Consider the following 57671-nt stretch of genomic DNA (forward strand, 5'->3'; position numbering starts at 1 on the left):
AACCGGCCTGCACGATCAACGGATGGCCTTGCGGCGGGCGCGAAACGTTCAGCGGGCCGCGAACCCTGAAGTGGGGGCCCTTGTGGTTGATGGCATGGACCTTGGCCGGGTCGGCGAAGTAGCCGCTCTCCTTGTCGATCAGCAGGGCCTCGTCTTCCCAGCTGTCCCACAGCGCCTTGACGATATCGAGATACTCGCCGGCGCGTTCATAGCGCAGCGCATGATCGATGTTGCCGTCGCGTCCGAAGTTCCTGGCTTCTTCCTCCATGGCGGAGGTCACCACATTCCAGGACGCGCGGCCCTTGCTGATGTGGTCGAGCGAGGCAAAGAAGCGCGCCACATTGTAGGGCTCGCTGTAGGAGCTCGACGCCGTGGTGATCAGGCCGATGTGCTTCGTCACCCCGGCCAGCGCCGCCAGCAGCGTCAAGGGCTCGAGGCGGGCATTGGCGTAGTGGGCGACACCGCTCTTGACCGAATCCCAGATCGACACGTGATCGGCGACAAAGATCGTGTCGATCTTGGCGCGTTCGGCCGCCTGCACGAGATCGCGATAATAATCGAAATCGAGGACTTCGCGGCCCGGAGCGCGCGGATGACGCCACGACATGCGGTGGTCGCCCTGCGGGTTGAAGAAGAACGCGCTGAGGATGATGTGACCATGCGCCATGGCTGTTGCTTCCCTTTTGCAGTCAAAACTTTCGCCGCTTCGACGGAGCAGGCGGCCGAAAATCTCCAAACTGGCAAAAGGTTAGATTGCGCGCATATTCAATACGAGTAATTTTATAGACATTATGGATCTCACATCTGGAAGCCGTTGCCCCTGACGGCAAAGCGAGAAGAATGTGGTTCCGAAAGAGACATCATCGCCGTCCGTTCTGAACATCGAACGTCTCTCGGTCAGCTACCGCGCTGCCAATGGACTGCAGCGTGCCGTCAGCAACGTCTCGCTGAGCGTGCGGCCGGGCGAAGCCCTGGGCCTTGTCGGCGAGTCCGGTTCCGGCAAGAGCTCGGTGGCGTTGGCAGCCTTGCGCTACCTGCCAAAACACACGCAGGTGGAAGCATCCGCGCTGCAATTCCTCGGACGCGATCTGCGAACGCTCTCAACCGAGGAGCTTCGTGCCTTGCGGGGTGACCGCATCGCAGCGGTCTACCAGCATCCGGGTTCTGCTCTTAACCCCAGTCTGACCATTGGCAGGCAGATCACCGAAACCATCGTGCGGCATCGCAACGCCGGCCAGCGGGATGCTGCCCTGCAGGCCGCCGACCTTTTGCGCCGTGTGCGCGTCGCCGATCCCGAGCGTGTGCTTCGGCTCTATCCGCACGAATTGTCGGGTGGCATGCAGCAGCGCGCCAACATCGCCATCGCCATTGCGCTCGATCCTGCGCTGCTTATCCTGGACGAGCCAACCACCGCGCTCGACGCCAGCGTGCAGTCCGAGATCATCGCGATCCTCGACGACCTGCGTCGGAGCCATCAAACCAGCATCCTTTTGATCAGCCATGACATCGACCTGGTCAAGCGGTGCTGCGAACGCGTCGCAGTGATGCAGTCGGGAACCGTTGTCGAAAGCGGCAGCGCCAGCGCGCTGTTCGACGAACCGCGGCATTCATATACGCAGATGCTGGTCCGCAGCATCCCCACACTGGCCTATACCAAACGCGATGGTCGCCTCGCTGAGCCTGAAGCGTCTTCCTTCGATGGTGTCAAACCTGCTGCATCGTCGCCGAGTTCGGAAGTCACGGGCAACGACCGCCCGCGTGAGGACGTCCTCGTCTGCAGGGATATCTGGCAATCGTTCGGCGAACAGATGGTTCTGCATGGGGTCGATCTGAGGATCTCCGCCGGCGAGACCTATGGTCTGATCGGCGAATCCGGTTCCGGAAAGTCGACGCTGGCAAAGATCGTCACCGGTTTGCAGGCACCTGTCGCCGGCACCGTCGAGCTCTCGGGGCAGGCTGCCGCCACACGAGTGGAACGGCGCAGGCCCGGCCAGCGCCGCGACATTCAGATGGTCTTCCAGTCGCCGGATCGCACGTTGAATCCACGGCAGCGGATCAGCACCATTCTCGGCCGCTCGTTGCGGCGGCTGGCCGACCTGCCACGATCGGCGCGCGTGCACAGGATACCCGAACTGCTTCGGTCCGTGCGGCTTTCGCCCGCTTTTGCCGGGCGTAGACCCGGCGCGCTTTCGGGCGGACAGCGTCAGCGAGCGGCAATTGCACGCGCCTTTACCGGCACGCCGAAGCTTGTCGTCCTGGACGAACCAACCTCGGCTCTCGACGTTTCGGTGCAGGCGACCGTTCTCAACCTGCTCAACGACCTGCAGCGACGCGATGAGACGGCCTATCTGTTCATAAGCCACGATCTCCGGGTCGTGCGCTACATGGCCGACAGGATCGGCGTGCTCTATCGCGGCCGCCTCGTCGAAGAAGGCTCATCCGATCAGATCTTCGCAGGCCCCAATCACCCCTATACAGAGATGCTGCTCGCGGCCTCTTCGGCCGAGGTTGAGATCAGACTAACGCAGCCCGCATCCTCAGCTTTGGAAATCGAAAGCCACCCGAGCCAGGGCTGCGCGTTCACCGGTCGCTGTCCACAGGCGCAAGCTGCCTGCAGGCAAGGCGAGCCGCCGCGCAGGACGATCGCCGAAGGTCATACCATCCGTTGCTGGCAACGGGGAAGCTGACCTTTACATGAGCAATTCCAGCAAAAGTGCGCAGCAAAGAGAGAGCATTGAAAGCGATCTTGTTTCGCCTGAAATGTTCTAGTCGATTGCCATGATCTTCTTGTGCTCGGCCACCTCGCCGAGCAGCCAGGTCTGGAACAGGGCAGCGCCGGGTTTGTTGCCCACACTGCGGCGTTGATAGAGATAGATGCCGGCGGGATAGGTATGGCGGGCTTTGAAGGGGGCGACGAGCTTGCCTTGATGCAGCAGGTCCTGGGCCATCATCGTATCTGCGAGCGCGATCCCGCCGCCATTCATCGCCTCGCGCATGATCAGCGCGCAGTCGTCCAGCACGATGCTGGACTTGGGCATCGGTTCAAACACGCCTTCCTGTTCCAGCCAGCGCTTCCACCTGTTGGTCTCGCACTCGTGGATCAGGTGATGGTTGATCAGGTCGGCCGGTGAGCGCAACGGCATGGGGCCGTCGAGCAACGCCGGCGCACAGACCGGCGTCAACAGCAGCGGGATGAGCAACGTCAACGCCGGACCGGCCTTGTAGTCGAACTCGTCGACGATGGCCAAATCGAAATCGGCGCGTTTGCCCGAGGTCAGGATCTCCAGCTCGACCGATGAATGCTGCCGTCGGAAGCCTGGCAGCCGATCCGCCAGCCAAAGGTTGAGTACAGGGGGCACGCAGAGGACCCTCAGGCGATGGACCTTGTCGCGGCGCGGGCCGTCATGAAAGCTGACATCCTCGGTGGCGCGCCATATCGCCTCGAAAGCCTCGGACAGATTGCGCGCGTAGTAGGATCCTCTTGTCGTCAGCGTGACCTGGCGAAACCCTCGTTCGAACAGCTCCTGGCCAAGGGTTCTCTCGAGCGTGCGGATATGGCGGCTGACCGCCGATGCGGTCAGATGCAGTTCTTCCGCCGCATCCTTGATGCTGCCATGCCGTGCGGCTGCCTCGAAAGCGCGCATGCCATTAAGTGAGGGTAGGGCCATTATCCGATCATGGATTCTCAGCTGAGTTTTTGTCAATCGATAAGGACGAAATTGGCGTTTGAACGCCTGCGTTGTCAGCGATACCGAAGGGGTAACAACAACTAAGTCGTCAACCGAAACGACTATTCGGGGCTCCGGAACTTCCGTCACTATCGGCGGACACGGCTGTGCGCATGAACACTTCGGACCAGCAGCAACGCTGATTCCGGAGCATGTCGCGGTGGCCGTATTTTCTCTGGGCAACGACCATTTGGAGGAGTTAGCCGCCTGATGCCGCAGTCGCCAGTGCCGGTCTTTGAAGTTACTGACAAGCTCCCAGCGGACGCATCTGTCATCGTCATTCTGCAAACGGCCGGAAACGAACTGGGGTCTGGGTCAGCCGCATTGGATGCCGAATTGGGCGGGATGATCTCCCGTGCCTGTTCTGCTGCCAACGCCCTGGCTGAAAACGGCAACTGCATTGATCTCGTCCCGCCGCAAGGCGTGAGTGCGCGGCGCGTCGTCGTGTTGGCGCTCGGCAAGGCCGATGCCGTCAGCGCCCAGTCGCTGACACGCGCCGGTGGTGCCCTGGCAGCCCACCTGGAAGGCAAGGGCGAGAATGAAGCGGCGCTGGTTTTCGATGCCGCCGCAGGGGGCCGCCTGTCCGAAGCAGAGGTAATGTCGCGTGTTTCACTCGGCATCCGTCTGCGCCGCTATCGGTTCGACATGCGCAACAAGCGACCAAAGGCCGCCGAGGATCAAGCCTGGCGCGTTTGCCTAGTCACCGCGCAGGCAGCAGAATTGCAGGCCGAACTCGGGCGCACGCTCGCCGTCGCCGATGGCGTCGATTATGCGCGCACCCTGGTCAACCTGCCGCCGAACCATCTCCATCCCGATAGTTTTGCCGATTATCTGGAGCCGCTGCGCCAGGCCGGCATCGAGGTCGAGGTTCTGGACGCGGAGCAACTCAAGAAGCTAGGCATGAACGCGCTTCTCGCTGTCGGCGCTGGTTCGGTGCGAGCACCCAAGGTGGCGGTGCTGCAGTATCGCGGCAAGGATGCCAAGACACCGCCGCTGGCCTTTGTCGGCAAGGGCGTCTGCTTCGATTCCGGCGGCCTCTGTATCAAGGGCGGCGCGCAGATGTTCGATATGAAGGCCGACATGGCAGGCGCCGCGGCGGTCTGTGGCCTGATGCTGGCGCTTGCCCGGCAGGACAGCCCGGTGCATGCGGTCGGCGTGCTGGGTATTGCGGAGAACCTGCCTTCCGGCACCGCACTCAAGCCGCGCGAGATCATCACCACGGCTTCCGGGCAGACCGTGGAAATATTCGACACCGACGCGGAAGGGCGTCTGCTCCTGGCCGACTGCCTCTATTATGCGGCGACGCGGTTCAAGCCGACCGCGATGGTCGATCTCGCGACCTTGACCTATTCTGTGATGCGGGGGCTCGGTTCCGTCTTCGCAGGCCTGTTCAGCACCGACGATGCCATTGCTATGCGCATGATTGCCGCTGGTGAGACGGTGGGAGAGCGCTTCTGGCGCCTGCCGCTCGACCGCGCCTACGACGAGGGACTGCAGTCGCCTTTCGCTGATCTCAGGCATCACGCCAAGGACATGGAGGATGGCGATGCGCCTTATGCGGCGGCATTCCTTCGCCATTTCACCGAAGACTGCGCCTGGGTTCACCTCGACATCGCCGGCAAGGAGCTGGCCGAGGTCGACGGTCCGCTCGGTCGCCAGGGCGGCACGGCATTCGGTGTCCGGATGCTGGAGGAATGGGTCCACGCCGGCAGGTCTTGACGGTCCGGCGCATCTGGCGCGCAAGTTGATGTCAACAAGGGTGGGAACGGAATGTCGGTAGAGATCGTCGGTAGAGAAGGACGTGCCGGTTTCAGGGGTTATGAGACCTGGTATCGCATCAGCGGCGAACTCGACGGCAAGAAACCTCCAGTGGTGATCCTGCATGGCGGTCCAGGCGTCGCGCACAATTATGTCGACGCCTACAAGCTTCTCGCGCGCGACGGTCGCGCTGTCATCCATTACGATCAGCTGGGTTGCGGCAACTCGACATTGCTGCCTGAAAAGGGTGCTGATTTCTGGACACCACAGCTGTTCATCGAAGAGCTCGAAAATCTCGTCGACCATCTCGGCATCCGGGCAGGCTTTCATGTGCTCGGCCAGAGCTGGGGCGGCATGTTGGGCGCCGAATATGCCGTGCTGCAGCCGAATGGTCTCAGGTCACTGACGATCGCCAATTCGCCGGCGTCGATGAAACTGTGGGTCGAGGAAGCCAACCGGCTGCGTGCCGATCTTCCGAAAGACGTGCAGGATACGCTGACCCAGCACGAAAAGGCCGGCACGACCGACGATCCGGAATACCAGCAGGCGACGATGGTCTTCTACGAGCGCCATGTCTGCCGCGTCGTCCCTTTCCCTGCGGAAGTGGCGGAGAGTTTCGCCCAGGTGGCGCGCAATCCCACGGTCTACAATGTGATGAACGGGCCCAACGAGTTCCACGTCATCGGCACGCTGAAAAGCTGGAGCGTCATCGATCGCCTGTCACAGGTCGACGTTCCGACACTGATCATCTCGGGCTGCCACGACGAGGCGACGCCGGCGACGGTGCAGCCCTACAAGGACGGCATCAGGGGATCGCAGTGGCGGATTTTCGAACATTCCAGTCACATGCCGCATGTGGAAGAACAAGAAGAATGCATGCGGGTAGTCGGCGCATTCCTGCATCAAAACGACAACTGAAAAGGGGAATAAGAATGAAGAAACTGCTCCTGGCTGCCTCCGCAGCCGCATTGCTGGCTGCCACATGGCTTGCTCCGGCTCAGGCCGAATACCTCAAGGAACATCGCGGCGGCACCATGCGCCTGCTGGCCCGCGCTGCGGCGGGCACGCTCGACCCGCACATCAACTACACCGACCAGGGCTGGCAGATGTACCAGCCGGTCTATGATGGCCTTGTCGCTTTCCGCAAAGCCGAAGGTATGGATGGCTTCACCATCGTTCCCGATCTGGCTGAGGCACTGCCGGAGGTGAGCAACGAAGGCAAGACCTTCACCTTCAAGCTGCGCAAGGGCATCAAGTTCTCGAATGGCCAGGACCTGACCCTGAAGGATGTGGTCGCTTCCTTCCAGCGCATCTTCAAGGTTTCCGGACCGACGTCTGGCACTTTTTATGCTGGCATCGTTGGAGCCGACAAATGCCTGGCCGACACCAAGGGCTGCACGCTCGAAGGGGGCGTCGTTGCCGATGAGGCCGCCGGCACGGTGACCATCAACATCGTCAAGCCCGACGCAGAGTTCCTTTACAAGCTGGCTTTGCCACATGCGGTCGCATTGCCGGCAGACACGCCTGCGGAAGACATGGGATCCAAGCCCATTCCAAGCACGGGCGCCTACATGATCTCGGCGTTCGACCCGAACAAGGGCATGACGATCTCGCGCAACCCACATTTCAAACAGTGGAGCGAAGAGGCTCAGCCGGACGGCTATCCCGATGTCGTCCAGTATGACTACGGCCTCTCCGAAGAAGCCGGTGTGACGGCGATCCAGAATGGCGAGGCCGACTGGATGTTCGATCCTCTGCCGAGCGACCGTCTTGCCGAGCTAGGCACCAAGTACAAGGAGCAGCTCCATATCTCACCGCTGTCTGCCTGGTGGTATGCGCCGCTCAACACACGCCTTGCCCCGTTCGACAACGAAAAGGCGCGGCAGGCCGTCGCCTATGCGATCGACCGCAGCACGCTGGTAAAGCTCTTCGGCGGCAAGGTGCTGGCTTCACCGGTCTGTCAGGTTCTGCCGCCGGACTTCCCCGGCCATGAGGACTATTGCCCCTTCACCAAGAACCCTGGCGCCAAGTGGTCGGCTCCGGATCTCGACAAGGCCAAGCAACTGGTCGAGGAATCCGGCACCAAGGGCCAGAAGGTCACGATCATCGTGGAGGACACCGCCGTGTCCCGCTCCATCGGCGTCTACCTGCAGAGCGTGCTGACCAGCATCGGCTATGTCGCCGACGTCAAGCCGATCTCCAGCAATATCCAGTTCACCTACATCCAGAACACCAACAACAAGGTGCAGATGTCGGTCAGCCAGTGGTACAAGGATTACCCGGCCGCGTCCGATTTCCTGCACATCCTTTTCGGCTGTGCTTCGTTCCGCGAGGGTTCCGATGCGTCGATCAACATCTCCGGTTTCTGCGACAAGGACATCGACGCCAAGATGCAGAAGGCGCTCGATCTCGGCGTGACCGACCAGGTGGCGGCCGACAAGATGTGGGCTGAAATCGACAGGGAAGTGACCGACAAGGCACCGGCTGTTGGTCTGTTTACGCCGAAGCGCCTCGATTTCGTCTCCAAGCGCGTCGGCAACTTCAAGTTCAACCGGCAGTTCAACTGGATGGTCACCCAGTCCTGGGTGCAGTGATCAACAGGGGCGCCACCGTGTCGAACGAAGCCGTTGCCACGCCGCGCAAATCGCGGGGGCCCTGGGCCCTTGCCTTTGTGAAGCTGAAACGCAATCGCGCCGCGATGGCGTCCCTGATCGTGTTCCTGCTGATCCTGATTGCCTGTCTCAGCGCGCCTCTCTACGCGCACTGGGCAGGCGTCGATCCGTTTTCTTCGACGATCGATGCCGTCATTCAGGTCGATGGCGCGGAAGTCCCCGTGATGGAGCAGTCTACCGAAGGTCTGGGGCTGGGCTACACGCCGATCGGTCCGACCTGGCAGCTCGGCAACTACTTCCTTGGTGCGGACAGCCAGGGACGCGATGTCATGGCGAGGCTTCTCTATGGCGGCCTCAGTTCGCTTCTGATCGCGGGCGCTGCCACCATCTTCACCCTGATCGTCGGCACTGCGGCGGGCTTGACCGCGGGCTATTTCGGCGGCGTTACCGACACCATCCTGTCGCGCTTCCTCGATGTGCTGTGGGCGTTCCCGATCTACCTGCTGGCAATCTCGCTTTCGATCGTGATGATCGCGCAAGGCATCTCGATCGGGCCGATCACCATCGAATCCGGCAGCCTCTGGCTGCCCATCATCATCATCGGCATTGTCTATGTGCCCTATGTGGCGCGTCCCATCCGCGGCCAGGTCCTGTCGCTGCGCAACAGCGAGTTCGTGCTGGCGGCCATCAATCTGGGCGTTCCGGGCTCGCGCATCCTGTGGCGCGACATTCTGCCGAACCTCACCACCACCTTGATCGTCTTCGTGCCGCTGATGATGGCGTTGAACATGCTGACGGAATCGGCGCTCTCTTTCCTGTCCATCGGCGTGCAGCCGCCAGCCGCCAGCTGGGGCACCATCATCCAGGACGGGCAAGCTCTGCTCTACACGCGCCCGGTCGTCGCCCTGGCCCCTGGCATCGCCATTGCCATCTCCGTCATGGCGCTCAATGTCTTCGGCGATGGTCTGCGCGACGCACTCGACCCGCGCTCCAAAGTTCAGCTGGGGCGTGACTGATGATCTACGCGATCCTGCGCCGATTCGGTCAGATGCTGTTCGTCATGTTCGGCATTTCCGTCATCGTCTTCCTGATCTTCTTCGCCACGCCGGGATCCGATCCGGCAGCCCGTATCGCCGGGCGCAATGCGTCGCCGGAAGTGCTGGAGGCCGTTCGTCACAACTTCGGCTTCGACCGTCCGCTTTATGTGCAGTACGGGCTGATGATGAAGAAGATCTTCGTCACCGGAGATCTGACCTCCTTCGTCAATCGTGGCTGGAAAGTCGTGCCGGCGGTGATGGATTCGATACCGGTGACGCTGTCGCTGGTGTTTGGCGCGGCTGTGCTGTGGGTTGCTGTCTCCATCGTCATTGGCATCGTGGCCGCCGCTACTCGTGACAGTTGGGTGGACAAGCTGCTTATGGCGCTGGGGCTGCTCGGTATTTCAATGCCTGTCTACTGGTTGGGCGAGGTCATGAACCTCATCACCCAGAGCCGCTACCACGACACCTGGCTGTTTTCCTGGGTGCCGCCGCTCGGCTACAAGAACTTCTCCGACGATCCGAAGGGCTGGTTCCTGACCCTGGTGATCCCGTGGATCACGCTCGCTACCCTTTACATCGGCATCTATGGCCGCGTGCTGCGGGCGGCGATCATCGAGTCGATGCAGGAAGACTATATCCGTACCGCTCGTGCCAAGGGGCTCTCCGAAACCCGCATCCTGCTGCGCCATGCGCTGCGCACCTCACTGATCGCCTTCGTCACCTTGTTCGGTTTGGATTTCGGCGCGCTGGTCGGAGGATCAGCCCTGTTGACGGAAGTCGTCTTCGGCCTGCACGGCATCGGCAAGCTGACCTATGACGCGTTGCAGAACCTGGACCTGCCGATGATCATGGCCACGGTCATGTACGCATCGATGTTCGTGGTCGTGGCCAACGCCGTTGTGGATTTCATCTACATCCTTCTCGATCCACGCGTGAGGGCATCATGATGCTGTCGGTGCGCGACCTCAGGGTTTCATTCCGCACGCATGAAGGCCTGGTGCGGGCGATTGACGGTGTTTCCTTTGATCTCAACGAAGGCGAGATCCTTGGCGTCGTGGGAGAATCCGGTTCCGGCAAGACCGTATCGCTGCTGGCCGTCATGGGCCTGATCACCGATCCCAATGCCATCATCGAAGGCTCCATACGCTACAGGGATCGCGAACTGGTCGGATTGCCGGCGCGGGAGCTTCGGCGCCTGCGCGGCAACGAGATCGCCATGATCTTCCAGGATCCGATGACCGCGTTGACCCCAGTCTATACGATCGGCTGGCAAATCGCCGAACAGATCCGAGCGCACAAGCGCGTCAGCAAATCCCAGGCACTGGATCGTGTCGAGGAACTGTTGGCGGAAGTGAACTTCCCCAATCCGCGCGAAGCGATGTCGCGTTATCCGCATCAGCTTTCGGGAGGCATGCGCCAGCGAGCGGTGATTGCCATGGCGCTGTCGTGCAATCCGGCGCTGCTGGTTGCCGACGAGCCGACCACCGCGCTCGACGTGACGGTGCAGGCCGGCATTCTCGATCTCGTGCGCAAGTTGCGCGCCACGCACAATTCTGCCGTCGTCTTCATCACCCATGACATGGGCGTGGTTTCCGAACTCGCCGACAGGGTGATGGTCATGTATGCCGGCCGCGTGGTCGAACGCGGCAGCCGTGCTGAACTCTTCTCGGCTCCCCAGCATCCCTATACGCGAGCGCTGCTGGGGTCGATCCCGCCACTCACGGGAGACAAGCCGCGCCGCCTGCCGGCCATTCCTGGTTCGCCGCCATCGCTGCTGCGCTTGCCCGAAGGCTGTGCCTTCGGTCCGCGCTGTCCTGTCAACTTCGAGCCTTGCAGGGCCGCCAAACCCGCTCTTGGCGATGGCGGTCATGCCGCGGCGTGTTTCCGGGTGCAGGCATGAGCGGGCAGATGATCGACAACGACCAGCCAATTCTCGAGACGCGCGAACTCAGCAAGCGGTTCTCGATCGGCACGCGCTTTTCATCGCAAGGCAAGCGGACCGTCCATGCCGTCGACAATGTTTCCCTGACGGTCCGCCGTGGTGAGACCGTTGGCCTTGTTGGCGAGTCCGGATGTGGCAAGTCCACATTGGCGCGCTGCCTGGTCAGGCTCTATGACATCACCGACGGCAAGCTGTTGTTCGAAGGGGATGACCTCACCGGCAAATCGCTGGCCGAATTGCGGCCGTTTCGCCGTCGCCTGCAGATGGTGTTCCAGGATCCTTCGGCGTCGCTCAACCCACGACGCCGGGTCGGCGATCTGGTTGCGGAACCTTTGCGCATCCATACCAAACTCTCGTCCGGCGAAATCGCCAAGCGGGTCGCTGAACTGTTCGATCTCGTCGGGCTGCTGCCCGATCATGTCATGCGCTATCCGCATGAGTTCTCCGGCGGGCAACGCCAGCGCGTCGGTATCGCGCGCGCCATCGCGCTCAATCCCGATCTCGTCGTACTGGATGAGCCGGTTTCGGCGCTCGACGTGTCAGTTCAGGCGCAGATCGTCAACCTGCTGGCCGACCTCCAGGAAAAGCTCAAGCTCACCTATATCTTCATCGCCCACGACCTGTCCGTGGTTCGGCAGGTCTCGACGCGCATCGCCGTCATGTATCTGGGCTCGATCGTGGAGGAGGGGCCGGCGGAAGAGCTGTTCGCAACGCCTGCGCATCCTTACAGCCAGGCACTGATCTCGGCCGTTCCCGTTGTCGAGACGACGCCAACCGGGACGCGCAAGCGCATCATCCTGACCGGCGACGTGCCGAGCCCGCTCAAGCCGCTCTCGGGATGCCGCTTCCATCCGAGATGCCCGATCGCGGCGGACCGTTGCCGCACGGAGCGACCGCAACTCACGGAGTATCGTTCGGGCCGAAAAGTGGCCTGTCACTTCCCGACGCTCGCTGCCGTGGCCGGATAGGATGGCTATCGCGCAGACTAGGCTCCCGCTTCGCGCACCAGCACTTTGAGGATTTGGCGCCAGGCGCGGGCCAGAAGGCTTTCCGCCTGCCCGTCGAGGACGAGGACACCGCGCCAGGTCTGGTTCGGTCCCCGCTCGAGGTCGGTCGCACGCGCTGTCACGGCATATTCTGCCGAAGTCGGTGCCAGCCGCCTGTTGTCGGTCTGATGCACCGCGATGGGCCCGCCGAACTGGGACGTGAGTTGCGGGATCTCCAATTCTCTGGCTCCCGCGACTGCCACGGAAACAAGCACGACCTTCGCCTTGGGCTGGGTAAGGTCGTCGGGGATAAACCAGCCGGTCGCGCCATTGTCGATACGGGCACGGTCGTTGCCCGATACATAGCCGCGAACGATCGCACCGCTGTCGGATGACAAGAAGGCGAGCTGTTCCTTGCGTGATACCCATTGTCCGACGGCGATTTCAGCATTCAGGTCGGCGATCCGCCCATCGAAGGGCGCCCGAACCACCAGCTTCTGCTCACGCTGCCGCAATCCGTCGCGCTTGGCGATAAGGCTGCTCAGCTGCGTCGTGATCACGCCACGTGCGGCAAGATCCTCCGCCTCCGCCCCGATACGGGCAATACGCTGTTCGGCCAGATCGATTTCCTTCTCCGCGAGCGTGCGTTCCTGCGCCAGCGCCGGCGCGGAAATCACGAACAGCACATCGCCCTTGCGCACCAGATCGCCGCGCCTGACCTTGATCGCCTGGATTTGCCCGGCTTCCTGCGGAAAAAGCCGAACGAAGGCCTCCGGCAGGATCAATGCCGGTGCGCTGATGCGGGTGGAGAGCGGCATGGCCGCAAGTGCTGTCAGCGCAGTGACAACTGCAACGGTGACATAGGTTCGACGGCTCGCCAGTATCGCTTGGCGCATGCCCCACCACTCCCTGACTTCGGTCCAGACCGGACGGATCATGAAGAACCCGATTTCGACGGCAAACAGCATCACGCCGACCAGCTTGATGGTAAAATGGTAGACGAGCAGCGCGATGCCCAGATAGAGGCTGATGCGATAGATCACCGTGCACACCGCATAGATGGTGACGATCGCATCGAGACGTGGCGGAAACGGTTCCGGCGCGGGATTTCCGAGCCTGAACAGGAATTCGCGCAAGCGCCAGCGCATGTGCCGGAACGCGCGCGGCTGCAGGTTCTCGATCCCCAGCAGGTCCGCCAGCATGTAGTAGCCGTCGAAGCGCATGAACGGGTTGGTGTTGACCAGCAGGCTCAGGATCCAGCCCGTCGCGGAAAGGACGAAGACGGCGCTGCGCAGCGGGCCGTCGGGTAGAAACACCCAGAAGAACAGCGCGATCGCCGCGACGCACAGTTCGGTGATCACGCCGGCGGAATCGATCAACATGCGCTGGCGTCGCGACCTGAGTTTCCAGGCCTCGGTCACATCCGTGTAGAGCAGGGGCATCATCACCATGAAGGCGACGCCCATCGTAGGCACCCGGCAGCCATGTCGATGCGCGACATAGGCGTGTCCAAGTTCGTGCAGCGATTTGATCAGCACGATCGAGAAAAGCGAGACCGCGGCCCCTTCGAAGGAAAAGACATAGGAGAATGTGCCGACGAATTCCTCCCATTGGCGGGAGACGAGATAGAGGCCGGCAAGGCCGATGATCGTCACGAACAGCAGGAAGCCGCGGCTGAAGAGCGGGGCGACATAGGGCCATGTCGCCCGGATGAATTTCTCGGGCCGCACCAGCGGGATCTTGAAGAACAGGTAGTTGTGGATCAGCTGCATGAACCACGAATGATGCCGACGCGAGGCTTCGTAGAGCCCGCGCCAGGAGCCCGTCATCGGTTGAGCGAGAAAGAAATTGGCCTCCAGCAGGCGCAGCACCATGCCGACCTCCTCGGCATCGGTTTGGCGACCGAAGCGGGCGTCGAGGGTCTTGTTGAGCGATCCGACCGTCGCGCTGCGGTTCCAGACCGAAAGCAGCTGGAACATTTCATAGGTAACGCGGAAGAAGCGGTTGCGCAGCGGGTCGAGCACGATCCAGACCGGTTCGCCGGAATAGCTGGTGCCGCCGCGCATGACCTGCAGGTCTTCACGCAGCCGGGGCAGGGGAATGTCGGACGGGTTCATAGTCCCAGCCGTTGCCTGATCGCGGCGATGGGACGGCGAAACAGATAATAGGCAAGCGGTACTTTATCGCCGGAAACCTGCGCTGTCCCGCGGATGCCGAGCCGGAGATTGTCGGGTTTCTCCTCGATCGTCGCATAGATCCGGTAGGCGAGCACATTGCCTTCGATCAACTGCGCTTCGTAAGACGCCGTGCGCACATGCGCCGTCAGCGGTCGTAGCGGGTCGGAATCCAGGAAAGCCCGCACTTTTGCGCCGGACGTCACGGCCACGGCATCGGCGACCGGCACATCGATACGGATCTGAACCTTGTTCGGATCGGCGATCTCCATGATGCGTTCGCCCGTCGTCACGGGGCGGCCGATCCAATCGCGTTTGTCCGTAAAAATGGCGACGCCCGAGATGGGCGCCGTCACCCGGCTGCGCTGGAGAAGATCCGACGCATAGTCCCTCTTTGCGGTGGCGAGCGACAGTTCGGTGCGCGTCACGGCAAGATCGCCGCGCGATTTGGGGTCGGCGATGGCGGCCTGTGAAACCTGCTTGAGTTTCGCTTCCGCCACCATCACATCCTGCTCGGCAACGGCAAGTTCGTTGCGCAGGGCGGTATCCGACATGCCGAAGAGAAGCTGGCCTTGGTGCACGTTGGCATTGGGGTCGACTGCTATCGTATCCACGACGCCGTCTATGGGGGCGGCCACCACCCGCGGCTCGACAGGCGCGACTTCGGCCGGAGCAAGAACCGTCAGCGGTACCGGGATGAACCCCGCCGCAACGAGCATCAGCGCAACTGCCAAAAGCCACGGCTTGATGGAGACGCGGCGGCGAAGCCGGCGTTCACCCGTCAGCGCCACCCAGGCATGGGCATAGGTATCAGCCAGACGCGCGGCCACCACGAGGTCGCCTTCATTCCAGGGCACCTCGCGCGCCAGCAGCATACCACCGAACACGCGGCCGTTCCGCAACCTGAACGGCAGCCAGAGCAGAAAGCGGTAGGGGTAGGTTTTGTGTTCTTCGTCACCGGGCGGACAATAGGCCGGCAGGACGAATTCACGTTTGCCGTCGAGACCCGCATCGGTCGCCAGAGCCTGGGTGACGGCCTCGATCCAGCGGATACGCGGCGAATCCCGCTCGACTTTTCCGATCGACGAAACGGCCTCGACACGTTGGCGGGCGCCTTTGGTGGCAAACACGAAGATCTGCCGCGCGCGTGTCAATCTGAGCGTATCGTTGGCGATCAGGAAGACCAGCTCGCCGACTGTTTCGCAGCGCCTGGCGTCGGCTTCGATTTTCAGGAGCAGGTCGAAGGCCTGCGGTGAAGGCGGCGGTTGCGCGTTTGCCGAGACCTTGGTCTGGACCAAGGTCGGCCCGGTCACGTCGTGCTGGACGTTCTTCTCAGCCATCGGGAGCCTTGAAGCTGGCCGGGCCGCTCATTCCAGGCAGCACGCCAGCCGGCTCGCCGGTAAAACGACCGATGATTTTCACCGTCTGGCTGACAGGGTCGACAACCGCGGAAATCCGCTGGATCTCCGCTGGCAGGATCTGGCCGGTCTCTTCGATCCTCAGGTCGAAACCGACGCCCGGCTTCAGCCATTTGAGCCATTGCGACGGCAACAGGATCTCGATCTCGAGCTGGGATTGACCGACGATCTGCATGATGGGTTGGGTACGATCCGGTATTTCATAGGCATGTGCCCGCATGACGGCGACGCGGCCATCGAACGGCGCCTTGATGGCACAGCGGGAGAATTTGCTCCGGTAAGCTTCCAGCGCCGCGGAGGCTTGATCCGCCTTGGCTTTTGAAAGCGCCACTTCGAATTTGCCTGCGGCGTTCAGCTTGGCCAGTCGGGCATTGTTCTCATAGGTGATCTGTTCAGCCCTGAATTGCGCTTCGGCAGACTTCATTTCGGCAGCGAGATCGCCGCAGTCGAAGGTGGCGAGAATGTCTCCGCGCTTGAAGGCCTGACCTTCGCGGAACGGCAATGTCTCGACCCGAAAGCCCAGGTCCGTAGATATCCAGGCTTCATCGATCGAGCGGATGATGCCGCGCGCCGATGTTTCTTCACTCAGCGCAAGCGTTGGCCAGGCCAACATAAATCCTGCGACCAGCGTCAAGGAACGGGCGCGATGGTATGCAAGCATACGACAAGCTCCTTCTTCGGTTCTTGCCATCCGGCGCTATTGCAGGCCGGCGACCTCCAGCCTGGCCTTCGCACCCTCCTGAGTCCACATGCCCTTTAGTTTCTCCGCGATGACGGCGACGCTCGCATTGGTGTTCAGGTCGCGTGGGAACGGATCCAGACCCAGCGAGGCGTAGACATTGGCATAGGCGTTCTGCAGATCCGCATAGGCCATATCGAGCTTGGCGTCGGCCAGCAGCGCGTTCATTTCTTCGCGGATCAGAATCTGCTGGCTTGTCTTCTGCGCCTCTGTCTCCGAGCGCACCTGCGTGAGGATGCGGTGGGATACGTTGGAAAGCGCAGCCGCCGTGCCGTAGGACTTTCGCTGGTGTGCGTACCGGACGCGGCTGATGTGAACCTGCGTCATGATCGCCATGGCCACCGAAAGCGATCGCGCATCGAGCGCGGCGCCCTGCGCTTCGACCTTTTTCATCACGACCGGCATCGTTGCCAGTTTCATAACGTTCCAGCTGACCTTCGCCCCCCACGACACCCAGTCGTTCGAAGCGATGAACTTGTTGGAGTCGTAGTTCACGCCTGCATAAAGATTGAAATTCGGCAGCAGCTCGAGCAGCGCGGCATCGACTTCCTTGTCGTTGATGCGCATGCGGTAGGCGACTTCGCGCATTTCGGGGCGGTTCGTCGCGGCGACCTGGAACAGGTCGCCGACCTTGTCGGGCAGCCCCAGCTTCGTCGGCCGGCGACTTGGGACGGCCAAGGTGTATTTCGAGCCGGGCCGGACGTTCATCAGCGCGGCCAGCTGGCTCTTGGCAACCTGCAGTTCACCTTCGAGAAGCTCGATCTCGCGCTGAATCTGGATCAGTTCGCGCTCGTAGGTCAAGGCAACGAGCGGGGAACTTTCCGCGCTGTTGGCCAATCTACGCGTATCCTTCAACGCGCCAGCGATTCGGCCCTGCAGCGCATGCATGCGGCCGACGAGACGCTCATAGCTGGCAGCGCGCCAGTAGGCGGTGCGGACGTCCTCGATCACCCGGTTGACGATCTTGCGCTTCATCTCCTCCTGGATGAGCGCTTCGTCAGCAGCCTGCTTGGCGCGCACATAGGAAAGCCCGAAATCGAGGATGTTCCATGAGAAGGTGAGGTCGTCGCTGAAGATATCCTTGTCGCGCGTCGACGGCGTGCTGGCATCCGCTTCATTGCGGCCGGCATATCCTGAACTGGCCACAAGTTTGGGCAGGGCCGAATAGTTTGCGAGATCGAGTTCACGGACCTTGAGAGCGGCCTCCATGATCTCGACTTTCGTATCCAGGTTGTATTTCAGCGCGCGCGCCATGGCCTCATAGAGGCTGATGGGACCGCTGATCGGTTCCTGGTCGGCCGTTGCCCGGACAAGACGCTCATTCGCGAAGGCCAGGGTCTGGTCCTTCGACAAAGGCTCAATCTTGATCGCACAGCCTGCCGCCAGAAACCCGGCGGATAGTGCCAGTATCCCCACCTTCAATGCGCCGGACCTCGGATCTGCCCCACCCGTCCCGAATCGCTACACGTACAGACTTAACGTGTGTTCGCGGCCGTTCGCAATCGAAAAACCGAAACAGAATGAATGCGTGAGAAGACCAATTTACTGTTCGCCATGATTTGGCTTGAGCATTTGCTGAAGCTGGTTCAAGCTAGGCTTGCTAAGCAGGTGATTTTCAATCGAATCACCGCAGTTTGTTGTCGGGTGGGCGCCCGATAACGGATGGGCGAGGGGCTTAACTTCAAGGGTCGCTAATATTGCGGCCCCGCGGGTGCGGCCATGAATGAACGTCCTCGTCATCCACGCTCCGGCAATGCCGTCGATCCGGCCAATTCCCGCAAAACCTGGAACCGCCTTTCTTCGTCCCTCATGGAGCTTGAGCAGCGCATTGCCTTTGACGCGGCGGGTGCTGCCACGGTCGAAAAGACGCAACAGGCCGATGCCGAACCGGCACCCGTCAGAGATCAGCAGGAAGGTGCCGCCGATACGGATCACGCCGCACTGGTGGAAGCGCTGAAACAACCGGTGGATGTGAGCGGCGAAACGCAGCCGCAGGACCCACCACAGGCGGATCATCCCACCCAGGTCGTCTTCATCGACAGCTCGGTCCCCGACTACGAAAAGCTTCTGAGCAAAATTGAAGGCGACTACGAGGTCGTCGTGCTTGATGCCGGTCAGGATGGTGTCGAGCAGATGGCCAATGTCCTGAAGGACATGAAGGACGTCGAGGCCATCCATATCATTTCGCATGGCAGCCAGGGCAGTCTGAGCCTCGGGTCGGCGACGGTTACGGCCAACTCCATGATGGGGGAATATGCGGACGAGTTCCGTGGCCTGCGTTCGTCGTTGAGCGCCGATGCCGATATCCTGATCTATGGCTGCGATTTCGCGGAAGGCGAAAGCGGGGCACTTGCCGCGGACATGATGGGCCGCCTCACCGGCGCCGATATCGCAGCATCCGACGATCGCACCGGCGCGGCCGCGCTTGGCGGCGACTGGGACCTGGAGTATCGCTTCGGCGATGTTACTACCGATCTGGCGGTGAACCGGGAAACGCAGGAGCACTTCGCCGACCTGCTGACGGCACCGGCGTCGAATGGCGACGGCGCCCTGCTGATCTCGGTCGGCAAGACCATCTACAGCGTCGATGTGCTGACTGGCAAAGCCACCGCACTCACCACCGTTCCGGCCACGGTCGGCGGCATAACCATCAGCGCCACCATCAATTCGCTGGCCGTCGATCAGGCCAATGGCTTGATCTACTACACCGACAGCGATGGCGTGACCGGCAATCGCGCCCTGTTTGCGTATGATTTCATCAACAACACCCACATCGTCATCGACAGCAACCTTACCGACAACGGGGCCGGCGCAAGCATCACGGTCGGTACGACGGGCGTGGGCAGCGGTGCCGCGGCATTCCACAACGGGGCCCTCTATCTCGGCATTGAGAACATCACCGGCACCAACGACCAGATTTTCAAGATCACCTTCACCAACAATGGCCGTACGGTCGGCACGGCGGCTGCTTTCGGCGCACAGATAACGGCGACGAATGACTGGGGCGATTTCGCCATCGATGCCGCCAACAACCAGCTGTTGAGCATCTCCGGGACGACGGTCACACGATACAGCCTGACCGATGGCTCGATCCCGGGGAGCTACACCATCAGTGTCAGCGGCGCCCAGGGCGGCGGCGATCTCAACGGCAATACCTACCTGGTTGGCAACGTCATCCAGCGCATCAATCCGCTGACCGGTGCATCGGTAGGCTCTGCTGTCACGGTCACCACCAACGGTACGACGGCGTTGACGGGAGCAAGCGACGCCACGACGTGGACTCCCGCGACTGGCTCCGTCGGCGACAAGATCTTCGACGACAACAACTCCAATGGTACTTTCGACGCGGGAGATGTCGGCCTCGGCAACGTGACCGTGCAGTTGATTGACGACATCGACGGCGACGGGGTGATCGATGCGGGCGAGCGGGTGCTGGCCACCGATACCACTGACGCCAACGGCAATTATCTCTTCACCAATGTCTTGCCGGGGCAATACATTGTCCGGGTCACCGACGCCAACGGCGTCATCAACTCCGCACCATCGACAACCGGCGGCCTGACCAGGACCGCCAGCCTGGCGCTTATCGGCGCCAGCTCCCTGGCCGCGGATTTCGGTTTTGCCATTGCTGCCCCGATCGTGGACCTGAATTCGGGCCTGACCACATCCGATATCATCACCAATGGCGGATTCTCCGGAACCACCGGCTGGGTGGTCGGCGGCACCGGTGGAACAACCGCCAACGGTTTCGCCTGGTCGACGGACAACAGTACAGGAACCTTGACTCAATCCGGGATCAGCGGCTGGAATCAGGGACAGGCGCCCTCCGGTTCCGCACAGCTGGTCTTCGATTTCGGCTGGAACAACGGCAATCCCGATACGAGTTCCGTGGCGACGCTTGAGATTTCCGTTGGCGGCGTGATCTACGCACGCATAACCTCGGGTGCATCGGGGGCGGCCAACGCCACGATTGCCTATCTGAACGGAGCGACGGGCAGTCCGGCAACGGTCGCGGCGACGACCTTCGGATCCTGGACGACGGTACCCATCACCATCAACCTGCCCACCACAGTTTCAGCCACCGGTGATCTGCAGTTTTCGTACAATTCCGGCGGCAATATCCTGATACCCGGCCGTGACGACTTCTTCATCGACAATGTCCGCGCACTGACTTTGGTCGACGCAACGGCCGGCGTCGATTTCTCGACGTCCTATACCGAGAACGGGGGCGCCGTATCGATCTCCGATACCGACAACACCGTCCGCGATTCCGACAGCGCCAACATGCGCTCGGCAACGATCGTGCTGACCAACGCCTTCGCCGGCGACATGCTCAATGTCGGTTCCTTGCCGGCGGGTATCAGCGCCGTTACGGATACGTCGGTGGCCGGGCAGATCACCATCCGCTTGACCGGCATCGCGACCAAGGCGGACTACGCCACCGCCATCCGCGCGATCACCTTCTCGAATACCGGCGACAACCCGTCGACCACCAACCGCATCGTCAATGTCACCGTCAATGACGGGTCGCAGAACTCTGCAGTGGCCACGACCACCATCGCGGTCGTGGCCGTCAACGACGCGCCGGTGAACAGCCTTCCCGCTTCCGGCTGGACCACCAACGAAGACACGAGCGTTGCGCTGAATGGTCTGTCGATTGCAGACCCGGATGTCGGTAGCGGCATCATGACCGTCTCCCTGTCCGTCGGTTCCGGCACGCTGGCGGCAACGTCCGCCGGTGGGGTGACGGTGACAGGGTCTGGAACCGGAACAATCGTGCTCTCCGGCACGCTGGCCAACATCAATGCTTATCTCGCTGCGAGTTCCGCCCCGGTCTACACACCGATCGCCAACGCCAATGGTCCTGTTACGCTGACCATGGTCACCAATGACGGCGGCGGCAGTGGCACCGGCGGCGCACTCACCGATACCGATGTCCGCACCATTTCGATAACGCCCATCAACGACGCACCGACGATCGACCTCAATGGCGATCCCGCCGTGAGCGTCCCGGTGTCGAATGGCGGCGCCTTCTCGCAGCCAAGCGTCGATGCCGGCGCCGAGCGCACCAACACGCTGACTTTCACCGTGGCCGGCAATCAGCTTGCCGACCAGACCCGCGCTGTCGTGGCGCTGACGACGGTGGACGACGCATTCCGGATCATCATCAACGGCCGTGCCATCACCTCAGGCATCATAGGCGTCGATGCCGGCAATGCCGCCGCCACGCGCCTGACATTCGCCGATGGCAGCTCCGTTGTGAGCGGCTGGGTGGCCAATTCGAATGGCTTGCCGCGTGTCGAGGTACGGATCACCGAGGCGGGGATCGAGTTCTGGGGGACACGCTCGTCCACGTCGACGGTTCTGGAGCAACTGTTCTATCCGACCGGTACGGGCGGACTGCTTGCGCTTCCGGATTTCATTGCCGGGACGAATACGATCGTCATCGCCAATCCCGATGGCAGCGGACCTGAATCGATCAGCGGCGTCGTCAGCGTGACGACGCAGGATGTCGATTTTTCCTCCACCTACACCGAGGGCGGGGCAGGAGCCGCAATCGCCGACATCGACCGTGTCGTAGGCGACATCGACGATACCAACATGGAATCGGCATCGATCGTCATCAGCAATGGCAGGGCCGGCGATCTCCTTTCTCTGACCGGCGGCTTGCCTACCGGGATAACGGCGAGCTGGAACGCAGCAACCTTCACGCTCACCCTGACGGGAACAGCCAGCAAGGCTGCCTATGAGACGGCCATCGGCCAGATCCGCTATTCGTCGACATCGGACAATCCCACATTGGGTGGCACCGCCACGTCGAGAACCATCAACGTCACCGTCAATGACGGCGACATCAATTCGAATACGGCGGTCGCCACGATTGCCATCACCGCGGTCAATGACGCGCCGGTCAACACGGTGCCCGCCGGTGGCTGGACGACGAACGAGGACACAAGCGTCACACTGACCGGGCTGGCCGTGACCGACCTCGACGCCAATGGCGGCACAATCACCGTCACGCTTTCGGTTGGGGCCGGTACCTTGAATGCCCTGGCCGGGGGTGGGGTAGGTGTCGCCGGTTCCGGTACGGCGACCCTGACGCTGACAGGTACGCTCGCGGCCATCAATGCCTATCTGGGATCAGCGTCCGCACCTGTCTACGTGCCGGTTGCCGATGCCAATGGCCCGGTCACGCTGACTATGACCACCAATGACGGCGGCAACACCGGAACCGGCGGGGCGCTGACCGATGTCGATACCGCCACGATCACCATCGTTCCGGTCAATGACGCCCCGGTGCTCGATCTCGATGCCTCAGGTGCGGGAACGGGGTTCTCGACCACCTACACCGAGAACGGCGTCGGCGTTGCGATTGCCGATACCGATAGCCTGATCACCGATATCGACAGCGCCAACATGACGTCGGCGATGGTGATCATCGCCAACGGACAGGCCGGCGACGTGCTTTCGATCGCGGGCACACTCCCTGCAGGCATCACGGCAAACTGGAATCCCGCGACCTTCACCTTGACCCTGACCGGCGCCGCCACCAAGGCCGCTTACGAAACAGCGCTGGAACAGGTGCGCTACGCGTCGACCTCGGAGAACCCTTCGACAACGCCGCGCACCATCAACGTCACCGTCAATGACGGCGTCGCCAGTTCGAATACCGCGGTTGCGACTGTCAATGTCATCGCGGTCAACGATGCGCCGGTGAATACGGTTCCTGGACCTGCAAGCGTTGCTGAAGATGTGCTGACCGCAATTTCCGGCATTTCGGTTGCCGATGTCGACAATGGCACGGTCACAGTCACTCTATCGGTTGCCAACGGCACGCTCTCGCCCTCGGTCATCGCCGGAACCGTCACCGGCAACAACACGGCCACCATCACGATCTCCGGAACGGTGGCCCAGGTGAACAGCGTGCTCGCTTCGCTGCGCTATCAGGGCAACGCGGACTACAATGGCAGCGATACGCTGACAGTCTCAACCTCCGACGGCGCACTGAGCGATGTCGACACGGTTGCAATCACCGTGACGCCGGTCGCCGATATCGTTGCCGACAATGTCGCGACGAACGAAGATACGCCGATCAGCTTCAACGCCATAACCGGCACGAATGGTGCTTCGGCGGACAATTTCGAGAATGCCGGACGCGCGATCACCGCAGTGACGCAGCCGCCTGCCGGGCAGGGCTCCGTCATCTTCAACGCCGACGGCACCATCACCTACACGCCGGCGGCGAATTTCAACGGCACCACGTCTTTCACCTACACGGTGACCTCCGGCGGGGTTACGGAAACCGCCACCGTTACGGTGACCGTAAATGCCGTCAACGATGCGCCGGTCAACACCTTGCCGGCATCAGGTTGGGCAACGAACGAAGACACTGCGGTCGCGCTCACCGGCCTCTCCGTTGCCGATCCGGATGCCGCTGCCGGCACCATCACGGTCAGGCTCGACGTCGCCTCCGGCACGTTGGCCGCTTCCGCCGGAGGTGGCGTCGCCATATCCGGTTCGGGCAGTGGCTCACTGACACTCACCGGCACGCTGGCGGACATCAATGCCTACCTGGCCTCGGCTGCCGCTCCGATATTCACGCCGACCGCCAACGCGAATGGCCCCGTAACCTTGACGATGACCACCAATGATGGCGGCAACACGGGTTCTGGCGGCGCACTGACCGACATCGACACGCGCACGATCACCGTCGCTGCCGTCAACGACGCACCGGTCAACACCATGCCGGCAAGCTATGTCACGAACGAGGATACCGCCCTCGGCCTGATCGGCTTGCAGATTGCCGATGTCGATGCTGCGAGCGGGACCATGACCGTGGTTCTGACGGTCTCTTCAGGCAGCCTTGCGGCAACCGCCGGTGGCAGCGTGACGGTGGCGGGTTCCGGAACGTCGTCGATCACTTTGACGGGCACGCTGGCCAACATCAATGCGTTCCTGGCTGGCGCGTCGCGTCCCACGTTCATCCCTGCCGCGGATTTCAACGGCCCGGTCTCACTGACGATGACGACCAGCGACGGCGGCAACACCGGCGCGGGCGGCGTGCTGAGCGCCACCGATAGCCGCACGATCACGGTCAATCCGGTCAACGATGCGCCGGTCCTGGATCTCGATGCGTCCGGTGCGGGCACCGGCTATTCGACCAGCTATACCGAAAATGGCGCCGGTGTTGCGATCGTCGACACCGACCGCCTGATCACCGACATCGACAGCGCCAACATGGCATCGGCAACGATCGTCATTGCCAACGGCCAACTGGGCGATGTCCTGTCCGTTGCGGGCGCATTACCGGCAGGTATCACCGCGACATGGAATCCGGCGACATTTACATTGACCTTGACCGGGCTCGCCAGCAAGGTCGCGTACGAGACAGCGCTCGAGCAGGTGCGCTATTCGTCGACATCGGATGATCCCTCGACCGTCAATCGCACGATCAATGTGGTCGTTAACGATGGAAGCGCCGACTCCAATCTCGCTGTCGCGACTGTTTCGGTGACAGCCGTCAATGATGCGCCTGTCAACACGCTGCCCGCGACCGGCTGGACCGTAGACGAAGACACTGTGCTGCCTCTTACCGGTCTGTCGGTGAGTGATCCGGACGCAGGCTCCGGCGTCATCACGGTTACGCTCAGCGTTGGCTCCGGAACGCTGACCGCCGTCAGTGCCGGCGGTGTTGCCGTGACAGGGGCCGGCAGTAGCTCGATCACGCTTTCCGGTACGCTCGCGTCGATCAATGCCTATCTGGCTTCGGCGTCGAGGCCGTCCTATTCGCCGGTCGCCGATTTCAATGGCCCGGTCACACTGACGATGACGACCAGCGACGGTTCGTTGAGCGATACCGATACGCGCACGATCACCGTGGCTCCGATCGTGGACATAGCCAATGATACGGCCACCACGAACGAAGATTCGGCCGTCACGATCAACGTGAACGCCAACGACAGCTTCGAAAATTCCGGCCATGCCATCACCGCGATCAATGGCACGTCGATCGTGACCAATGGCGTCGTGGCCGTTGCCAACGGCACCGTCAGGCTGAACGCCGATGGCACACTGACCTTCACGCCGGCCACCGATTACAACGGCGCTGCAAGTTTCACCTACACGGTCGCGTCCGGCGGCGTGACGGAAACGGCAACGGTCAACGTCACGGTAACCGCGGTCAATGATGCGCCGGTCAATACCGTGCCTGGAGCGCAGACGATTGCCGAGGATACGCCGTTGGCTGTCGGTGGCGTGACCGTGAACGATGTCGATGGCGGTACGCTGACCACCACGTTGACGGTCACCAACGGCACGCTCTCCGTTGCAGCCAGCGGCGCGACGATTGGCGGAAATGGCACCGCGACCGTCACCATTTCGGGTACCGCGGCCCAGATCAACGCGGCGCTGGCCGGTCTCGTCTACAATGCAATGGCCGACTATTACGGACCGGCGCAACTGACCGTGCAGACTTCGGACGGAGCGCTCTCCGACACGGATTTCGTGGCCATCACGGTCACGCCCGTGGCCGATATCGTTGCCGATTCCGTGACGACGAACGAGGATACGCCGATCAGCTTCAACGTGCTGACCGGCACCAACGGCGCCTCGGCTGACAATTTCGAGAACGCTGGCCGCGTCGTTTCCGCCGTCACCCAGCCACCTGCAGGGCAAGGCACGGTGACGTTCAATGCGAACGGCACCATCACCTACACGCCGGCAGCCGACTTCAACGGCACCACCAGCTTCACATATACCGTCACCTCGGGCGGCGTGACCGAAACGACGACGGTGACGGTGACGGTCAATCCCGTCAACGACGCACCCGTCAACACCGTGCCGGGTGCGCAATCCACGGCCGAAGACACCACACTCGTGTTTGCTTCCGCCACGGGCAACGCCATCACCGTCGGCGATGTCGACGGGAACGTCATGACGGTGACGGTCACGGTCACCAACGGCACTTTCTCGCTCTCCGGCACCACAGGGCTGACATTCAGTGCCGGCGATGGCACGGCCGACCAGACGATGACATTTTCCGGTACGGCGGCGGCGATCAACGCCGCGCTTGCCGGCGCTGGCTACGCTCCGACCGCCGATTACAACGGGCCCGCGCTGCTCACCATACAGACATCCGATGGCGCGCTCTCCGACACCGATACGATTGCGATCTCGATCTCACCTGTGGCGGACATCACCAACGACACGGCATCGACCGCGGAGGATACGCCGGTCACGATCTCCGTGCTTGCCAATGACAGTTTCGAGAATCCCGGCAGAACCATTTCTGCGGTCAACGGCATTGCCGTGACGCCGGGCGGGCCGGCGGTCGCGGTGGCGAATGGCACGGTGGCCCTGAATGCCGCCGGGCAGCTGATCTTCACACCGACGACGGATTTCAACGGCAATGCCAGCTTCACCTATACGGTCTCGTCCGGCGGTGTGACGGAAACCGCAACGGTCAACGTTGCCGTGGCCTCGGTCAACACACCGCCCATCAACACCTTGCCTTCGGCTTTCAACACGCTGGAAGACACGTCCGTTGCGCTGGCCGGTTTGCAGGTAGCCGATGCTGATGCCGGCAGCGGCACCATTTCCGTTACCCTGTCCGTCGACGCAGGCACCCTGTCCGCCGCCACGGCGGCCGGCGTCACCATCAACGGATCTGGCACTGCAACGATCACGCTTTCCGGCACGCTGGCAGACATCAATGCCTATCTCGCCGGCGCGACGCGCCCCAGTTTCACGCCTGCCGCCAACGCGACCGCCAATGTGACGCTGACCATGACGACCAGCGACAATGGCAATACGGGTGGTCCGGCGCTTGTCGACATCGACACCGCGACCATTACGATCACTCCGGTGAACGATGCGCCTTCCGGTGCCGATCGCACCGCGACGATCGCGGAGGACACCACCTATACCTTCACCACGGCCGATTTCGGGTTTTCCGATCCGAGCGACAACCCGGCCAATGCTCTTGCCGCGATCGTCATCACCAGCATCCCGGCCAATGGCGTGCTTTCGCTGGGCGGAACTCCGGTCTTGGCGGGACAGGTCATCACGGCGGCCAACATCGCGAACCTGACCTGGACGCCGGCTGCCGATGCGAACGGGACGGCGCTAGCCTCCTTCACATTCCAGGTGCGCGACAATGGCGGCACGGCGAATGGCGGGCAAGATACCGATCCGACGCCGAACACTTTCACCTTCAACGTCACCGCCGTGAACGACGCCCCGATCAACACGCTGCCGGCATCGTTCGGGGTCAACGAGGATACCGCGCTTGTCTTGACCGGCTTGCGGGTGAGTGACGTCGACGCCGGCGCAGGCCCCGTCACCATCACTTTGGGGGTGAGCTCCGGCACCTTGTCCGCTTTGTCCGGCGCTGGTGTCAGCGTCACCGGATCCGGCAGCGGCACGATCGTGCTTACCGGCACGATCACCGATCTCAATGCCTATCTCGCTTCGGCGTCGCGGCCGACGTTCAATCCGTCCGCGAATTTCAACGGCCCGGTCACGCTCACGATGACGACCAGCGATGGTGGCAATACCGGTTCAGGCGGCGTGCTGACCGATACCGATACCGCTGTCATCACCGTGGCGCCGGTCAATGACGCACCGGTGGGATCGAACACAGCGTTCATTACCAATGAGGATACGCCCTTCAACGGCACCTTGCCGACCGCGACGGATGTCGACGGTGATCCCTTGACCTATGGCGCGGGCGCAACCGCGCCGGCGCATGGCACCGTGATCATCAACGCCAACGGCACCTATACCTACACGCCGGCGGCCAATTTCAGCGGCTCCGACACCTTCACCTACACCGTCACGGATGGCACGGCGACGGTCGAGTATACGGTGACGGTGACGGTCAATCCCGTCAACGATGCACCTGTGGCGGTCGGCGACACCGCGCAGACCAATGCCAACACGCCGGCCAACGTCAATGTGTTGGCCAACGACACCGACGTGGATGGTGACGTCCTGGCGGTTTCGCAGGTGAATGGTTCCTCAGTCAACATCGGAACGGCCGTGGCCGGTTCCAACGGCGGGACCTTCACCATCGGCGCGGATGGTGTCGCCGTCTTCAATCCAGGCGGCGCGTTCGCCGATCTGGCCGCCGGCCAGACGCGGACGACCTCCATCACCTATCAGGCCTCTGATGGCCATGGCGGCTTCTCGACGGCAACGCTGACGATCACGGTCATCGGAACCGACGACGCTCCGGTTTCGACGCCGATCGCCAACCAGACGTCCAGCGATGCGCAGACAATCAGCTTCAACGTCGGCGGTAATTTCAGCGATCCGGATGCCGGCGACATGCTGACATTCACCGCCACAGGCCTGCCTGCCGGGCTCACGATCAATGCCGCGACCGGCGTCATCTCTGGAGCCATCGATCGCAGTGCGAGTGTGACCGGGCCTTACTCGGTGACGGTTGTCGCTACCGACAGCAGCGGGCTGCAAGCCAGCCGCACATTCACCTGGACGGTGCTCAATCCGGCTCCCGTCGCGCGCAACGATGCAGTTACGACAACCGAAAACAGCACCGTGAGCGGTTCGGTGTTCGTCGACAATGGCAGCGGCGCTGACAGCGATCCTGATGGTGATCCGATCACGGTCGCGGCAGTCAATGGCAGTGCCGCGGGCGTCGGGGCCGGGGTTGCTGGTTCCAGCGGCGGTACCTTCACCATCAATGCCGACGGCAGCTACAGCTTTGTGCCCGGAACCAGTTTCGACGATCTCGCTGCCGGTCAGACGCGGACCACCTCCATAAGCTACACCATCTCGGACGGGCAGGGCGGTACCTCGACCGCCACGGTCGTGGTCACTGTCACCGGGCAGAACGATGCGCCGGTGGCCGTCAACGATACGTTCGCGACCAATGAGGACACACCTGTCACATTCGATGTTCGCAGCAACGACAGCGACGTCGATGGCGGTACGATCACGGTTACGCAGATCAATGGACAGAACATCGCGTCGGGCGGCTCTGTTGCAGTGACCGACGGCACGGTGACGCTGAATGGCGACGGTACGCTGACCTTCACGCCGGCGCCCGACTTCAACGGTTCACCGTCCTTCACCTACACCATTTCGGATGGACAGGGCGGCACCGCCACCGGGACCGTCAACGGCACGGTCAATCCAGTCCAGGATCCGCCGGTGGCGGCTAACGATACATTCGCCACGGATGAGGATACCGCTGCGACCTTTGATGTCCGTGGCAACGACAGCGATCCAGACGGCGACGCGCTTTCGGTCACGCAGATCAACGGCATGAACATCGTGCCCGGCAGTTCTGTAACCGTCACGGGCGGTACAGTAACGCTGAACGCAGACGGCACCTTGACCTTCACGCCGGCTGCGAATTTCAACGGCTCGCCGTCCTTTACCTACACGATTTCCGATGGCCATGGCGGCACCGCCACGGCGACCGTCAACGGCACGGTCAATCCTGTCCAGGATCCGCCCGTCGCCGTGAACGATGCTTTCACGACCAATGAGGACACGGCGGTCACCTTCGATGTCCGTGGCAACGACAGCGATCCTGACGGCGATGCGCTTTCGGTCACGCAGATCAATGGCACGAACATCGTGCCCGGCGGCTCGGTAGCCGTGACGGGTGGCACGGTGACGTTGAATGCAAACGGCACGCTGACCTTCACCCCGACGCCGAATTTCAACGGCTCGCCATCCTTTGCCTACACGATCTCGGACGGGCAGGGCGGTAGTGCCACCGCCACCGTCAACGGAACAGTCGTGGCGGTCAACGATGCACCGGTGGCCAATGACGATACGTTCACGACGGACGAAGATACGGCGACCGTCTTCGATGTCAGGACGAATGACACTGATGTCGAGGCCGACTCGCTTTCGGTTACCCAGATCAACGGCCAGAACATCGCCGTGGGCAGTTCGGTGGCGGTTGCCGGCGGCACCGTCTCACTGGGCGCCGACGGACGCCTGACCTTCACGCCAACCGCCGATTTCCACGGTTCCCCGTCCTTCACCTACACGATCTCGGATGGGCATGGAGGTACCGCCACCGCGACCGTGACGGGCACCGTCAATCCAACCAACGATGCGCCGGTAGCGGTGGCCGACAGCTTTACGACGAACGAAGACACGCCTGTCACCATCAATGTGCGCGCCAACGACAGCGATATCGATGGCGACACGATCACGATCACCCACATCAACGGCACGGCCATTCCGGTTGGCGCGTCGGTCTCCATTACGGGCGGCAGCGTCATGCTCAACGCCGATGGAACGCTGACATTCGCGCCGAATGCGAATTTCAACGGCAATCCGAGCTTCACCTACACAATCTCCGACGGCAATGGCGGCTCGGCAACCGCCACGGTCAGCGGAACGGTCGTGGCGGTGAACGACGCTCCGGTCTCTTCCGACACGACGGTCACCACACCGGAAGACGGCACGCTCAATGGCACCTTGCCACCGGCAAGCGATGTCGACGGCGATCCCGTCACCTATGCGGCCGGGTCGACCACGCCGGCACATGGCACGGTCACCATCAACGCGAACGGCACTTACTCCTATGTGCCGGCTCCAAACTTCAACGGCCCCGACAGCTTCAGTTTCATTGTCAGTGATGGCAAGGGCGGCACCAACGAATATACGGTGACGGTCAACGTCACGCCGCAGAACGACGCGCCTGTCGGCACTCCGATTCCCAACCGCTCCAGCCAGGACGGCGCGGCGGTCAATGTCAGTGTTGCCGGATTCTTCAGCGACATCGATGGCGACACGCTCAGCTTCAGTCAGGCTGGCTTGCCAGCGGGATTGAGCATCAGCGCCAACGGCGTCATTTCCGGTACCATCGACCGCCAGGCCAGCCAGGGCGGGCCTGGTGCAAACGGTGTCTACACCGTCACGATCACCGCGAACGACGGTCATGGTGGCATCGCCAGCCAGACCTTCACCTTCACGATCGGCAATCCACCGCCGGTTGCGGTCAATGACGCGGCCGTCACCAACGAGGACTCACCGGTCACCATCAACGTCCTGGACGGTTCCGCCAGCGGCGGCACGCCCGATAGCGATCCCGATGGAGATCCACTGACGGTGACATCGGCCAGCGCGGCGAACGGCGCGGTCACAATCGGGGCGAATGGTCAGATCACCTATGTGCCGAACAGCAATTTCAACGGCACCGACATCATCACCTACACCATCTCCGACGGGAATGGCGGTACCGCCACTGCAACGGTCACGGTTACTATCAATCCGGTCAACGACGCGCCGTCGGGCACGCCGATCGCCGATCGGACGCGCAATGACGGCGATACGGATTCCATCAACGCATCGGCGTTCTTTACCGATTTCGATGGGGACACCCTGGCTTATTCTGTCACCGGATTGCCGGCTGGCCTTACCATCGATGCCGCGACCGGGGTGATCTCCGGAACCATTGCACACGATGCCTCCGGCACGACCGGAGAACGTGTCTATACCGTCACTGTGAGCGCCAGTGATGGCCGTGGCGGCACGACGCCGATTACGTTCCGATATACCGTCCTCAATATTCCACCGGTGGCCGAGAACGATACGGCGACGACCACCGAGGATACGCCGGTCGATATCCCGATACTTGCCAACGACAGCGACCCCGACGGCGATGATGCCGAAGTGATCCGCGTCAACAATATCGTTCTGACGGTCGGCGGGCCTGCGGTCGCCACAAGCAACGGCACCGTGCGGCTCATCGTCGACGGGACGGGGCAGCAGCTTCTGCGCTTCACGCCGAACGCGAACTATAACGGGCAGGAATCCTTCACGTATACGATCGACGACGGCAATGGCGGGGTCGACACGGCAACAGTTACCGTGACGGTGGTCGCCGAAAACGACAATCCGGTCATCACCAAGCCGATCCCTGACCGGGTGCGAGCGGACGGACAGGCTTTCACCTACGACACCAGCGATTTCTTCAACGATCCCGACGGCGACCCGCTGAATTATGTGATCACGGGTTTGCCGGCCGGTCTTACCTACGATCCGGTGACCGGTGTGATCTCCGGCACGATCGATCACAATGCCAGCCAGGGTGGGGTTGGCGGCGTCTACAAGGTCACCATCACCGCCTATGACAGGTCGGGCGGTACAGGCCTTTCGGTTGCCCAGAGCTTCGATCTCACGGTAACCAACCCGCGTCCGAATGCGGTCAATGACACAGTGACCGTCAATGAAGACACCACGGCGACGTTCAATGTCCTGACCGGAGCAGGCACGACCAGCGGCGCCGCCGGAGCCGACACGGATTCCGATGGCGACACACTCACCGTCACCGCCGCGAGTGCCGGCAACGGCACCGTGACCATCGGTGCCAATGGCGAACTGACCTACACGCCGAAAGCCAATTTCAACGGCACGGACACGATCATCTACACGATCTCGGACGGCCAGGGCGGCATATCGACCGCGACGGTCACGATCACGGTCAACGCCGTGAACGATGCACCCACGGCAAACCCCATTCCCGCGCAGATCGACAGCGATTCACAGAATGTCAGCCTGGATGTCAGCGGCTACTTTGATGATGTCGACGGCGACACGCTGACCTTCAGCGCCTCCGGTCTGCCGGCAGGGCTGTCGATCGATACAGGCACCGGCGTCATCACCGGTACTTTGCCCGCGGACGCTTCGAGCAATTCCCCTTACGTGATAACCGTCACGGTATCTGACGGGCATGGCGGCAGCGTGCAGCAGACGATCACATGGCTGATCACGAACCTGCCGCCCAAGGCACTCAGCGATACGCTCACTGTTTCTGAGAACGCCCCGGGAAGCGGCAATGCGCTTGCCAACGATCGCGATCCGGATGGCGATGCCATCGCCGTCGATCAGGTGAACGGAAACCCGTTGGCCGTCGGCCAGCCGGTTACAGGCTCGAACGGTGGCACGTTCGTGATCAATGCCGACGGCACCTACACCTTCGATCCCGGGACGGCGTTCGACGATCTGCAGCTCGGCGAAACGCGCACCACAACCATCACCTATCGCATCACCGACACGGATGGCGACAGCGACACGGCGACGATCACGGTGACTGTCAATGGCGTCAACGACGCCCCCGTTGTCGATGCCATCCCCAGCTATACACGCGCCGATGGCCAGTCGATGACCAGCAATCCGCTGAATGTCTCGGCCTTCTTCCATGACGTGGAAAGCGATGCACTGGCGTTCAGCGCCACCGGGCTGCCACCCGGCCTCACGATGGATGCCGCGGGCAACATCACCGGTGTGATCACCAACAATGCTTCGGTAAGCGGGCCCTACACCGTCAGGGTGACGGCGAATGACGGCAACGGTGGCACAGTCATCCAGACCTTCACCTTCAACGTCACCAACCCAGCGCCAACGGCCGTCAATGATACGGCTTCCACGGCGGAAGATACGCCCATCGACAGCATCAACGTCATTGGAAACGACACCGATCCGGATGGCGACACGCTGTTTGTCGACCCGGCGTTCCCGCCCCGCGCCGGGCACGGAACCGTCTCGATCAACCCGGATGGAACGCTGCGCTACGTTCCGAACCCTGACTACAATGGCACCGACACGATCGTCTATCGTGTCAGCGATGGCCAGGGTGGGTTCAGCACAGGGGTCGTGACCGTCAGTGTCGGCGCTGAAAACGATCCGCCGCGCGTCACGCCCATTCCCGATATCCTGCGCAGCGACAGCGATACATTCAGCCTTAACGTCACCGGCAATTTCGTCGATCCGGAAGGCGACCCGCTCACCTACACGATCACCGGCCTGCCGCCGGGCCTGACCTACAATCCCGCGACCGGATTGATCTCCGGCAAGATTGCTGCGGATGCCTCCGGTCCGACCGGCCGGCATACCTATATCGTCACCGTTGCGGCAAGCGATGGCTTTGCAGGGGGCAGCACCTCGACGCAATTCGCCTTTGTCGTCGAAAACCTGGCGCCGGAAGCCAACAACGATACGGCGACAACGGCGGAAGATACGCCAGTCAACATTGCGGTCCTCGCCAATGATCGCGATCCGGACGGCGATTCCGGCGTGGTCATCAGCGTCAATGGCGTCGACCTGATTCTCAATGGGCCGTCGGTGCAGACGACGAACGGCTCGGTGCAGCTTGTGATGGACGGCAGCGCCATGGTGCTGCGGTTCACACCGAACCCAAATTACAACGGCACGGAGTCCTTCACCTACACGATCGACGACGGCAACAGCGGCGTCGATACTGCAACGGTAACCATCACTGTGACACCGGTGAACGACGCTCCGGTGGCAAGCACCATCCCGGACCTTTCCCGTCCGGATTCGTCGAGCGTCAGCCTCAACATATCCGGCTACTTCAGTGATGTGGACGGCGATGATCTCGACTATACCATCACCGGCCTGCCACCGGGCCTGACCTTTGATCCCGAGACCGGGCTCATCACGGGAACACTGACCGCAAACGCATCGCAAAACAGTCCCTATACCGTGACGGTCGTGGCGAACGACCGCGATGGCGGCAGTGGCCTGTCGGCAACGACGACCTTCAGCTTCACGGTGACGAACCCGGTGCCGGTGGCGAATGACGATACGGTCGTGACCAGTGAGGATACCGCTGTCACCTTCAATCCGATCACGGGTGCGGGAACGACAAGCGGCGGCAGCGGCGCGGATGTCGACCCCGACGGCGATCCTCTCGCCGTGACGCAGATCGATGGCCAGCCGATCGCGGTCAACGGGACCGTGTCGGTCACCAACGGAACAGTGCGGCTGAATGCCGACGGCACGCTGACCTTCACCCCGTCTGCCAATTTCAACGGCACGGCCGTGATCAACTACCGTGTCAGCGACGGCAATGGCGGCTTCGACGACGCGTCGATCTCCGTCACAGTGAACGCGGTCAATGATGTGCCCGCAATCGACCTGAATGCATCGACACCCGGTACCGGCCACAACGTCACCTATACCGAGGGCGACAGCCCGGTGGTGGTCGCCAATGGCGATGCGATTGCTGTCGATGTCGAAGACCAGATCGTGCGCCTCGACATCGTGCTTGCCGGTTTTGTCGACGGCAGTGCGGAACGCATCCATCTGAACGCATCCGTCGATCTGATCTATGGAACAGCCCGCAGCGGCACCATCAGCTTTGGCGGCACCAGCTTTGCCTTTACCTATGATGGCGCCGGCAGCCTGCATTTCGAGAATGCCGCCGGTGCGACCGTTCCCATGACGGGCAGTGCCGTGAGCGCTCTCGTGCGCGCACTGCAATACGACAACACCAGCGACAACCCGACGACCGGAGCGCGCACGCTGACCTTCACCGTCACCGACGCCGAAGGGGCGACGTCGGCAACGGCGGTGGCGACAATCGCGGTCGCACCTGTGAACGACAATCCGGTCGCTGTCGATGACACCGCGACCACCGGCGAGAACACGCCGCTGGCCGGCGCTGTGCCGGGCGTGCTCGGCAATGACAGCGATCCCGAGGGAGACGCCTTGACGGTGACAGCCGTCAATGGCGGCGCGGTCGGCACCACGGTGGTTGGGTCGAATGGCGGCTCCTTCATCGTCAATGCCGACGGCAGCTACAGTTTCGATCCTTCGACGGCCTTCGATGATCTCCAGCTCGGGGAAACGCGTTCCACGACAGTGACCTACACGGTTTCGGATGGTCATGGCGGTACCGCGACCGCCACATTGACCGTGGTCGTGACAGGTGCGAACGACGCGCCGGTCGGCGCGAACGACACCATCACCACCGCCGAGGATGTTCCTTTCTCGGGCAGGCTGCCAGTCGCGACCGACGTCGATGGCGATACCTTGACCTATGCGGCTGCGACCCAGCCGGCGCATGGCACGGTCTCGATCGGCACCGACGGCACCTACATCTACACGCCGGCGCGCGACTACAATGGCCCTGACAGCTTCACCTATACCGTCTCCGACGGCACCACATCGGTGACCTACACCGTCTCCATCAATGTCACGCCAAGCCAGGATCCGCCGGTCGGACAGGATATTCCCGATGCCGCCTATACCGACGCTCAAGCGGTGTCGCTCAATGTTTCCGGCTATTTCACGGATATCGACGGCGACACGCTGACCTTCTCGCAAACAGGCCTGCCGGCTGGATTGTCGATCGACCCGACGACTGGCCTTATCACCGGCCAGGTGGCAAGCGATGCCTCGCAGATCGGCGGTGGTGTCTATTCGGTCCAGATCACCGCAAGGGATCCTGCCGGCAACACGGCGAGCGAGACTTTCACGATCACCATCACCAACCCGGCGCCGATCGCTCGCGACGACAGTGTCGCGACGACGGAAAACACGCCGCTATCCGGCTCGGTCTTTGCCAACAACGGCAATGGCGCGGACAGCGACCCGGATGGCGACACGATCGCGGTCAGCGCCGTCAACGGCCAGGCGGCGAATGTTGGCGGAGCCGTTACCGGCTCCACCGGAGGAACCTTCACCGTCAATGCCAACGGCACGTTCAACTTCGATCCCGGAACGGACTTCGACACGCTGAAACCCGGCGAGAACCGCACCACCAGCATCGTCTACACCATCTCGGACGGGCAGGGCGGAACGTCGACCGCGACCTTCACGGTGACGGTGCATGGCCAGAATGATGCGCCCGTCGGATCGAACACGTCCATCAGCACCCCGGAAGATACGCCTTTGAGCGGCACTCTGCCGGCGGCAACGGATGTCGATGGCGACACGCTGTCCTATGCCGTCGGGTCGCAGCCGGCGAACGGCACGGTGACGATCAATCCGAATGGCACCTACACCTATACGCCGAATGGCAATTACAACGGTCCGGACAGTTTCACCTACACCGTCACCGACGGTACCAGCGTGGTGACCTACACCGTTTCGGTGGCAGTAGGCCCGGTGAACGATGCTCCGGTCGCCCAGGACAACACCCACACGACTGCTGAAGACACCTCCGTCAGCGGGACCATCAGCTTCACCGACATAGACACCCCGACGGCGCAGATCACGGTCTCGCTGGAGACCGCTCCAACCAGCGGGACGGTAATCGTCAACGCTGACGGCTCCTATACCTATGCGCCGAATGCGAATTTCCATGGCACCGACAGTTTCGTGGTGCGTGTCGCCGATCCTGCGGGTGGTTTCGATCTGGCAACGGTGACGATCACTGTGACGCCGGCCAACGACAATCCGGTTGCTGTCGATGACGCGGGTGTGACGACGGAAAACGCGAGCACGTCCGGCAACGTCATCCTCGATCCCCCGGGCCGCGACAGCGATGTCGACGGCGACGCCCTGGTCGTGGTCGGGGTTGGCGCGCCGACGGGCGGTGTCGGATCTCCGGTTTCGGGCAGCAATGGCGGCGCGTTCGTGATCCAGCCTGACGGTTCGTTCCACTTCGAGCCAGGCGCGGATTTCGACAATCTGGCCGTCGGCCAGACACGGATCACCAGTGTTACCTACACGATCTCGGATGGCCAGGGCGGCACGGCCTCGGCCACGCTCACGATCACCGTGACCGGGACGAACGATGCACCGAATGCAACGACATTGCCGCCTCAATCGAACGCGGATGGCGCTACTGTCTCCATATCCCCCGGCTCAGCTTTCTCGGATATCGATGTCGGCGACGTGCTGACCTTCAATGTAACCGGGCTGCCGCAAGGCCTGATTTTCGATCCGGCCAATGGAACGATCAGCGGCATCATCGATCGCAATGCCTCCGGACCAACGGGCTCGCAGGACTACACCGTCACCGTCGCGGCGGATGACGGCCATGGCGGTACGGTGACGCGCAGCTTTGTCTGGACCATAACCAACCCAGGCCCGGATGCGGTCAACGACAATCTGAGCGTTGCCGAGGATGGCACTCTCACCGGATCCGTGCTCGCCAACAACGGCAATGGGCCAGACAGTGATCCGGATGGCGATCCTCTTTCGGTTTCACTGGTGACAGGGCCGGCGAACGGTACCCTTGTCCTCAATTCCGATGGAACCTTCACCTACAATCCAGGCGCCAACTTCAATGGCGTCGACAGCTTCGTCTATCGGGTCAGCGACGGCAATGGCGGGTTCGACACAGCGACGGTGACCATCACCGTCGCGCCGGTGAATGACAGTCCGGTTGCCGGTGATGACAGCTTTGCCATCAATGAGGACGGCTCCGTCGATATCGCCGTGCTCGGCAATGACAGCGACATCGATGGTGACCCGCTGACGGTTACCGAGATCAATGGACAGTCGATCGTCGTCGGCGGCGCCGTGGCGGTGAGCGGCGGCACCGTGACCCTCAACGCCGACGGCACGTTGCGCTTTACCGCCGATCCGGATTTCAACGGCGCGCCATCCTTCACCTACACCGTCTCGGATGGCACAGCGAGCGTCCAGGCGACGGTGCGGGGGACGGTGGGGGCAGTCAATGATGCTCCGATCAACACCTTGCCGCCGACATTCAACGGCACTGAGGATCAGCCGCTGGTCCTCACCGGCCTGTCGGTATCCGACGCCGATGCAGGCGGCGGAACGGTCCAGGTGACGCTTGCCGTGGATGCCGGTACATTGACCGCCAATTCAGGGGGCGGCGTCATAGTGGCAGGATCCGGCGGCGGATCCATCACCCTGTCGGGAACGCTTGCCGACATCAACGCCTACCTGGCCGGCGGCCTTGCCCCCGTCTACCATCCGGTGGCCAATTCGAATGCTTCGGTGACGTTGACGATGGTCACCAATGATCGCGGCAACAGCGGTACCGGCGGCGCTTTGTCCGATACCGACACCGCGACGATCCTGCTCCAGCCGGTCAACGATGCGCCGGTGGCCTCGGGCAATTCGCATGTCACGCCCGAAGACACCCCCGTTGCCGGCAGGATCGTCGCGTCCGACGTCGACGGTGATGCGCTGACCTTTGCGTTGGTCGGACAGCCTGCCAACGGCACCGTCGTGCTCAATGCGGACGGCACCTATGTCTATACGCCCAACGCTGATTTCAGCGGCAGTGAGATCTTCGAGGTTGTGATCGACGACGGCCATGGCGGCGCGACAACTGTTGCGGTGACAGTGACTGTCACACCGGTCAATGACAGCCCGGTCGGACGTGACACCACGATCACCGCGACGGAGGATCTGCCTGTATCGGGAACTCTGCCCTCGGCAACCGATCCGGAAGGCGATCCCTTGACCTATGGCCCGGGTTCGCAGCCCGCGCACGGTACGGTCATCGTCAATCCGGATGGGACCTACACCTATACGCCCAATCCGGACTACAACGGGTCCGACAGCTTCACCTACACGGTGAGCGACGGCACGAACACGGTGATCTATACTGTCTCGGTCAACGTCACGCCGGTCGACGACAGGCCTGTCGGCTCGGATGACAATGTCGCCACCGATGAAGATACGTCGGTCAATGGCAGGCTGCCGGTGGCGGTTGATCCCGACGGTGACCCGCTGACCTATGGTCTCGGGTCGCAGGCGGGACATGGTACCGTTACGGTCAATGCCGACGGAACCTACATTTACACCCCAAGCCCCAACTACAACGGACCTGACAGCTTTACCTACACGGTGAACGACGGCACCAGCACAGTGACTTACACCGTCCTCATCAATGTCAGGCCGATCAACGATGCGCCGGTTGGATCGGACGTCAGCGTTGACGTCGACGAGGGGACGTCTGTTTCCGGCAAGCTGCCCGCGGCGACCGACGTGGAAGGCGATCCGCTGACCTATGGTGCCGGTTCGCAGCCGGGACACGGCACTGTTACGGTCAATCCTGACGGTACCTACACCTACACGCCAAATCCCGGCTATGACGGGCCGGACAGTTTCACCTATACGGTGAGCGATGGCACGACCACGGTGGTCTACACCGTGACGATCAATGTGCGTGCATCGAACGCACCTTCAGAACTTGAGATCGACCCGCCGGTCGTTTTCCCGGAAAACCGGGAGGACGTTTCCGAGCCGACCCGGATTTCGGTCCAGGGGGAGATCCTGCGGTCGATCGGGAACCTCGGTGGCATTTCGGATCGCATCACGGCGGACGGTCCTGTCGACAGTGTCGTCAATGCCTTTGGCACGCTGAACGGCATCTCAGGCCTGCCGGCTGAGGGTGCTGTTGTTCATGTGGTCAGGCAGATCGGAGAATGGTCCGACAGCACGAAGCGGATCGATGACCTCACGGTCCAGCCGCTCCGGGGTGGTTCGAGCATCGATGTCGGCAGTGCGGGTGGCGAGCGCACATGGTTCAAGGTCGACGCACTCTTCGACCAGGGCTTCGTCTACATCCTCATTTCAGCGCGCGACGGTGGTGGAGCCGTCGAATTCCGCGTGACGCAGGCTGATGGCAAGGCACTGCCGGAATGGTTGAGCGTGACCAGTCGCGGTGTAACCATTGGTCATGCGCCTGCGGGCCTGCCGTTTATCGACCTGCGCGTGCAGGCCGTTGTCGAGGGCGGGGTCGTGGAGGACACGTTCCGGCTCGATCTGCTCACCGGAACGATCGTCGACCACACGGCGGACCGCAGGGCGGAGCTCGATAGCGGGTTTTTCTCGGAGCGGTTGGGGCGCGAACTCGATGGAGGCATCGAGGAGGCGAGTGTTCTCGCAAGGGCGCTGCGAAACTGGTCCGGCCTGGACGCAACCTGACGTCTCCGTCGCCTCAGGGCATGGAGACGGCGGATGGGAAAACGAAGGCATTCGCCTTCGGTAACCGACACCGAGTTCCAGTTGCGGCGGCTACATCTCGTCCCGGAAAATCCCATTTGGATGCGGGATAAACCATCCGTAGAAAGAGTTTTTCGTAAACCTCCGCCGCTGCGGATCGCGGGTTTGTTCGCGCGTCGGTTTGGGATCGCGTGTCTCTGCTGCTTTGCTTTCATCGGCCGGCTTGGGACGGCGCCTGCGGTAGAACGGTCTTGCCTGCCCTGCATGGCGAACACGAGCAAGGCCAGAGTTGTGGGGTGTTTTCATATCGCCCGCGCCTCGATGATGAAGACTGGAGCCGCGGTTGGTACAATCTTCGTCAGCTCGAAGCCATTCCGGCGCAGCAGCTGCGCGAACTCCTGTTCGGTGCGCTCGCCTCCCGATACGAACAACAACATCTCGATGTCGGTCAGGGTGGCGAGCTGTGCCGGTCTGCCCGGTTCGATCAACTGCTCGACCAGGATCAGCCGGTCGCCCGGTTTGAGCGCGTTGCGGCTGTTGGTCAGGATAACGCTTGCCTCTTCGTCGCCCCAGTCATGGATGATGAATTTCATGATGTGGATGTCGCCTTTGACCGGGATCGGCTCGAAGAAGCTGCCGCCCACGACCTTGCATCGTCCAGCGCTGATCGCAGCGGCAAGGCGAGAGTTGGCAAGCGCGCGTCCGGTCACTTCCGGAAGGTCGATCAGGACGCCATCGAGATGCGGATTGGCCTCCAGGATGGTTGAAAGCAGGACCCCCGCACCACCGCCGACGTCGACGATGGTGGCGGCCTTGGGAAATTCGAGTGCCGCAAGCACGGCAGGATTCCATCCGCCCGTGATGCTGGTCATGGCTGCGTCGAAGACGGCCCCAGCCTCCGGGTGGCGTCCGAGATATGCAAATACCGGGATGTCGAACAGCCGATCGAAGACAGGACCGCCGTTTTTTACGCAATCGACGATGCCGCCCCAGTTGCGCCAGTGCCAGTCCTCACCGTTGAGCGCGGCAAACCCATGCAGGGAGTTCGGCAGGTCAGAGCGCAGCAATTTCCCCATCGGCGTAAGATCGAAACACCTCTGGCTGTCCTCTTCGGTCAGGCCGAGGCCAGCCATGGCGCGCAGCAATCGATAGAGCGGCCGCTCGGCCGCGCCAATTGTTGCGGCGATTTCGCCGGCCGTCCTGGGACGGTCCGCCAGTACATCGGCGAGTTGCAGCTTGGCGGCCGCGTAGACGACCTGCGATGCCCAGGCCCCGGTGATCAGCTGGAGAAGCTGTTTTGTCGACTCCAGGACCGAAGGCGATGGCGTTGGCTGAAAATCATCCTGCAGGCGAACTTGCGCATGTGTCATGGTCGGCTCCGCTTGGCTGGTGTCGATGTTTCCGTCCGGCTGCGATCACGAGACCGCGTGAGGACGTCTCATTGCCTGGTTGTGTTGCCCTGCGCGTCGACCACCGTCATCTTGACGAAGCCGGTTGAGAACCGAGCGCTTTCCGGCACGTAGCAAAGGACCACATCGCCAACCTGGCAGTGGCCTCCATTCAGCAGTTCCTCGATCATCAGGTACATGGAGGCCGCGCCGACATTGCCGACCCGGTCAAGATTGGTGAACCAGCGCTGCTCGGGAATCTCGAAACCCATGTCGCGCAATGATCGCTGGACGACCGGCCGGAAATAGTTCGACGAATAATGCGGCAGGAACCAGTCGACTTCGTCAGGATCGAGTGCGCGTTTCTTCAGGATATCGGAGAGTCCCCGCGCGACCGTGACCGGCACCGCCATGGCGTTGAGAAGCTTGACGTCCTGCTCGAGCGAAAGCACGTCATTGTCGATCACTTCCTGCAGCGAGCTATATTCCTTCCAGCCCTTCATGCTGCCGTCAGGTTGTTTTGCCGCTCCCATGAACATGCAGGTTTCGTAGTCGTGGGCATAGGAGCGCATTTCGATCCAGTCGATGCGCATCGAAAGTCCATGCTGGTTAGGCGCTCCACTCAACAGGGCCGCCCCGGCGCCGTCCGACAGCATCCAGCGCAAGAAATCCTTTTCGAAGGCAAGTGATGCGTGTTTTTCGAGTTCGGCAACCTTGTCGGCGGATTCCGGCGAGAAGTTCCGCGCATGGAGCTGAGTGGAGAGCATCTCCGAGCCGGTGACGACGGCGTTCTGAACAAGCCCGGCAGCGACTGCCATGTAGCCATACTTCAATGCCAGCACGCCCGATACGCAGCCACCGCTCGACGCCGCCGTTTCGCAGGTTCCGTTGCGCAGCTCGCCATGCACCATCGAAGCGTGGTTGGGCAGCAGTTGATCCGGCGACGTCGTGCCGCAGGACAAAAGCTCGATGTCCTCGAGATGGAATTCTTCATCGGTCAAGGCACGGACCGCCTCGGCGGTCAGCTGCGCATTGGTGTAACGCAACTCACCCGTGTAGCGCGAAATCGAATAGTAGCGGTTGCGGATGCCGTTGCTGCGAAGCGTAATGCTGCGGGCGCGTGACGGTTTGCCGTCGATCATGCCGAGCACCTCTTCCATGTTGTCGTTGTCGACGGGATTGTTCGGCAGGAACTTGGCGGCGCGCGTGAGGTAGACGGTTGCAGTCATGAAAATTCTCCCATGCGGAAATTGGCCGAGCCGGATGGCTGCTCGAAATATGCACGTTGTCGGGCGATGCTGCCCTCGCAAAAGGGCTTGAGGACAATGCGCAGCGCCATGGTGATCGGTACCAGCGTGAACGCCAGCAGGAACAGGACGCACGCCCAAGCCACGATCATCGGCTTGCGCGCTGGATCACCTTGCCGTCCAAACCGGCGCAACAACCGCCCCCACAGCATGAAGCTGCGCCGCGCGATCTTTTCGCTGGCGATAAGCCGCTCATCGACCGTGGCGGCGCGTAGGCCGGCCACGATCGGGCTTCCGGCGGTGAGCGGTCCAGCGCGTATCGCCGCGAGAATGGCGCGGCCGAAGCGGGCTGCGCCTTTGATGTCGTCGTCGGTGATGCCGGCGCGTGGAAAGAAACCGCCCCAGAAGGCCTCGCGCCGCCCGGTGAACATCCAGCGAGGCGTCGTTACCAAGGTCTTCATCGCGCTGCCGCGATCGGTCAGGACGATGTTGTCGATCAGCATGGCGCCGGCATCTGCGAGAAGCTGCTTGGTCTGCTCCTGCGCCTGCAGCCACATGTTGCGGCAAGCAATCAGTGTTATCACCGGGGTGCCGGCCAGCACCGCACGCGCTTCGACCGATTTCAGAAAGGCGGTGATTGGCGGCGCTGGCGAGAGATACCAGACCGTGTAGGCCAGGATGATCAACTCGAACCGCTCACCCTCCGGCAGCGCGAGCGGTTCGAGTTCCGGCGGATCAAGGTAGACCGCTTCCGGAAACTGGTCGAAGAAGGCGAAGAATGGCCAGGGGAACGGATAGGGTTTCTTGGGCTTCAGCGGCAGCCATCGCACATGGAAGCCGGCCGCTTGAGTAAGCGCTGCGGCGGCGGATTCGGCGATCCGCCTCAACTGCCCGGTCTGTGAGAAATAGACGACCAACACTTTATGCATGACGATGCCTCCCGGTTGGATTGGAAAAATCCAGCCGCGTCCAAGACTATATTCGCGTACATGCTTCGAGAGTTGCTTAATTGCTTCCCAATACATAAATTATGAAATGCTAATATGTGAGTCAACTGTTATAAATTGACTGTATTTTGAATCGATTGTAAGCGTACATTTCATCAAATAGACTGTAGTAAGTTCACATTTGGATGGATGGAATAGATTTCATATAGAGAAATGAGAAGTTTTTATTGAGGGAGGTCAGTACCATTCGCTTGTTTGAGGCGTTCCGGATTCTGTCTTTTCTCGCCCCTGTAGCGCAAGATTCCCAATTGACGGGTTCGTGCTTGCGCAATAAGTTCGGTTATAGAACGAATTAATGAGGCGGCGATGACGGACAGTCTGCGCATCTCCAGACGGTTTTCTCAGCGGTCGGTCATGGAGGCCGTCGTGCAGGGCGGGCCGATCTCGCGTGCATCGATTGCCAAGCAGACCGGGCTCTCCAAGCAGACGATTTCGGAGATCGTGCGCACGCTGGAACAGGATGGCTGGGTGCAGGAGACCGGGCGCACCAGCGGCCATGTCGGGCGCACCGCCGTGACCTATGAACTGGTCTATGACGCGGCTTACATCGTTGCCGTCGATCTCGGCGGCACCAAGGTACGGGTGGCGATCACCGACCTTGCCTGTCAGATTTTTGCCGAAGATACCGTTCCGACCGACCCGCGTGGCGGCCAGCACATCGTCGATCAGATCGTCGCCCTGGCCTTCCAGGCTGCGTTGCGCCGCGGAATCCCGCGCGAGAAAATCCGCCTGGCTGTGATCGGCGTTCCGGGGGCGCCGGACAATGTCACGGGTCGGGTCCTGATGGCGCCAAACATCGCCAACTTCGACACCATGGACGTGGTCGCGGCATTCGAACGCGGTTTCGGTTTCGATGCCATGCTTGAGAACGACGTCAATCTCGCTGTGCTCGGCGAGAACTGGCTGGGGCAAGGGCAGGGCATCGACAATCTCGCTTACGTTGCGCTGGGCACTGGTGTGGGCTCCGGCCTGATGGTTGGTGGCCATCTGGTGCGCGGCGCCATCAACGCCGCCGGCGAATTGGGTTTCCTGCCGCTGGGTGCGGACCCATTCGAAGCAGAGTCGTTGCGCACGGGCGCCTTCGAGCGTGCCGTCGCCTCGCACGGCATCATCGAGCGCTATGCAGGGCTTTCCGGCGAGCGGCTTGGCGTCCCAGTCATCTTCGAAAAGGCCGAAGCGGGAGACGAGGCAGCACTTGCGGTTCTGGACGAGACAGCGCGCTATCTGACCCGGGGTATCGCGGCAATCGCCGCGATCGCCAACCCGGAGAAAGTCATTCTCGGCGGGTCGATCGGCCTTCGCCCGGAAATGCTGGCGCGCGTGCGGGCCCTCCTGCCGCTGTGCTTCCCTTATCCGGTCAACGTCGAGACCGGGGAGCTGGGATCACGCGCCGCGATCATCGGTGCGGCAGCGATCGGTCTTGGCCAGCTTCACAATTCGCTCTTTGGGGTTAACGCACCTGATGGTCGGATCTCGCTGCCGCCCGCCAATATGAGTGCTGCACTTCGGGAGGCGGTGTGATGGTGATCGCGAATGATCTGACCGCGCGCTTGCGTGCTGCCCTCGACCGTGACGAAGCCCTGGCACTGTTTCGCGGGGCGGTGCAGCGGGAGAGCATCACCGGCAATGAGGCGAATTTCGTCGGTTATCTCCAGGAGAAGATGCATGGCCTTGGCCTGACCGGGCTGAAGACGGCCGAATTCTTGCCTGGCCGTCCGAACATCTGGGCAGAACGCAAGGGGGCTGGCCAAGGCAAGCGCCTGCTCTTCATCGGTCATACCGATACGGTTCACGTCAATGGCTGGCGCGAACATTGGGCCGGAACGGAACGCGAAGATCCATTCAGCGCGGCAGTGATAGACGATGCCGTCTGGGGACGCGGTTCCGGCGATCTGAAGGCTGGTATCTCGGCTTCGCTCGCAGCACTTTCATTGCTGGACCGAGCCGGGATCAAGTTGGCCGGTGACGTTGCCTTCGCCTTTGTCGGCGATGAGGAAAGCGGCCAGCCCGGCACGGGCGTATCCGCTGGGATCAAGCATTTCGTTTCGCGCATCGAAGCGGGCGAGGTGGAGCGTCCCGATTTCACCGTCTATGTCGAACCGACCAGGCTGTCGGTCTATCCGGCGCAGATCGGTTTCTTCATCACCGACATCACGATCACCGGTAAATCCGCTTATTTCGGCGTGCCGGAACTGGGCAAGGATGCGCTGCGCGCCAGCCACGCTGTGATGACCGCGCTGTGGAAGCACTCCGATGAGATTGCGGCAAGGGCCGAGCACAAGCTGGTTGGGCGAAGCTTCCTGCTGATCACTGGCCTGACTGGTGGCGGCTACATCGCCGTGCCCGAGCGCTGCTCGTTGTCGCTGATCCGAAAACTGCTGCCAGGTGAATCCCTCGACGAGGCTGCCGCCGATATCGAGAAGGCCGTACGCGCCGCGATTGCCGATCCGGAAATTCAGGTGGAGTTCTCTCATCCAGCGGCGCGCGACCATACGCTCGGCGGCACGGCAGCCGAGATCGACGAAACGGCCCAGGAGGTGCAGATGCTCTCGACGGAGATGGCTGCAGCCATGGCCGGGCGTGGGGTCGTGGAAGGTGCTCCATTCTGGTCGGAACAACCGTTTTTCGTCAACCGACTCGGCATCCCGGCCGTTTATTGCGCTCCGGGCGATATTCGCAACTGCCATACCTACGAGGAGCATGTCGACGTCGAGGAGTATCTGGCTGGCGTCGTCGGCTTCGCCGCCTTCATGGCCCGCTACTGCGGTGTCATCGAATAAGTTCAACAGTCTAGTGGGCTATAACGGGAGGAAAACATGATCTTGAAGAAACTGCTGGCTGCCGCATTGGCGGGTAGCTTGACGGTGGCCGCCGGCGCCACTCTCGCGCAAACTGTCGGGCCGGCCGGTGAAGCTGCAACCCCGAGCGCCGAAGTCAAACTCACGGATGCCGATATCGGCACGCTGAAAGGCAAGGGCTACAAGGCTGCCCTCTTGTGGCATACCTCCTCGGACTTCACCAACGCGGTCTCGGCCGGTGCAAAGGACGAGTTTGCCCGTGCGGGCGTCGATATTGCCGTGACCACGGACGCAGGATTCGATGCGGCCCGCCAGCGCAGCGACATCGAAACGGCACTGGCCGCCAAGCCGAACATCATCCTGGCCTTGCCGCTTGATCCCGTCACTTCCGCCGAAGCTTTTCGCCAGGCGGTCAAGGACGGCACCAAGCTGGTGTTCCTGTCCAACCTGCCCAGCGGCTACAAGCAGGGCGGCGATTATGCATCGATCGTCACCGACGATCTGTTCCAGATGGGCAAGCAGGCGGCCGATGCGCTCGCCAAGGCGATCGGCAGCAAGGGCAAGGTCGGTTACATCTACCACGACGCCACCTACTATGTGACCAACCAGCGCGATCAGGCGTTCAAGACCACCATCGAAAAGAGCTATCCCGACATCAAGATCGTCGCCGAAAAAGGCATTTCGGATCCGGCTCGCGCCGAAGAGATCGCCAATGCGATGCTGCTGCAGAACCCGGACCTGGACGGCATCTATGTGACCTGGGCCGAACCTGCCGACGGCGTATTGTCGGCCCTGCGTTCGGCCGGCAACACCAAGACCAGGATCGTTACGCTCGATCTGGCTGAACCCGTTGCACTCGACATGGTCAAGGGTGGCAACGTCACGGCACTTGTTGCCGACAAGGCCTACGAGCTTGGCCGAGCCATGGCTGCGGCGGGCATGAAATCGCTGCTCGGCCAGCAGACGCCGGCTTTCGTGGTGGCACCCGCGCTGACCGTGACCAAGGAAAACGTCGCCGCCGGCTGGAAAGAGTCGCTCAACCGCGATGCGCCGAAATCGGTGCTCGACGCCGCGAAGTAATGCACCGCCCTGCGGCCATAGCCGCAGGGCCATTCAACAGGCCTGCGGGAGGAAATGATGTCGATGAAATTCAAGAGTTTCGCACTGTTTGCAGGCCTGGTGGGAGCAACGTCCACTTTTGCCGCAGAGGGGGTGACCACCGGCCCTCACGGCGAAAAGCCAACGCCGGCGGCCAGCGTGGCGTTGAGCCAGGAGCAGGAACAGAAGATCAGGGACGGCAAGTTCACCGCAGCGCTGGTCTGGCATGAGATGAGCGAATACACCAACGCGGTGAACCGTGGCGCCCAGGACGAGTTCAAGCGCCTCGGCATCGCCGTGGTCGCCCAGACTGATGCCGGTTTCGACGGTGCGCGCCAGAAGGCGGATGTGGAAACGGTGCTGGCCAAGAAGCCGTCGATCATCGTTTCGTTGCCGGTCGATCCGGCAAGTGCGGCAAGCGTCTACGATCCGGCCCGCGCCGCAGGAGTGAAGCTGGCCTTCGTCGACAATTCGCCGGCCGGCTACGAACACGGCAAGGACTACGTCACCATCGTATCAGACGATCTGTTCCAGATGGGCAACAAGGCCGGCATCGCCATGGCCGAAGCGCTCGGCAAGAAAGGCAAGGTCGGCTACATCTTCCACGACGCCGACTTCTACGTCACCAATCAGCGCGATGGTGCCTTCAAGGCGACGATCGAAAAAGACTATCCCGACATGAAGATCGTCGCCGAGGCCGGAATGGCTGATCCCGCGCGCGCCGAAGAGATCGCCCAGGCCATGGTCACCCAGAACCCGGACCTCGACGGCATCTACGTCACCTGGGCAGAGCCCGCGCTCAGCGTGCTGTCGACCCTGCGCAACGCCGGCAACACGCATACAAAGATCGTCACGCTCGACCTCAACGAGCCGGCAGCGCTCGACATGGTCAAGGGTGGCAATATCGCAGCGCTGGTGGCTGACGAAGCCTATGACATCGGCGTTACCGTCGCGCGCGCCGCCGCCGGCTCCCTGGTCGGCAAGCAGGCGGAGCCTTTCCTGGTGGTCGACTCGCTTGCCGTCACCAAAGCGACCGTCGCGGAAGGCTGGAAGAAGTCGCTTCACAAGGACATGCCCGCGAGCATCGCGGAAGCCACGAAATAACAAGGATGCAGGGGTTTCAGCCCCTGTCTTTCCCGGAGGAAGAATAATGTCCAGTGCCAACACGAGCGCTGCCGGCCAAGGATTGGCCAGTCGCTTCAACCTGCAGCAATATGTCGTCTATCTCGGCTTCCTGGCCATTTTCCTGTTCTTTGCCGTGGTGCTTAGGGACAGCGGCTTCCTGACGGTGCGGAATCTTTCCAACATCGTGCTGCAGACGGCGCCGGCCACGATCATGGCAATCGGCCTGGTCTTCGTCATGTCAGCCGGCGAAATCGACCTTTCGATCGGCTCGACAGTCGCGGTGGCCGCTCTGGCGGCCGCGGTGACACTTGGCCAGTACGGTCTTGTCGCAGGTGTCCTGGCAGGTCTCGGCGCCGGGCTGCTGATCGGTCTGCTCAACGGCGCACTGGTGGCCTATGTCAAGCTGCCGTCCTTCCTGGTGACGCTGGCGACGCTTGGCTTGTTTGCGGGCGTCTCGCGCTCGATGACGGACCTGCGCTCCATCCCGGTCACCGACAGTGTCTTCACAGGTTTCTTTGGCTCCGGCGTGTTCCTCGGCATCCCGTCGCTGATCTGGTGGACGGCGATCGCCGTCGCGATCGGCCACATCATCTATCGCGAGACCCGTTTCGGCGCCCATGTCCTGGCAACCGGTGACAATGCGCGCGCAGCCAGTGTATCCGGCATCAGCGTGCCGCGTATCCGCTTGGCTGTCATGGCGATCAGCGGCAGCCTCGCGGGCCTTGCCGGCTTGCTCTATGCCGGTCGCCTGCAGGCCGCCAAATACACGCTCGGCGAAACCGATCTGATGACGGTTATCGCCGCCGTCATCGTCGGTGGCACGCTGCTCAATGGCGGCAGGGGATCGATCATTGGCGCCCTGGTTGGCTCGCTGATGATGGGCATGCTCAACAACGGCCTCATCCTCATGGGTCTTTCGGTCTCCGACCAGATGATCGTCAGAGGCCTCATCATCCTGGCTGCAGTCGCCGTGTCGCTGAGCGAAAAGTCCCGCTGAAGGAGCAACCATGTTTCTCGACGTTCTGCGCCGCCGCAACCCGGCTTTCATCGAAGCGGCGATGGCCTTGCATCAGCAAGGCAAGATCCCGGCAAACGCCTATGTCCTCGACCTGGACACGGTCGAGCGCAACGCACGTGTGATGGCCGACGAGGCCGCCCGGCTCGGATTGAAAGCCTTTGCGATGACCAAACAGGTTGGGCGTTCGAGCTCTTTCTGCCAGGCGGTCAAGCGTGGCGGCATCGATCGCGCTGTCGCTGTCGACATGGCCTGCGCGCGCGCCACCCACAAGGCCGGGTTGAAGCTCGGCCATCTCGGCCATCTGCAGCAGGTTGCACGCCACGAAGCGGCTGCAGCCGCCAGGACCTTCGCGCCCGACTATTGGACGGTCTTCAACGACAGCAAGGCGCAAGAAGCTGCGGCCGGTGCGAAAGCCGTTGGGCGCAGCCAGTCTCTGCTGGCGCGCATCCGTGCAGAAGGCGACACTTTCTATCGTGGTCATGAGGGAGGCTATGTCGCGGCGGATGTTACGGCCGTGGCCGATCGCCTGGATGCACTGGAGGGTGGACGTTTCGCTGGCATCACCACCTTCCCGGCGCTGCTGTTCGACCAGGCCACGCGCAAAGTCTTGCCGACGCACAACCTTGCGACCCTGTCGAAGGCAGCCGAGACCCTGGCGAAGTCCGGCCGCAAGGATATCGAGATCAATGCACCGGGCACCACTTCGGCGGTGATGCTGCAGGCCCTTGCCGATGCCGGCGCGACACAATGCGAGCCGGGCAATGGCCTGCATGGCACGACCGCGCTGCATGTGATGGAAGATTTGCCGGAATTACCGGCGGTTCTCTACCTGACTGAGGTGTCGCATCTTGCAGGAGGCAAGGCCTATTGCCTGGGCGGCGGCTTCTACATCGACCCGATCTTTCCGGATTACGAGGTGAAAGCCCTGGTCGGCGCAGAGCCCACCGTGGCGGCGACAGCATTGCGCAGCGTCGAGGTGCCGCCGCCCTCGGCGATCGACTATTACGCGATGATCGATGCCTCCGGCCCGTCGGCGCCGAAGCCTGGAGACACCGCCGTCTTCGGCTTCCGCGGCCAGGCTTTTGTCACCCGTGCCTTCGTCGTCGGCGTTTCTGGCATTTCAAACGGGCAGCCCAAGGTCGAGACCATCGAAAACAGCTTTGGCGAGACAGCCGCCTGGCCGGTCTAGGGCGTTTCTGTTTTTCACGGAAACGCGGAAATGCTCTAAGTTTTTGTTTTCGCAGCATTTTTGTAACACCAGGTGATCCCGCTTGGCTAAAAATGCTCTAGGAGATTTGTCATGACCCTTTCCGAGGCAAATGCACCGGTGCTCAAGCTGCAGGACATCCACAAGATGTTCAGCGGCGTCACCGCAATCGAGAACTTTTCGCTCGAGGTCTATCCGGGCGAGATCGTTGCGCTGGTCGGCGATAATGGCGCCGGCAAGTCGACTCTGATCAAGATCATTTCCGGCGTCCATTCTCCGACCTCCGGCTCGATCTCCATCGAGGGCGAGACGGTGACGATGTCCAACGCCACCATGGCGCGGTCGCACGGCATCGAGGTGGTCTATCAGGATCTGGCGCTCGCCGACCAGCAGAGCGTCTACATGAACATGTTTCTGGGCCGGGAGCCGGTGAACGGTCTCGGCCTGCTGGACAGGCGCCGCATGATCGCGGAGACCGAGAGCCTGGTGAAGGAACTCGACGTGCGCATTCCTTCCGCGCATGCCACCATCCGCGATCTGTCGGGCGGCCAGCGCCAGGGCGTGGCGATTGCCCGCGCCACGCATTGGGCAAGCAAGCTGATCCTGCTTGACGAACCGACCGCAGCACTGGGCGTCGCTGAAACCGCCAAGGTCGAGGAAATCGTGCTGTCGTTGAAGCGGCGCAACATCGGTGTTCTGATCATCAGCCATAGCCTCGATCAGGTTTTCCGGCTTTCCGACCGCATCTGTGTGCTGCGCCGCGGCAAACAGATCGGCGTGCGCGAGACGGCGAAGACCGACAAGAACGAGATCATCGCCATGATCACCGGACTGCAACAGCAGTAGCGCGGATCAACGCTGGTAGGCGCTGACGCGTATCTGAAACGCGTCAGCGAGACGGTACCAAACCCTCAGATGTCTAGGTTGGCCACGTTTAGCGCGTTTTCCTGAATGAACTCGCGACGCGGCTCCACTTCGTCACCCATCAGCCTTGCAAACAGCGAGTCCGCGTCGGTGGCGTCGTTGACCTTGACCTGAAGCAGCGAGCGCACGTTCGGATCGAGTGTCGTCTCCCACAGCTGCTCGGCGTTCATTTCGCCAAGGCCTTTGTAGCGCTGCATGGTCAGGCCCTTTCTGCCGGCAGCGAAGATCGTTTCAAGCAGGACGAGTGGGCCGGAAATCATCTCCGAGGTCTCGCGACGGCGCAGTTGCGGCGGCTGGGAATAGACTTCGGCGAGGCGGGCGGCGTAACGATCGAGTTGACGCGCATCGGCTGAGTTGATCAGGCCCATGTCGATCTGCACCACCTCGCGCACGCCGCGCACGGTGCGTTCGAACACATACCCGCCGGTACCATCGTTGGAAGTCGACGTGCGCCCCTGCCAGCCACGCTCGGTGTCCTCGGCGATGACGTCGAGCCGCTTCGCGATCGCTTCGGCCATGGCATTGGCACGGCCGAGATCGCTGAAGACAGTCGGGTTGAGGCCGCCGGCGATCGCTGCCTGTTCGACCACGCTGCGGTTGTAGCGCGTGTGCAGGCCGTTGATCAGCTGGCGCACGCCCAACGCGTCGGTCACGGCGGAAGCGAGGTCCTGGCCGGTACGAACTTCACCCGATGACAGGGTGAGCGAGGCGTCTTCTAGCCCGGATGAAATCAGGAATTCCTCGAAGGCACTTTCGTTCTTGATGTATTGCGAACTCTTGCCGCGGCTGACCTTATAAAGCGGCGGTTGCGCGATATAGAGGTGGCCGCGCTCGATCAGCTCCGGCATCTGCCGGAAGAAGAAGGTGAGCAGCAGCGTGCGGATGTGGGCGCCGTCGACGTCGGCGTCCGACATGATGATGATCTTGTGGTAGCGCAGCTTGTCAGCGTTGAACTCGTCCTTGCCGATCGATGTGCCGAGCGCAGTGATCAGCGTACCGATCATGTCGGACGACAGCATGCGGTCGAAGCGGGCGCGCTCGACATTGAGGATCTTGCCGCGCAGCGGCAGGATCGCCTGGTTCTGGCGCGAGCGGCCGCTCTTGGCGGAGCCACCTGCCGAGTCACCCTCGACGATGAAGATTTCGGATTTGGCCGGGTCACGCTCCTGGCAATCGGCAAGTTTGCCGGGCAGGGAGGTGATGTCGAGCACGCCCTTGCGGCGGGTGAGTTCGCGCGCCTTGCGCGCGGCCTCACGGGCAGCAGCGGCTTCCACCACCTTGCCGATCAGCGTCTTGCCCTCGGAAGGATGTTCCTCCAGCCAGGTGCCGAGCGCCTCGTTGACGAGGCTTTCGACAACCGGGCGCACTTCCGAAGACACCAGCTTGTCCTTGGTCTGCGAGGAGAATTTCGGATCCGGCACCTTCACCGAAAGCACGGCGGTCAGGCCTTCGCGGCAATCATCACCGGTCAGCGTCACCTTTTCCTTCTTGGTCAGCCCCGAACTGTCGGCATAGCCGGTCACCTGGCGCGTCAGCGCGCCGCGGAAGCCGGCCAGATGGGTGCCGCCATCGCGCTGCGGGATGTTGTTGGTGAAGGCCAGCACATTCTCGTGGTAGCTATCGTTCCACCACATCGCGACTTCGACGGTGATGCCGTCGCGTTCACTCTTGATCGCGATCGGCTTGTCGATCAGCGGCTTCTTGGAGCGGTCGAGATATTTGACGAACTCTTCGAGCCCGCCTTCATAGTGCAGTTCCTGCGTCTTGACGTCGGCATGGCGCTTGTCGGTCAGCACGATGCGCACGCCGGAGTTGAGGAAGGCGAGTTCACGAAGTCGGTGTTCCAGAGTGCCGTAGTCGAACTCCGTCACGCCCTTGAACGTGTCTGAAGACGGCAGGAAAGTGATTTCCGAACCGCTGCGGCCCTCATAGGTGCCAGCGAGCTTTTCCTGAACATAGGTGCCAGTCACCTTCAGCGGCGCGTCGGCGTCGCCATGAGTGAAGCTCATTTCGTGAATCCTGCCGTCGCGGCGAACCTTGATGCGCAGCCACACCGACAGCGCGTTGACCACCGAGACGCCAACGCCGTGCAGACCGCCGGATACCTTGTACGAGTTCTGGTCGAACTTACCGCCGGCATGCAACTGGGTCATGATGACTTCGGCGGCGGAAACGCCTTCGGTCGGATGCAGATCGGTCGGAATGCCGCGGCCGTTGTCGATTACTGTGCAAGAGCCGTCGGGATTGAGCGTCACCGTCACGAGATCGGCATGGCCGGCCAGAGCCTCGTCGATGGCGTTATCGACCACCTCATAGACCATGTGATGCAGGCCCGAGCCATCATCGGTGTCGCCGATATACATGCCAGGGCGCTTGCGCACCGCGTCCAGGCCCTTGAGAACCTTGATGGAATCGGCGCCATACTCGGCGCTGCCGCCGCTGGCGTTGTCGCTCTGATCGCTCATGAAAACCTGTTTGTTCGATACCGTTCTAAGAGGCGCAGGAAGCGCCCGAATCGTGCTCGTCCCGAAGAGACAGATATAGGGGTAAAAGGCGGTTTTTCCAAGGTTTACGGGGCGTTCGGGCGGGGATAACAGGCGTTTGCCGACCTATCCTGCAGGTGGGCGATCGCTGCGGTCAGGCGCGGGTCAGCGCCCGAGGGCTTCGTCGAGCCCCGTTCTCAGCGTATCGAGGCTCCACCGACCAGGGCCTGTGGCCAGGATATGCAGGCAGATGGCCCACAGGGCGACCAGCATGTAGGCGCCACGCTCGCTTGGCCAGGCTGCTTCCGGCAGGTAGCGGTAGCTGTAAAGAACCATGCAATTGAATGCGAGGATCATGGCGGCGGTGCGTGTGAAGAGGCCGATAAGCAGCAGCGAACTGAAAGCAAGTTCCATCCACCTTGCCACCCAGAACAAGGTGTAGGGCAGGCCGCTTCCGGCGAGCGGGAGCTTGATGATCGTCTGGATGCTGTAGTTCAGGAAGATCATCGCACACACGACGCGCAACAGGCTCAGCGTGTGTGGCGCGAAACGATCCAAGCGCGTCATTTCCCCTCCGTCCTGGAGCTCGAACATTACAGGCAGGGCGCTTCAGCCCGCCAATACTTTTCCGGCTATGAGACAGTTCCATCCGTGCGGGATGCGGGCAAGCGAGCCGAGACCTGCCCGATTCATGAGCCGTATTGGATATTCTGTCGCGTCATCGTATGATGACATGTCGGCGATCTTGATCGGGGCGTCGCTGACCACACACAATGACAGGGCTTCCGACCCACGCGCAGGGAGTGAGTGATGGTGATCTCCCATTCTTCGACTGGGGCTGCGTATCCTGACGACCTCAAGTTGCTCAAGGACATCTACGACGACATCTGCACCAAGCGAGGCCTGATGCGCGGCAGCGTCGCCGCCGAGAATTTGGCCCGGGCGGCGATGGATCTGTTCTCGCAAGGCGTCTTCGACGAGGCCGATATCCGCGAAAGCCTGAAGCTTTTCCTGGAGCGCAAGGAACTGAGGAACTAGGTATTCCGGTTGCGGGCTGCTCCGGTCGAGCAGGGCCGCCGCTGCCTTCCGCGCGGAATTCCCACCATCCTCCAGACGTCACGCCGCATGGACGCCACGATCGGCGCTCACTACATTGTGGCCAGCCACGGATGACGTCATGGACACAAAGCCAGCCCCCTTCGTCCCGCCGGCGCCGAAGCCGCGAACAACGCCGCCCTCGACGCTGGAGATGATGCGCATCGTCTACCGCAATCCGCTCGAACTGTGGGGGGAGCCTTCCTACAACGAGCCCTGGATTTCGGTGACCGGTGTCGGCGGTCCGCTGGTCGTCGCCAACGATCCGGCCCTGATCCGCCATGTGCTGGTCGACAATGCCAGGAACTACAAGATGGCGGCGGTGCGCCAGAAGATTCTGCGCCCGATCCTGCGTGACGGGTTGCTCACTGCCGAAGGGGATGTCTGGAAGCGTTCGCGCAAGGCGATGGCGCCGGTTTTCACGCCGCGCCACATCTTTGGTTTCGCCGCTCCGATGTTGAAACGGACGAACGAGTTCGTCGATCGTTACGAGGATGGCAAGGTCTCCGATGTCGCTCACGACATGACGATGCTGACCTACGAGATCCTGGCCGAGACGCTTTTCTCCAACGAGATTGCTGGCGAACCGGGCAGTTTCGCCAGCCAGATCGACCGGCTGTTCGAGACAATGGGGCGAGTCGATCCGCTCGACCTTCTGCGTGCGCCGGATTGGCTGCCGAGGCTCACACGTATTCGCGGGCGCAAGTCGCTCGCTTACTTCCGCAACATCGTCACCAACACCGTGCTGATGCGCGAAGAGCGTCTGAAGCGCGACCCGAACGGTGCGCCGCAGGATTTTCTCACCCTGCTGCTCAAGGCCGAGGGGCCGGAAGGGCTGACCCGAGCGGAAGTCGAAGACAACATCATCACCTTCATTGGCGCGGGTCATGAGACGACGGCTCGCGCGCTCGGCTGGACGCTCTATTGCCTGGCCGAGGCGCCATGGGAACGCGAGCCGGTGGAAGCCGAGATCGACGCGGTCTTGGCACGGGAGCCGGATCCGACCAAATGGCTGGACGCCATGCCGCTGACCCGTGCTGTTTTCGAGGAAGCGTTACGGCTCTACCCGCCGGCGCCGTCGATCAACCGAGAACCGATCGAACCTGAGACCTTCAACGGGCTCTACATCCCGCCGCGTGCGGCTGTGCTTGTCATGCCCTGGGTGGTGCATCGCCACCGCAAGCTGTGGGATCGACCCGACGCCTTCCTGCCCGAGCG

Annotated in this window: 29 protein-coding genes (2 of these 29 running past the window's edge); 18 read left to right on the forward strand and 11 right to left on the reverse strand. The window is 62.0% G+C overall.

The annotated features are described in order from the left end of the window. Positions 1-667, reverse strand: partial view of an LLM class flavin-dependent oxidoreductase gene (locus AC3WTO_RS01525; protein WP_492458914.1) — the start only. 692 nt of this gene lie to the left of the window's left edge; 667 of the gene's 1359 nt are visible here — the first part of the coding sequence; it begins with the start codon at positions 665-667; its stop codon lies beyond the left edge, outside the window. 175 nt (positions 668-842) lie between these two features. Here AC3WTO_RS01525 and AC3WTO_RS01530 point away from each other — a divergent pair, with 175 nt between their 5' ends. Further along, complete coding sequence (locus AC3WTO_RS01530; RefSeq protein ID WP_492458915.1) at positions 843-2687, forward strand: dipeptide ABC transporter ATP-binding protein; 1845 nt, start codon at positions 843-845, stop codon at positions 2685-2687. Positions 2688-2765: 78 nt separating this feature from the next. Here the strand turns inward: AC3WTO_RS01530 and AC3WTO_RS01535 are convergent, their stop codons facing one another. Continuing rightward, complete coding sequence (locus AC3WTO_RS01535; protein ID WP_492458916.1) at positions 2766-3668, reverse strand: LysR family transcriptional regulator; 903 nt, start codon at positions 3666-3668, stop codon at positions 2766-2768. Positions 3669-3938: 270 nt separating this feature from the next. On the opposite strand from AC3WTO_RS01535, the gene AC3WTO_RS01540 reads away from it, so the two are divergent. From AC3WTO_RS01540 to AC3WTO_RS01570, 7 genes are read left to right on the forward strand one after another with little or no spacing between them, the layout of a single operon-like run. Beyond that, positions 3939-5447, forward strand: coding sequence for a leucyl aminopeptidase (locus tag AC3WTO_RS01540; RefSeq protein WP_492458917.1), 1509 nt, complete (start codon positions 3939-3941; stop codon positions 5445-5447). Positions 5448-5498: 51 nt separating this feature from the next. After that, entirely contained in the window at positions 5499-6404 is a 906-nt protein-coding gene (locus AC3WTO_RS01545) for a proline iminopeptidase-family hydrolase (protein ID WP_492458918.1), read from the forward strand. A gap of 14 nt (positions 6405-6418) precedes the next feature. After that, positions 6419-8080: an ABC transporter substrate-binding protein gene (locus AC3WTO_RS01550; RefSeq protein ID WP_492458919.1), complete on the forward strand. Its 1662-nt coding sequence runs from the start codon at positions 6419-6421 to the stop codon at positions 8078-8080. A gap of 17 nt (positions 8081-8097) precedes the next feature. Then, entirely contained in the window at positions 8098-9114 is a 1017-nt protein-coding gene (locus tag AC3WTO_RS01555; protein WP_492458920.1) for an ABC transporter permease, read from the forward strand. Continuing rightward, positions 9114-10085 (forward strand): ABC transporter permease, encoded by a 972-nt coding sequence (locus tag AC3WTO_RS01560; RefSeq protein ID WP_492458921.1) that lies wholly within the window; start codon positions 9114-9116, stop codon positions 10083-10085. Before AC3WTO_RS01555 ends, AC3WTO_RS01560 begins: the two co-directional genes overlap by 1 nt. Further along, entirely contained in the window at positions 10082-11038 is a 957-nt protein-coding gene (locus AC3WTO_RS01565; RefSeq protein WP_492458922.1) for an ABC transporter ATP-binding protein, read from the forward strand. Before AC3WTO_RS01560 ends, AC3WTO_RS01565 begins: the two co-directional genes overlap by 4 nt. Positions 11039-11046: 8 nt before the next feature. Beyond that, on the forward strand, positions 11047-12048 hold the full coding sequence (locus AC3WTO_RS01570) for an ABC transporter ATP-binding protein (protein ID WP_492460010.1): 1002 nt from the start codon (positions 11047-11049) through the stop codon (positions 12046-12048). 17 nt (positions 12049-12065) lie between these two features. Here AC3WTO_RS01570 and AC3WTO_RS01575 read toward each other — a convergent pair whose 3' ends face one another. From AC3WTO_RS01575 to AC3WTO_RS01590, 4 genes are read right to left on the reverse strand one after another with little or no spacing between them, the layout of a single operon-like run. Continuing rightward, on the reverse strand, positions 12066-14183 hold the full coding sequence (locus AC3WTO_RS01575; protein ID WP_492458923.1) for a site-2 protease family protein: 2118 nt from the start codon (positions 14181-14183) through the stop codon (positions 12066-12068). Further along, positions 14180-15580, reverse strand: a complete 1401-nt coding sequence (locus tag AC3WTO_RS01580) for an efflux RND transporter periplasmic adaptor subunit (protein ID WP_492458924.1) — start codon at positions 15578-15580, stop codon at positions 14180-14182. Before AC3WTO_RS01580 ends, AC3WTO_RS01575 begins: the two co-directional genes overlap by 4 nt. Continuing rightward, entirely contained in the window at positions 15573-16319 is a 747-nt protein-coding gene (locus tag AC3WTO_RS01585) for an efflux RND transporter periplasmic adaptor subunit (RefSeq protein WP_492458925.1), read from the reverse strand. Before AC3WTO_RS01585 ends, AC3WTO_RS01580 begins: the two co-directional genes overlap by 8 nt. A 36-nt stretch (positions 16320-16355) precedes the next feature. After that, positions 16356-17750, reverse strand: a complete 1395-nt coding sequence (locus tag AC3WTO_RS01590; RefSeq protein WP_492458926.1) for a TolC family protein — start codon at positions 17748-17750, stop codon at positions 16356-16358. A 366-nt stretch (positions 17751-18116) separates the two neighbouring features. On the opposite strand from AC3WTO_RS01590, the gene AC3WTO_RS01595 reads away from it, so the two are divergent. Beyond that, entirely contained in the window at positions 18117-41045 is a 22929-nt protein-coding gene (locus tag AC3WTO_RS01595) for an Ig-like domain-containing protein (RefSeq protein WP_492458927.1), read from the forward strand. Between the two features lie 320 nt (positions 41046-41365). Here the strand turns inward: AC3WTO_RS01595 and AC3WTO_RS01600 are convergent, their stop codons facing one another. The 3 genes from AC3WTO_RS01600 to AC3WTO_RS01610 all read right to left on the reverse strand — a co-directional run bounded on the left by AC3WTO_RS01600 (position 41366) and on the right by AC3WTO_RS01610 (position 44627). Then, complete coding sequence (locus AC3WTO_RS01600) at positions 41366-42433, reverse strand: methyltransferase (protein ID WP_492458928.1); 1068 nt, start codon at positions 42431-42433, stop codon at positions 41366-41368. 68 nt (positions 42434-42501) lie between these two features. Beyond that, on the reverse strand, positions 42502-43680 hold the full coding sequence (locus AC3WTO_RS01605) for a beta-ketoacyl-ACP synthase III (protein ID WP_492458929.1): 1179 nt from the start codon (positions 43678-43680) through the stop codon (positions 42502-42504). After that, positions 43677-44627, reverse strand: coding sequence for a dialkylresorcinol condensing enzyme (locus tag AC3WTO_RS01610; RefSeq protein WP_492458930.1), 951 nt, complete (start codon positions 44625-44627; stop codon positions 43677-43679). The genes AC3WTO_RS01605 and AC3WTO_RS01610 overlap by 4 nt, the downstream gene beginning before the upstream one ends. Before the next feature lie 384 nt (positions 44628-45011). On the opposite strand from AC3WTO_RS01610, the gene AC3WTO_RS01615 reads away from it, so the two are divergent. The 7 genes from AC3WTO_RS01615 to AC3WTO_RS01645 all read left to right on the forward strand — a co-directional run bounded on the left by AC3WTO_RS01615 (position 45012) and on the right by AC3WTO_RS01645 (position 52797). Next, positions 45012-46226: an ROK family transcriptional regulator gene (locus tag AC3WTO_RS01615; RefSeq protein WP_492458931.1), complete on the forward strand. Its 1215-nt coding sequence runs from the start codon at positions 45012-45014 to the stop codon at positions 46224-46226. Beyond that, on the forward strand, positions 46226-47485 hold the full coding sequence (locus AC3WTO_RS01620) for a M20 family metallopeptidase (RefSeq protein WP_492458932.1): 1260 nt from the start codon (positions 46226-46228) through the stop codon (positions 47483-47485). The genes AC3WTO_RS01615 and AC3WTO_RS01620 overlap by 1 nt, the downstream gene beginning before the upstream one ends. 36 nt (positions 47486-47521) lie before the next feature. Beyond that, on the forward strand, positions 47522-48583 hold the full coding sequence (locus AC3WTO_RS01625) for a substrate-binding domain-containing protein (protein WP_492458933.1): 1062 nt from the start codon (positions 47522-47524) through the stop codon (positions 48581-48583). Positions 48584-48640: 57 nt separating this feature from the next. Continuing rightward, positions 48641-49705 (forward strand): substrate-binding domain-containing protein, encoded by a 1065-nt coding sequence (locus AC3WTO_RS01630; protein ID WP_492558400.1) that lies wholly within the window; start codon positions 48641-48643, stop codon positions 49703-49705. A 46-nt stretch (positions 49706-49751) separates the two neighbouring features. Continuing rightward, positions 49752-50723 carry an ABC transporter permease gene (locus tag AC3WTO_RS01635; protein ID WP_492458935.1) on the forward strand — a complete coding sequence of 324 codons (972 nt, stop codon included), beginning with the start codon at positions 49752-49754 and terminating at the stop codon, positions 50721-50723. Between the two features lie 10 nt (positions 50724-50733). After that, positions 50734-51933, forward strand: a complete 1200-nt coding sequence (locus AC3WTO_RS01640; protein ID WP_492458936.1) for an alanine racemase — start codon at positions 50734-50736, stop codon at positions 51931-51933. A 111-nt stretch (positions 51934-52044) separates the two neighbouring features. Then, positions 52045-52797, forward strand: coding sequence for an ATP-binding cassette domain-containing protein (locus tag AC3WTO_RS01645; RefSeq protein ID WP_492458937.1), 753 nt, complete (start codon positions 52045-52047; stop codon positions 52795-52797). Between the two features lie 65 nt (positions 52798-52862). On the opposite strand, the gene gyrB is transcribed toward AC3WTO_RS01645, so the two are convergent. Both gyrB and AC3WTO_RS01655 read right to left on the reverse strand, forming a co-directional pair. After that, positions 52863-55340, reverse strand: a complete 2478-nt coding sequence (gene gyrB, locus AC3WTO_RS01650) for a DNA topoisomerase (ATP-hydrolyzing) subunit B (protein WP_492458938.1) — start codon at positions 55338-55340, stop codon at positions 52863-52865. Positions 55341-55523: 183 nt separating this feature from the next. Continuing rightward, entirely contained in the window at positions 55524-55925 is a 402-nt protein-coding gene (locus AC3WTO_RS01655; protein WP_492458939.1) for a DoxX family protein, read from the reverse strand. A 243-nt stretch (positions 55926-56168) separates the two neighbouring features. On the opposite strand from AC3WTO_RS01655, the gene AC3WTO_RS01660 reads away from it, so the two are divergent. Both AC3WTO_RS01660 and AC3WTO_RS01665 read left to right on the forward strand, forming a co-directional pair. Continuing rightward, positions 56169-56396, forward strand: a complete 228-nt coding sequence (locus tag AC3WTO_RS01660) for a hypothetical protein (RefSeq protein WP_492458940.1) — start codon at positions 56169-56171, stop codon at positions 56394-56396. A 139-nt stretch (positions 56397-56535) separates the two neighbouring features. After that, positions 56536-57671, forward strand: the 5' portion of a protein-coding gene (locus tag AC3WTO_RS01665) for a cytochrome P450 (protein WP_492458941.1). It continues 232 nt past the right edge of the window; the window shows 1136 of its 1368 coding nt (coding positions 1-1136); its start codon is at positions 56536-56538; its stop codon lies off the right edge, out of view.

The sequence above is a fragment of the Mesorhizobium sp. EU05-FHT14A09 genome (genome assembly GCF_058790995.1).

Excerpts from the sequence above, each read along its gene's own strand:
- AC3WTO_RS01535 (WP_492458916.1), bottom strand. The coding sequence starts at position 3,668 with ATGGCCCTACCCTCACTTAATGGCATGCGCGCTTTCGAGGCAGCCGCA.
- AC3WTO_RS01545 (WP_492458918.1), top strand. The coding sequence starts at position 5,499 with ATGTCGGTAGAGATCGTCGGTAGAGAAGGACGTGCCGGTTTCAGGGGT.
- AC3WTO_RS01655 (WP_492458939.1), bottom strand. The coding sequence starts at position 55,925 with ATGACGCGCTTGGATCGTTTCGCGCCACACACGCTGAGCCTGTTGCGC.
- AC3WTO_RS01585 (WP_492458925.1), bottom strand. The coding sequence starts at position 16,319 with ATGCTTGCATACCATCGCGCCCGTTCCTTGACGCTGGTCGCAGGATTT.
- AC3WTO_RS01540 (WP_492458917.1), top strand. The coding sequence starts at position 3,939 with ATGCCGCAGTCGCCAGTGCCGGTCTTTGAAGTTACTGACAAGCTCCCA.
- AC3WTO_RS01630 (WP_492558400.1), top strand. The coding sequence starts at position 48,641 with ATGTCGATGAAATTCAAGAGTTTCGCACTGTTTGCAGGCCTGGTGGGA.
- AC3WTO_RS01595 (WP_492458927.1), top strand. The coding sequence starts at position 18,117 with ATGAATGAACGTCCTCGTCATCCACGCTCCGGCAATGCCGTCGATCCG.
- AC3WTO_RS01565 (WP_492458922.1), top strand. The coding sequence starts at position 10,082 with ATGATGCTGTCGGTGCGCGACCTCAGGGTTTCATTCCGCACGCATGAA.
- AC3WTO_RS01620 (WP_492458932.1), top strand. The coding sequence starts at position 46,226 with ATGGTGATCGCGAATGATCTGACCGCGCGCTTGCGTGCTGCCCTCGAC.
- AC3WTO_RS01570 (WP_492460010.1), top strand. The coding sequence starts at position 11,047 with ATGATCGACAACGACCAGCCAATTCTCGAGACGCGCGAACTCAGCAAG.
- AC3WTO_RS01610 (WP_492458930.1), bottom strand. The coding sequence starts at position 44,627 with ATGCATAAAGTGTTGGTCGTCTATTTCTCACAGACCGGGCAGTTGAGG.
- AC3WTO_RS01580 (WP_492458924.1), bottom strand. The coding sequence starts at position 15,580 with ATGGCTGAGAAGAACGTCCAGCACGACGTGACCGGGCCGACCTTGGTC.
- AC3WTO_RS01660 (WP_492458940.1), top strand. The coding sequence starts at position 56,169 with ATGGTGATCTCCCATTCTTCGACTGGGGCTGCGTATCCTGACGACCTC.
- AC3WTO_RS01575 (WP_492458923.1), bottom strand. The coding sequence starts at position 14,183 with ATGAACCCGTCCGACATTCCCCTGCCCCGGCTGCGTGAAGACCTGCAG.
- AC3WTO_RS01600 (WP_492458928.1), bottom strand. The coding sequence starts at position 42,433 with ATGACACATGCGCAAGTTCGCCTGCAGGATGATTTTCAGCCAACGCCA.
- gyrB (WP_492458938.1), bottom strand. The coding sequence starts at position 55,340 with ATGAGCGATCAGAGCGACAACGCCAGCGGCGGCAGCGCCGAGTATGGC.
- AC3WTO_RS01625 (WP_492458933.1), top strand. The coding sequence starts at position 47,522 with ATGATCTTGAAGAAACTGCTGGCTGCCGCATTGGCGGGTAGCTTGACG.
- AC3WTO_RS01550 (WP_492458919.1), top strand. The coding sequence starts at position 6,419 with ATGAAGAAACTGCTCCTGGCTGCCTCCGCAGCCGCATTGCTGGCTGCC.
- AC3WTO_RS01615 (WP_492458931.1), top strand. The coding sequence starts at position 45,012 with ATGACGGACAGTCTGCGCATCTCCAGACGGTTTTCTCAGCGGTCGGTC.
- AC3WTO_RS01605 (WP_492458929.1), bottom strand. The coding sequence starts at position 43,680 with ATGACTGCAACCGTCTACCTCACGCGCGCCGCCAAGTTCCTGCCGAAC.
- AC3WTO_RS01560 (WP_492458921.1), top strand. The coding sequence starts at position 9,114 with ATGATCTACGCGATCCTGCGCCGATTCGGTCAGATGCTGTTCGTCATG.
- AC3WTO_RS01635 (WP_492458935.1), top strand. The coding sequence starts at position 49,752 with ATGTCCAGTGCCAACACGAGCGCTGCCGGCCAAGGATTGGCCAGTCGC.
- AC3WTO_RS01645 (WP_492458937.1), top strand. The coding sequence starts at position 52,045 with ATGACCCTTTCCGAGGCAAATGCACCGGTGCTCAAGCTGCAGGACATC.
- AC3WTO_RS01640 (WP_492458936.1), top strand. The coding sequence starts at position 50,734 with ATGTTTCTCGACGTTCTGCGCCGCCGCAACCCGGCTTTCATCGAAGCG.